Origin of the sequence: Amycolatopsis sp. cmx-8-4 (assembly GCF_046548675.1) — a bacterium.
Classification (GTDB): Bacteria; Actinomycetota; Actinomycetes; order Mycobacteriales; family Pseudonocardiaceae; genus Amycolatopsis.
The window spans coordinates 170,391-225,568 of sequence record NZ_JAEBDZ010000016.1 but is presented as its reverse complement, the minus strand read 5'-3'; the positions used below and the strand labels follow the sequence as shown (position 1 = coordinate 225,568).

Annotated in this window: 57 protein-coding genes (2 of these 57 cut by a window edge); 38 read left to right on the top strand and 19 right to left on the bottom strand. The window is 71.7% G+C overall.

All coding sequences use genetic code 11. The annotated features are described in order from the left end of the window. Positions 1-730, bottom strand: partial view of an O-acetylhomoserine aminocarboxypropyltransferase/cysteine synthase family protein gene (locus ACLJQZ_RS30860; RefSeq protein ID WP_410623346.1) — the 5' portion only. Its footprint begins 557 nt before the window's first position; the window shows 730 of its 1,287 coding nt (coding positions 1-730); its start codon is at positions 728-730; its stop codon lies off the left edge, out of view. A 278-nt stretch (positions 731-1,008) separates the two neighbouring features. On the opposite strand from ACLJQZ_RS30860, the gene ACLJQZ_RS30855 reads away from it, so the two are divergent. Genes ACLJQZ_RS30855 through ACLJQZ_RS30845 form a run of 3 tightly spaced genes read left to right on the top strand, consistent with a single transcriptional unit; the run spans position 1,009 to position 3,296 of the window. Next, positions 1,009-1,539: a DUF3887 domain-containing protein gene (locus ACLJQZ_RS30855; protein WP_247062340.1), complete on the top strand. Its 531-nt coding sequence runs from the start codon at positions 1,009-1,011 to the stop codon at positions 1,537-1,539. A 24-nt stretch (positions 1,540-1,563) separates the two neighbouring features. Beyond that, entirely contained in the window at positions 1,564-2,862 is a 1,299-nt protein-coding gene (locus ACLJQZ_RS30850; protein WP_410623345.1) for a serine hydrolase, read from the top strand. Next, complete coding sequence (locus ACLJQZ_RS30845) at positions 2,859-3,296, top strand: VOC family protein (RefSeq protein WP_410623344.1); 438 nt, start codon at positions 2,859-2,861, stop codon at positions 3,294-3,296. The genes ACLJQZ_RS30850 and ACLJQZ_RS30845 overlap by 4 nt, the downstream gene beginning before the upstream one ends. Positions 3,297-3,393: 97 nt before the next feature. Here the strand turns inward: ACLJQZ_RS30845 and ACLJQZ_RS30840 are convergent, their stop codons facing one another. Then, positions 3,394-4,254: an SDR family NAD(P)-dependent oxidoreductase gene (locus tag ACLJQZ_RS30840; protein WP_410623343.1), complete on the bottom strand. Its 861-nt coding sequence runs from the start codon at positions 4,252-4,254 to the stop codon at positions 3,394-3,396. Positions 4,255-4,324: 70 nt separating this feature from the next. Here ACLJQZ_RS30840 and ACLJQZ_RS30835 point away from each other — a divergent pair, with 70 nt between their 5' ends. Then, positions 4,325-5,254, top strand: coding sequence for a LysR substrate-binding domain-containing protein (locus tag ACLJQZ_RS30835; protein ID WP_410623357.1), 930 nt, complete (start codon positions 4,325-4,327; stop codon positions 5,252-5,254). A gap of 148 nt (positions 5,255-5,402) precedes the next feature. After that, positions 5,403-6,260, top strand: coding sequence for a sigma-70 family RNA polymerase sigma factor (locus ACLJQZ_RS30830; RefSeq protein WP_410623342.1), 858 nt, complete (start codon positions 5,403-5,405; stop codon positions 6,258-6,260). Between the two features lie 7 nt (positions 6,261-6,267). Here ACLJQZ_RS30830 and ACLJQZ_RS30825 read toward each other — a convergent pair whose 3' ends face one another. Further along, positions 6,268-6,894, bottom strand: a complete 627-nt coding sequence (locus tag ACLJQZ_RS30825) for a (2Fe-2S)-binding protein (RefSeq protein WP_410623341.1) — start codon at positions 6,892-6,894, stop codon at positions 6,268-6,270. A gap of 501 nt (positions 6,895-7,395) precedes the next feature. Then, positions 7,396-8,247 carry a putative RNA methyltransferase gene (locus tag ACLJQZ_RS30820; protein WP_410623340.1) on the bottom strand — a complete coding sequence of 284 codons (852 nt, stop codon included), beginning with the start codon at positions 8,245-8,247 and terminating at the stop codon, positions 7,396-7,398. A gap of 172 nt (positions 8,248-8,419) precedes the next feature. Here ACLJQZ_RS30820 and ACLJQZ_RS30815 point away from each other — a divergent pair, with 172 nt between their 5' ends. Genes ACLJQZ_RS30815 through ACLJQZ_RS30805 form a run of 3 tightly spaced genes read left to right on the top strand, consistent with a single transcriptional unit; the run spans position 8,420 to position 12,462 of the window. Beyond that, complete coding sequence (locus ACLJQZ_RS30815; RefSeq protein WP_410623339.1) at positions 8,420-9,802, top strand: ammonium transporter; 1,383 nt, start codon at positions 8,420-8,422, stop codon at positions 9,800-9,802. Continuing rightward, a complete protein-coding gene (locus tag ACLJQZ_RS30810) occupies positions 9,799-10,137 on the top strand; it encodes a P-II family nitrogen regulator (protein WP_003103060.1) in 339 nt (112 codons plus the stop codon). The genes ACLJQZ_RS30815 and ACLJQZ_RS30810 overlap by 4 nt, the downstream gene beginning before the upstream one ends. Before the next feature lie 9 nt (positions 10,138-10,146). Beyond that, a complete protein-coding gene (locus ACLJQZ_RS30805) occupies positions 10,147-12,462 on the top strand; it encodes a [protein-PII] uridylyltransferase (RefSeq protein WP_410623338.1) in 2,316 nt (771 codons plus the stop codon). A 41-nt stretch (positions 12,463-12,503) separates the two neighbouring features. Here the strand turns inward: ACLJQZ_RS30805 and ACLJQZ_RS30800 are convergent, their stop codons facing one another. The 6 genes from ACLJQZ_RS30800 to ACLJQZ_RS30775 all read right to left on the bottom strand — a co-directional run bounded on the left by ACLJQZ_RS30800 (position 12,504) and on the right by ACLJQZ_RS30775 (position 18,329). Then, the gene (locus ACLJQZ_RS30800; RefSeq protein WP_410623337.1) at positions 12,504-13,847 is read right to left on the bottom strand and encodes an FAD-dependent monooxygenase; all 1,344 of its coding nucleotides are present in this window, start codon (positions 13,845-13,847) and stop codon (positions 12,504-12,506) included. After that, a complete protein-coding gene (locus ACLJQZ_RS30795; RefSeq protein ID WP_410623336.1) occupies positions 13,840-14,511 on the bottom strand; it encodes a VC0807 family protein in 672 nt (223 codons plus the stop codon). The genes ACLJQZ_RS30800 and ACLJQZ_RS30795 overlap by 8 nt, the downstream gene beginning before the upstream one ends. Then, positions 14,508-15,110, bottom strand: a complete 603-nt coding sequence (locus ACLJQZ_RS30790; RefSeq protein WP_410623335.1) for a TetR/AcrR family transcriptional regulator — start codon at positions 15,108-15,110, stop codon at positions 14,508-14,510. Before ACLJQZ_RS30790 ends, ACLJQZ_RS30795 begins: the two co-directional genes overlap by 4 nt. Positions 15,111-15,180: 70 nt before the next feature. Further along, positions 15,181-16,485 carry a GGDEF domain-containing protein gene (locus ACLJQZ_RS30785; protein WP_410623334.1) on the bottom strand — a complete coding sequence of 435 codons (1,305 nt, stop codon included), beginning with the start codon at positions 16,483-16,485 and terminating at the stop codon, positions 15,181-15,183. A 481-nt stretch (positions 16,486-16,966) separates the two neighbouring features. Continuing rightward, a complete protein-coding gene (locus ACLJQZ_RS30780; protein ID WP_410623333.1) occupies positions 16,967-17,719 on the bottom strand; it encodes a glucose 1-dehydrogenase in 753 nt (250 codons plus the stop codon). 22 nt (positions 17,720-17,741) lie between these two features. Further along, the gene (locus ACLJQZ_RS30775; protein ID WP_410623332.1) at positions 17,742-18,329 is read right to left on the bottom strand and encodes a TetR/AcrR family transcriptional regulator; all 588 of its coding nucleotides are present in this window, start codon (positions 18,327-18,329) and stop codon (positions 17,742-17,744) included. Between the two features lie 121 nt (positions 18,330-18,450). Between ACLJQZ_RS30775 and ACLJQZ_RS30770 the strand changes: the two genes are divergently transcribed. Together ACLJQZ_RS30770 and ACLJQZ_RS30765 are read left to right on the top strand one after the other, a co-directional pair. After that, entirely contained in the window at positions 18,451-18,819 is a 369-nt protein-coding gene (locus tag ACLJQZ_RS30770) for a hypothetical protein (protein ID WP_326951816.1), read from the top strand. A 52-nt stretch (positions 18,820-18,871) separates the two neighbouring features. Beyond that, a complete protein-coding gene (locus ACLJQZ_RS30765; RefSeq protein ID WP_410623331.1) occupies positions 18,872-19,750 on the top strand; it encodes a Ku protein in 879 nt (292 codons plus the stop codon). Positions 19,751-20,022: 272 nt separating this feature from the next. Here ACLJQZ_RS30765 and ACLJQZ_RS30760 read toward each other — a convergent pair whose 3' ends face one another. Together ACLJQZ_RS30760 and ACLJQZ_RS30755 are read right to left on the bottom strand one after the other, a co-directional pair. Then, positions 20,023-20,487, bottom strand: coding sequence for a MarR family winged helix-turn-helix transcriptional regulator (locus tag ACLJQZ_RS30760; RefSeq protein ID WP_410623330.1), 465 nt, complete (start codon positions 20,485-20,487; stop codon positions 20,023-20,025). A gap of 10 nt (positions 20,488-20,497) precedes the next feature. Then, positions 20,498-22,297, bottom strand: a complete 1,800-nt coding sequence (locus tag ACLJQZ_RS30755) for an ABC transporter ATP-binding protein (RefSeq protein ID WP_410623329.1) — start codon at positions 22,295-22,297, stop codon at positions 20,498-20,500. Between the two features lie 217 nt (positions 22,298-22,514). Here ACLJQZ_RS30755 and ffh point away from each other — a divergent pair, with 217 nt between their 5' ends. The 17 genes from ffh to ACLJQZ_RS30670 all read left to right on the top strand — a co-directional run bounded on the left by ffh (position 22,515) and on the right by ACLJQZ_RS30670 (position 37,259). After that, positions 22,515-24,059, top strand: coding sequence for a signal recognition particle protein (gene ffh / locus ACLJQZ_RS30750; RefSeq protein ID WP_247062368.1), 1,545 nt, complete (start codon positions 22,515-22,517; stop codon positions 24,057-24,059). Beyond that, positions 24,056-25,132: an amidohydrolase family protein gene (locus ACLJQZ_RS30745; RefSeq protein ID WP_410623328.1), complete on the top strand. Its 1,077-nt coding sequence runs from the start codon at positions 24,056-24,058 to the stop codon at positions 25,130-25,132. The genes ffh and ACLJQZ_RS30745 overlap by 4 nt, the downstream gene beginning before the upstream one ends. 146 nt (positions 25,133-25,278) lie before the next feature. Next, positions 25,279-26,004 (top strand): CPBP family intramembrane glutamic endopeptidase, encoded by a 726-nt coding sequence (locus ACLJQZ_RS30740; RefSeq protein WP_247062370.1) that lies wholly within the window; start codon positions 25,279-25,281, stop codon positions 26,002-26,004. 100 nt (positions 26,005-26,104) lie between these two features. Continuing rightward, complete coding sequence (locus ACLJQZ_RS30735) at positions 26,105-26,920, top strand: type II CAAX endopeptidase family protein (RefSeq protein WP_326947171.1); 816 nt, start codon at positions 26,105-26,107, stop codon at positions 26,918-26,920. A 184-nt stretch (positions 26,921-27,104) separates the two neighbouring features. Next, complete coding sequence (gene rpsP, locus ACLJQZ_RS30730) at positions 27,105-27,548, top strand: 30S ribosomal protein S16 (RefSeq protein WP_247062372.1); 444 nt, start codon at positions 27,105-27,107, stop codon at positions 27,546-27,548. Next, positions 27,545-27,784, top strand: coding sequence for an RNA-binding protein (locus ACLJQZ_RS30725; RefSeq protein WP_003103110.1), 240 nt, complete (start codon positions 27,545-27,547; stop codon positions 27,782-27,784). The genes rpsP and ACLJQZ_RS30725 overlap by 4 nt, the downstream gene beginning before the upstream one ends. A 22-nt stretch (positions 27,785-27,806) precedes the next feature. Then, entirely contained in the window at positions 27,807-28,319 is a 513-nt protein-coding gene (gene rimM / locus ACLJQZ_RS30720) for a ribosome maturation factor RimM (RefSeq protein ID WP_410623327.1), read from the top strand. 1 nt (position 28,320) lies between these two features. Beyond that, positions 28,321-29,067: a tRNA (guanosine(37)-N1)-methyltransferase TrmD gene (gene trmD, locus ACLJQZ_RS30715; RefSeq protein WP_410623326.1), complete on the top strand. Its 747-nt coding sequence runs from the start codon at positions 28,321-28,323 to the stop codon at positions 29,065-29,067. 167 nt (positions 29,068-29,234) lie between these two features. Next, a complete protein-coding gene (rplS, locus tag ACLJQZ_RS30710; protein WP_247062376.1) occupies positions 29,235-29,597 on the top strand; it encodes a 50S ribosomal protein L19 in 363 nt (120 codons plus the stop codon). A gap of 31 nt (positions 29,598-29,628) precedes the next feature. Next, on the top strand, positions 29,629-30,567 hold the full coding sequence (gene lepB, locus ACLJQZ_RS30705) for a signal peptidase I (RefSeq protein ID WP_410623325.1): 939 nt from the start codon (positions 29,629-29,631) through the stop codon (positions 30,565-30,567). Between the two features lie 90 nt (positions 30,568-30,657). Continuing rightward, positions 30,658-31,500: a ribonuclease HII gene (locus ACLJQZ_RS30700; RefSeq protein ID WP_410623356.1), complete on the top strand. Its 843-nt coding sequence runs from the start codon at positions 30,658-30,660 to the stop codon at positions 31,498-31,500. Further along, positions 31,497-31,820, top strand: a complete 324-nt coding sequence (locus ACLJQZ_RS30695) for a DUF2469 domain-containing protein (RefSeq protein ID WP_003096226.1) — start codon at positions 31,497-31,499, stop codon at positions 31,818-31,820. Before ACLJQZ_RS30700 ends, ACLJQZ_RS30695 begins: the two co-directional genes overlap by 4 nt. A gap of 285 nt (positions 31,821-32,105) precedes the next feature. Next, positions 32,106-32,483, top strand: a complete 378-nt coding sequence (locus ACLJQZ_RS30690) for a YraN family protein (protein ID WP_410623324.1) — start codon at positions 32,106-32,108, stop codon at positions 32,481-32,483. Then, positions 32,483-33,994 (top strand): YifB family Mg chelatase-like AAA ATPase, encoded by a 1,512-nt coding sequence (locus ACLJQZ_RS30685; protein ID WP_410623323.1) that lies wholly within the window; start codon positions 32,483-32,485, stop codon positions 33,992-33,994. The genes ACLJQZ_RS30690 and ACLJQZ_RS30685 overlap by 1 nt, the downstream gene beginning before the upstream one ends. After that, a complete protein-coding gene (dprA, locus tag ACLJQZ_RS30680; RefSeq protein ID WP_410623322.1) occupies positions 33,991-35,223 on the top strand; it encodes a DNA-processing protein DprA in 1,233 nt (410 codons plus the stop codon). The genes ACLJQZ_RS30685 and dprA overlap by 4 nt, the downstream gene beginning before the upstream one ends. Positions 35,224-35,326: 103 nt before the next feature. Beyond that, a complete protein-coding gene (locus tag ACLJQZ_RS30675) occupies positions 35,327-36,301 on the top strand; it encodes a tyrosine recombinase XerC (RefSeq protein ID WP_326947177.1) in 975 nt (324 codons plus the stop codon). A 109-nt stretch (positions 36,302-36,410) separates the two neighbouring features. Next, positions 36,411-37,259: a FliA/WhiG family RNA polymerase sigma factor gene (locus ACLJQZ_RS30670; protein WP_247062382.1), complete on the top strand. Its 849-nt coding sequence runs from the start codon at positions 36,411-36,413 to the stop codon at positions 37,257-37,259. Here ACLJQZ_RS30670 and ACLJQZ_RS30665 read toward each other — a convergent pair whose 3' ends face one another. Further along, positions 37,260-37,772 carry a M23 family metallopeptidase gene (locus ACLJQZ_RS30665; protein WP_410623321.1) on the bottom strand — a complete coding sequence of 171 codons (513 nt, stop codon included), beginning with the start codon at positions 37,770-37,772 and terminating at the stop codon, positions 37,260-37,262. Positions 37,773-38,650: 878 nt separating this feature from the next. Here ACLJQZ_RS30665 and rpsB point away from each other — a divergent pair. The 5 genes from rpsB (at position 38,651) to ACLJQZ_RS30640 (ending at position 43,108) form a co-directional block, all read left to right on the top strand. Further along, positions 38,651-39,541, top strand: coding sequence for a 30S ribosomal protein S2 (rpsB, locus tag ACLJQZ_RS30660; RefSeq protein WP_247062384.1), 891 nt, complete (start codon positions 38,651-38,653; stop codon positions 39,539-39,541). A gap of 100 nt (positions 39,542-39,641) precedes the next feature. Then, positions 39,642-40,457 carry a translation elongation factor Ts gene (tsf, locus tag ACLJQZ_RS30655; RefSeq protein ID WP_410623320.1) on the top strand — a complete coding sequence of 272 codons (816 nt, stop codon included), beginning with the start codon at positions 39,642-39,644 and terminating at the stop codon, positions 40,455-40,457. A gap of 118 nt (positions 40,458-40,575) precedes the next feature. Continuing rightward, the gene (gene pyrH, locus ACLJQZ_RS30650; RefSeq protein WP_247062389.1) at positions 40,576-41,319 is read left to right on the top strand and encodes a UMP kinase; all 744 of its coding nucleotides are present in this window, start codon (positions 40,576-40,578) and stop codon (positions 41,317-41,319) included. A 50-nt stretch (positions 41,320-41,369) separates the two neighbouring features. Next, a complete protein-coding gene (gene frr, locus ACLJQZ_RS30645; RefSeq protein WP_247062391.1) occupies positions 41,370-41,927 on the top strand; it encodes a ribosome recycling factor in 558 nt (185 codons plus the stop codon). A 323-nt stretch (positions 41,928-42,250) separates the two neighbouring features. Next, entirely contained in the window at positions 42,251-43,108 is an 858-nt protein-coding gene (locus ACLJQZ_RS30640) for a phosphatidate cytidylyltransferase (RefSeq protein WP_410623319.1), read from the top strand. Here ACLJQZ_RS30640 and ACLJQZ_RS30635 read toward each other — a convergent pair. Then, complete coding sequence (locus ACLJQZ_RS30635; RefSeq protein WP_410623318.1) at positions 43,058-44,023, bottom strand: LysR family transcriptional regulator; 966 nt, start codon at positions 44,021-44,023, stop codon at positions 43,058-43,060. The two genes, ACLJQZ_RS30640 and ACLJQZ_RS30635, sit on opposite strands and share 51 nt — an antisense overlap. Before the next feature lie 94 nt (positions 44,024-44,117). Between ACLJQZ_RS30635 and ACLJQZ_RS30630 the strand changes: the two genes are divergently transcribed. After that, positions 44,118-45,443 carry an MFS transporter gene (locus ACLJQZ_RS30630; protein ID WP_410623317.1) on the top strand — a complete coding sequence of 442 codons (1,326 nt, stop codon included), beginning with the start codon at positions 44,118-44,120 and terminating at the stop codon, positions 45,441-45,443. Here the strand turns inward: ACLJQZ_RS30630 and ACLJQZ_RS30625 are convergent. Further along, positions 45,431-46,276 carry a VOC family protein gene (locus ACLJQZ_RS30625; RefSeq protein WP_410623316.1) on the bottom strand — a complete coding sequence of 282 codons (846 nt, stop codon included), beginning with the start codon at positions 46,274-46,276 and terminating at the stop codon, positions 45,431-45,433. The two genes, ACLJQZ_RS30630 and ACLJQZ_RS30625, sit on opposite strands and share 13 nt — an antisense overlap. Positions 46,277-46,386: 110 nt before the next feature. Here ACLJQZ_RS30625 and ACLJQZ_RS30620 point away from each other — a divergent pair, with 110 nt between their 5' ends. After that, positions 46,387-47,199 carry a class I SAM-dependent methyltransferase gene (locus ACLJQZ_RS30620; protein ID WP_410623315.1) on the top strand — a complete coding sequence of 271 codons (813 nt, stop codon included), beginning with the start codon at positions 46,387-46,389 and terminating at the stop codon, positions 47,197-47,199. Here ACLJQZ_RS30620 and ACLJQZ_RS30615 read toward each other — a convergent pair. Further along, complete coding sequence (locus tag ACLJQZ_RS30615) at positions 47,136-47,771, bottom strand: PadR family transcriptional regulator (RefSeq protein ID WP_410623314.1); 636 nt, start codon at positions 47,769-47,771, stop codon at positions 47,136-47,138. The two genes, ACLJQZ_RS30620 and ACLJQZ_RS30615, sit on opposite strands and share 64 nt — an antisense overlap. A 112-nt stretch (positions 47,772-47,883) precedes the next feature. On the opposite strand from ACLJQZ_RS30615, the gene ACLJQZ_RS30610 reads away from it, so the two are divergent. Together ACLJQZ_RS30610 and ACLJQZ_RS30605 are read left to right on the top strand one after the other, a co-directional pair. Continuing rightward, entirely contained in the window at positions 47,884-48,369 is a 486-nt protein-coding gene (locus ACLJQZ_RS30610) for an Lrp/AsnC family transcriptional regulator (protein ID WP_326947186.1), read from the top strand. A gap of 105 nt (positions 48,370-48,474) precedes the next feature. Further along, a complete protein-coding gene (locus tag ACLJQZ_RS30605) occupies positions 48,475-50,784 on the top strand; it encodes a transketolase-like TK C-terminal-containing protein (protein ID WP_410623313.1) in 2,310 nt (769 codons plus the stop codon). On the opposite strand, the gene ACLJQZ_RS30600 is transcribed toward ACLJQZ_RS30605, so the two are convergent. Both ACLJQZ_RS30600 and ACLJQZ_RS30595 read right to left on the bottom strand, forming a co-directional pair. Further along, positions 50,781-51,392 carry a hypothetical protein gene (locus ACLJQZ_RS30600; protein WP_410623312.1) on the bottom strand — a complete coding sequence of 204 codons (612 nt, stop codon included), beginning with the start codon at positions 51,390-51,392 and terminating at the stop codon, positions 50,781-50,783. The two genes, ACLJQZ_RS30605 and ACLJQZ_RS30600, sit on opposite strands and share 4 nt — an antisense overlap. A gap of 107 nt (positions 51,393-51,499) precedes the next feature. Continuing rightward, on the bottom strand, positions 51,500-52,699 hold the full coding sequence (locus ACLJQZ_RS30595; RefSeq protein ID WP_410623311.1) for a glycosyltransferase: 1,200 nt from the start codon (positions 52,697-52,699) through the stop codon (positions 51,500-51,502). Between the two features lie 121 nt (positions 52,700-52,820). On the opposite strand from ACLJQZ_RS30595, the gene rlmN reads away from it, so the two are divergent. After that, complete coding sequence (gene rlmN / locus ACLJQZ_RS30590; RefSeq protein WP_410623310.1) at positions 52,821-53,927, top strand: 23S rRNA (adenine(2503)-C(2))-methyltransferase RlmN; 1,107 nt, start codon at positions 52,821-52,823, stop codon at positions 53,925-53,927. A gap of 37 nt (positions 53,928-53,964) precedes the next feature. After that, positions 53,965-54,240: a hypothetical protein gene (locus ACLJQZ_RS30585; protein ID WP_247062405.1), complete on the top strand. Its 276-nt coding sequence runs from the start codon at positions 53,965-53,967 to the stop codon at positions 54,238-54,240. Between the two features lie 51 nt (positions 54,241-54,291). Here ACLJQZ_RS30585 and ACLJQZ_RS30580 read toward each other — a convergent pair whose 3' ends face one another. Further along, a protein-coding gene (locus ACLJQZ_RS30580; protein ID WP_410623309.1) for a GNAT family N-acetyltransferase crosses the window boundary here: on the bottom strand, positions 54,292-55,178 show its 3' portion. It continues 328 nt past the right edge of the window; 887 of the gene's 1,215 nt are visible here — the last part of the coding sequence; its start codon lies beyond the right edge, outside the window — the gene reads right to left on this strand; the stop codon is at positions 54,292-54,294.

The window sequence follows — 55,178 nt, the reverse complement described above, 5'->3', positions numbered from 1 at the left end:
AGCTCTCGACGGTCTCGGTCATCCGGGGGAACTTCCCGTTGCCCCAGTCGAACTTCCCCGACTCGACGATGATCCCGCCGAGTGTCGTCCCGTGGCCGCCGAGGAATTTCGTCGCCGAGTGCAGCACGATGTCCGCGCCGTGCTCCATCGGTCGGCAGAGGTACGGCGTCGCCAGCGTCGCGTCGACCACCAGCGGGATGTCGTGGGCGTGCGCCAGGTCCGCCAGCGCGGTTAGGTCCGCGATACCACCACCCGGGTTGCCGATCACCTCGGTGTAGAGCAGCCGGGTCCGGTCGGTGATCGCCGCGGCGTAGTCGTCGATGCCGCCGCTGACGAACGTCGTCTCCACGCCGAATCGCCGGAGCGTGCCGGTGAGCTGGGTGACCGTGCCGCCGTAGAGACCGCTCGCCGACACGATGTGGTCGCCGGCCTCGGCGAGCGCGCTGAAGGTGAGGAACTCCGCGGCCTGCCCGCTGCCGGTGGCGACACCGCCGATCGCGCCCTCGAGGCTGGCGATCCGCTCCTCGAACGCCGCCACGGTCGGGTTCCCGATCCGGCTGTAGATGTTGCCGTACTTCTGCAGCGCGAACAGGTTCGCCGCGTCGGCCGCGTCCTCGAAGACGAAGCTCGTGGTCTGGTAGATCGGCACGGCACGCGCACCGGTCGCCGGGTCGGGCGTTCCACCCGCGTGCAATGCGCGGGTCCGGAAGCCCCAGGTGCGTTCACTCATCGGTCCTCACCGTAACCGTCCTCCCCTTCGGTCGGCCACGCCTCCCAGGTGGTGGGCGCGGTCATTTCGTGCTGCCGACGTTAGCACGGTTTGATATTCCGTGCGCTACACTCGAACGTATGAAATGCGCCGTGTGTGGCAAGCCGCTGCCACCTCGTCGCGGAGCTGGGCGGAATCGCCAGTACTGCGACGCCACGTGCCGGAGCGCTGCCCGCAGGCAGCGAACGCACGTAAAGAACGACTTGACAACTTCCGGTCGTCAATCCACTCTTGACACCGTGCCGGACGAACCTTTGGCCGCGGTCGGTGCGGCGTTGCGGAAGGTCCGCGACGCGGAAGCCGCACTGCGGGACACCGTGGACGCGGCCAGGGCGGCCGGGCACACCTGGCAGGAGATCGGTGATCTGCTGGGCACCAGCCGGCAGGCCGCGTTCCAGCGGTTCGGCCGGCCGGTCGATCCGGCGACGGGCGCGTCGATGACGGAACTGAAGCGGCCCGACGCGATTCACCTCGCCGAGGAGCTCGTGTTCGAGCTCGTCGGGTGCCGGTGGCACGAGGTACGCCGAGACTTCGACGACCGCATGCTCGCGTCGGTCGGCGAAGAAGAGCTGCAACTCGCCTGGACGCAGCTGGCCGGATCGGTCGGACGCTACGAACGGATGGGAGAGGCGTACGCACGGTCGGCGGGGGACTACACGATCGTCCACCTGCCGGTGGCCTTCGAGGCCGGTGAGCGGACCGTGCAGGTGACCTACCGCGAGGACGGTCAGGTGGCCGGGCTGTGGATCCGGTCGGCCGAACAGTTGTGAGCGCAGTTGTGAACAGGGGGAACGATGAAAACAGCAATCGCGGGCGTGATCGCGGTCCTCGCACCGCTGGTGGCCCCGGCCGCCCACACCGCCGAGGTACCCACGGCGGGGGACCAACTTGAATGGGTCGTCGACGCCACCGGGCGCGTCCCGGTGTCCGATGCCGAGCTGCAGCAGCACATCGCGCAGGTCCTGGTGACCGTGGCGGGTGGCACGGCGGGCATCAACGCCGCGCTGACCGGGCTCGGCCGGCTCGCGGTGGAGCGGGTCGTCACCGAGGCGCCCGACCGCGTCGAGGCGGTGGTCCACGGCCCGGCGGACGACTACCTGCTGGATCTCCACGTCGACCAGGCCGGGCTGATCGACGGGCTGCGGGCGACCGCGGACGACCCGGTGCCGTCGTCGTGGCCGGAGGTGGACGCCCAGCTCGCGGCGCTCGGCGGCCGCGTCTCGTTCGGCGCGTCGGAGATCCTGCCGGACGGGCGCTGCCGTGACGTACACGGCGTGCAGGACAACGTGCAACGGCCTCTGGGGTCGGCGTTCAAGCTCTACGTCCTCGGCGCGCTCGGCACCGCGGTCGCGGAGCACAAGGCGTCCTGGACCGAACAGCTCGCCATCCGCGACGACTGGAAGAGCCTGCCATCGGGCGTGCTGCAGAACCAGCCGGCCGGCACCCGGCTCCCGCTGTCGGAATACGCCGACAAGATGATCTCGATCAGCGACAACACCGCCGCCGACCACCTGATCCACCGGCTCGGCCGCGACGCCGTGCAACGGCAGGTCACCGCGTTCGGCAACCAGCGGCCGTCGGCGAACGTCCCGTTCCTGACGACCAAGGCGCTGTTCGAGCTCAAGGCGACGCAGTACCCGGCCCGCGCCGACGCCTACCTGGCGTTGCCACGCTGGGCACGTCCCGCAGCGGTCGCGGGACTCGAACGGCTCCCGCTCACCGGACTCACCTCCTGGCCCGGGCCGGAGAAGATCGACCAGCTCGAGTGGTTCGGCTCCCCGGACGACATCTGCCGGGTGTTTTCCGGGCTGCAGAAGGAGAACCAGCCGGAGATCGGGCACGCGCTGTCGCTCAACGACGGCGGGCTCGGCCTCGACAAGGCGAAGTTCCCGGAGGTCTGGTTCAAGGGCGGCAGCGAACCCGGCGTGCTGACCTTGAACTACCTGACCCGGACGGCCGACGGCCGGTCACTGGTCACCAGCGTCATGGTGTCGGACCCGGTGGCGCCTCTGGACGAAAACCACGTCACGGCACGAGGAATCGCGGTCGCGAGGGGGGCGGTGGCGCTGTTGGCGGCTACGCTGCGCCGGTGACGGTGCGCTGGAGTCTGACGATCGATTGCGCGGCGCCCCGTGCGCTGGCGAGGTTCTGGGCGGTGGCCCTCGGCTACATCGAGCGGCCACCACCGGCCGGGTTCGCGAGCTGGGAAGCCTGGTTCACCGAGTTCGGAGTACCCGAGGACGAATGGGACGACGGCGCGTACCTGGCCGACCCGGAAGGTGTCCTGCCGAGCCTGAGCTTCCTCAAGGTTCCCGAAGACAAGGTCGGGAAGAACCGGCTGCACCTGGACATCCAGGCGGGAGGCGGACGCGAGGTGCCTTGGGAGACGCGGTGGGAGCGGGTCGCGGAGGCGATCGCCCGGCTCATCGCGGCGGGCGCGACGGTGCAGCAGGAGCACGAGGCGGGCGGCCGCCCGGACCACGTCGTGATGGCGGATCCCGAAGGCAACGAGTTCTGCGTGCTCTGAGCCGGTGCCGCCGAACCGGGCGTGGCCGGTGGTCGTCATCACCGGTCGTCGCGCGGGACCCGGGCCGGCGCCCGCGCGCGGGCCTGCCGGGACGCGGCTAGCCGATCAGCTCCTCGTGTCGCGTCGGGTTGCCGCTGTGCCACGGCAGCACGGTGCCGAAGCGGACCAGCTCGCCGTACGTCGACGGGTCGAGGTCGTCGAGCGCCAGATCGAGCACCGCACGTGCGGCCTGGTCGGGCGTCTGGGCCTGGCTGAAGTCGGCGAACCACGGGCGCGACGCCCGCGTGTCGACCAGGCCGGGGCAGACCGCCGCGACCAGGGTGCCGTCCGCGAGGTCTCGCTCCCGGCGCTCCGCGGCCACCGCGCGTACGGCGGCGACCTGGGCGACCTTCGAGGGCACGTTGATCCACTCCGGCCAGCCCAGCTCGTGCGCTCGGCCGTCGTGGATCGCGGCGCGCCAGTCCTCGACGGCCTGCTCGACGTCGTCGAGCGACACCCCGTCGAACCGGGGCCGCAAGGCTTCGGGCAGGTGGCCGAGCGTGCCCAGCGAGCTGGCGACGACGAGCAGCCTGCCGCCCGGGCGCAGGATCGGGCCGAACGAGCGCAGCACCGCGTGGGTGCCGGCGTTCGCGACGTCCAGGAAGACGTCGGCCTGCTCGGCCTGGGGCCGTCCGGGATCGAGCGGGCCGACGGCGTTGGACAGCACGATGTCCACCGCGCCGAGGTCTGTGGCGAAGCGGGCGACGGCGTCGGCGTCCGAGACGTCGAGGACGCGGCCTTCCACCCGGCTGCGCGTCGCGGGGTTCGCGGCGACGCGCTCGGCGGCGGCCGCCACGCGCTCGGTGTCGCGGCCGGTGAGCAGAACGAGGTCGTCCGGGCCGAGGCGAGTGGCGAGTCCTTGGGTCAGTGCGAAGCCGAGGCCTTGGTTGGCTCCGGTCACCACAGCGGTACGTGTCATGCCGCCACGCTAGGTCCGTCCGGACCATGCGCCCAGCGAGAGATCGGCAACCGTGGTATGCGTGAACGTCATGGACTTCGGCGACGTCTCCCTGGTGGCCCTCCGCGTGTTCCGCGAGGTCGCCGAACGCGGCACGCTCACCGCCGCCGCGGCGGCTCTGGGCTACACGCAGTCCGCGGTGTCACGGCAGATCGCTTCGCTCGAGCGCGTGGCCGGGACACCGGTGCTGGACCGGCGTCCCGGCGGGGTCCGCCTGACCGCGGCCGGGAACGTCGTGCTGCGCCGGGCGATCGCGGTGCTGGACCAGATCGACGCCGCCGGGCGTGAGCTGGCCGGGCTGCCCGCCGACGGCGGGAGCGTGCGGCTCGGCTGGTTCCCCAGCGCGGGTGCCGTCTTGGTCCCGCAGGCCGTCGCGGAACTGCGGCGCACCCACCCCGCGGTGCGCGTCACCACCAGGGAGGGCACGACGCCGGTTCTGGTGCGGGCGTTGCGCGCGGGCACGGTGGACCTGGCCGTGCTGGGTTCGGTGCCACCGTTCCGGCCACCGGACTCCGAAACTCCGGCGCTGCGGCTCAAAACCCTCGCCGAGCGCACTCTCCGCCTCGCCGTGCCCGCGGGGCACCCGCTGGCCGGCGCGGACGCGGTCGACGTCGCCGACCTTCGTGGGCAGCGGTGGATCGCGGGCCCGTCGGCGGGCGAGGACACGCTGATGGGCGTGTGGCCCGGGCTCGACGAGCGTCCCGAGATCGCGCACACCGCGCGTGACTGGCTCGCCAAGCTCAACCTGGTCGCCGCCGGCTGCGGCCTGACGACGTTGCCGGCTTCGCTCGTCGAGGCCGTGCCGCCGGGGGTGCGGGTGGTGACGGTGCGGGGCGGGCCGTCGGAACGGCGGCGCGTGGTGCTGGCCCGGCTGCCGGGGCCGCTCTCCGAACCGGCCGCGTTGCTGGCGGAAGCTCTGCGCCGGGTGGCCACCGGCGTGCCGGGCCGCGCCGAAGACTGAGGTGCCGATAGCTGAGGTGCAGATGACCGAGGTGTATGGCCGAAGTGCCGATGACCGAGATCACGCTGGGCGCCGCGGCGTTCGTGTCACATCGGTCGTCGCCGCGGGGTCTACTGCTACGACTCCGGCGCGGAAGGAACGGGACACGGTGGATGCACTGACCGAGCGGTTCGAACACGAGCGGCCCCGGCTACGGGCGGTCGCCTACCGGATGCTCGGCTCGGGGAGTGAGGCCGACGACGCCGTCCAGGAAGCTTGGCTGCGGTTCGACCGCACCGACACCGGTGACGTCGAGAACCTCGGCGCGTGGCTGACCACCGTCGTCGCACGGGTGTGCCTCTCCATGCTTCGCACCCGGCGCAACCACCGCGAGGAGCCTCTGGAACTGCAACCCGAGCCGGACGTGGACGTCCGCGATCCCCAGCAGGAAGCCGAACTGGCCGATTCGGTCGGGTTGGCGTTGCTGGTGGTGCTCGACTCGCTCGGGCCGGCCGAACGGGTCGCTTTCGTGCTGCACGACATGTTCGCCGTGCCGTTCGACGACATCGCCCCGATGATCGACAAGACCCCGGCCGCGACACGGCAGCTCGCGAGCCGCGCCCGTCGACGGGTCAAGGGCGGTGCCGCGGCGGACGCGGACGTGCCTCGCCGCCGTAAGGTCGTCGAGGCGTTCTTGGCCGCCGCGCGTGGCGGCGACTTCGAGGCATTGCTGTCGCTGCTCGACCCGGACGTCGTCCTGCACGCCGACCGCTTCGTCGGACCGAGTCCGGCGCCCGTCGTGCTGCGCGGAGTCGCCGCCGTCCGCGACGGCGCCCTGCTGGCCTCCGCGCGCGCCCGCGCCAGCGAACTGGCCCTCGTCGACGGCGTTCCCGGTCTGCTCATGGTGCGCGACGGGCGGCTGTCGGTCGTCCTGTCGTTCACGACCGACGACGACCGGATCACCGGCATCGACGTCATCGCGGACCCGGAGCGGCTGCGTGGGCTGGAGGTCGGCGTGCTGGACTGAGGCCCAATCAGCCCAGGGCGGCGCGAAGGCGTGCTTCGCGCTCTGACGGTGTCTGGCGCGGGCAACTCACGCACTTCGGGTTGCCGGCTTCGTAGATCAGGCAGCACGACGCGCGCCGGACGGCGGGTGTGCGGCCGACACGGACGAAGCGCGGCTTCGGCAGGTCGAGGTCGATCGCCGCCACCAGCGGCTCGGCCAAGGCCATCGCCTGCTCCGGATCCGGCGTCCACAGCAGCCGGTTGCCGATCGAGTCGGTGGCGATCGCGCCCAGCGCGCGTTCGCGAGCCCCGGTGACGGCGGCGATCGTCGCGATCGCGGTGCCGAGCGTCTTGGCGAACGCCGCGCCGAGTTCGGGCAGCCCACCGGCCAGCGGACGGGTGGACCGGGCGCCGAGGAACCGGCCGTCGGCGACGAGGTCCAGCTCCGTGGCCGCCAGCGACGGATCGACGAGAGTCCCCGCGACCAGGCCTTCGAGCGCGGGCGCCACGAGGATCGAGGAGAGGGAGTACCACCAGATCGTGCCGAGGACCTCCGGCCGCGCGCAGCCGTAGAGCTTCGCCGCGCCGCCGATGCGGGCCCGCACCCACTCCGGATCCGCGAGCAGGGTCGCGGGGGCGGTCCAGTCGGGCTTCACGCCTCCACCCTTCCAGACGCGCCACGCGCGCGGAGTACGCGCGGTGCGGGCGGGTGGAAGACGCGGTGCGGGGCGGGTGGACTGCGCGGTGCAGGCAGGCGGGAGACGCAGCGCAGGCAGGCGGAAGACGTGGTGCGGGCGAGGCGGGCTACACGGCGCGGGCGGCCGGGAAGACGCGGCGGGCGGGCGGAAGACGAGTTCCCCTCGGCGGGGGCAACTGGGGCGTCACCGAGCGGAGATGGGCCACTTCGATCGGGGTGGCCTCGCCTGCGCCGGGCTGAGCGCGCCGGGCTGAGCGCGCCGGCAAGTCGTGGTGCGCGGAGGTCGGGCCGCCGACGAGGGGCGCATCGGCGACGACGCGGTGGAGGAGGTCGGACCGGGCGCGTCGGTGACCCTGCGAGTGCGAGGTAGTCAAGCGGCCGCGACGACGGCACCGGCCGCCGGGGGTGGCCGTGACGATGGGTGTCCGGCCGGTCCGCCGAGGGCACCGCACCGGTCACCTCACAGGCGCCGGTACGTGGAGACCGAGAACGACACCGTGACCTCCTGCGGCTCGCTCACCGCCTCGAGACGCTCCCGGCGGCCGTCGCGGTCGAGGTGGTGGCCTGCCGGCCCCATCTCCACCGCCTGACGGATGCGTTCCGGGGTCAGCTCCACCTTGCTGCGCACCGCCGTGCGGGCCGTGCGGGCGAAGTACTCGCCGAGCGTGCCGTCGAGGCGCTCCTCCTTGCGGTCGTCGACCGTCAGGACCAGGTCGCCCAGCTCGCGGAGGTGGTCCGGGGCCGGGGACGCGACCGTCAGCAGGCCGCCCGGGCGCAGGACCCGGTGGAACTCCGGGCCGTTGCGCGGGGCGAAGACGTTCAGCAGGACCGACGCCACCTCGTCGCCCACCGGCCAGGGTTCCCACAGGTTCCAGACCGCCGCGCCCAGGCGGGGGTGGGCGCGCGCCGCGCGGCGGAGGGCGACCGCCGAGACGTCCAACGCCAGGCCGGTCGCTGCCGGGGCCGCGTCAAGCACGTGGGCCAGGTAGTAGCCCGTGCCCGCGCCCGCGTCGATCACGAGGCCGTCGGCCTCCGCGCACACCCTCGCCAGCTCGTCGGCCAGCGCGCGGTACGCGCCCGAGGCGAGGAAGTCCGCGCGGGCCGTGACCATCGGTGCGGTGTCCGCCGTTCCGGCCGGGATTCGCGCGTGCAACAAGTTCACGTAACCCTGTCGCGCTAGATCGAAAGAGTGGCGGTTGCCGCAACGCAGCGTGCGTTCGGCTAGCCCGATCGGGTCGCCGCACACCGAACATCGCAACGCTTCCACGACCTGGGGTGGCAGTGGGTCATTCCCGCCGTCGGCTGGGGTCATGGGGATATTCGACCACGAGGTTTCGCAACCGGACACTTCAGCACAGGTCCCGGGAAACCTGGACGTAACAACGTGGCGTGGACAGTTCACGCGGGTGAAACCTGACGAGCCGCCCCGTGAAACACCGCGCGCCAAAACTCCCTTCGCATAACCCAGGGCACGGGAGGACGATGTGCTGAACGCAGGAGACACCGCATGGGTATTGGCCAGCGCCGCGCTGGTCATGCTCATGACACCGGGATTGGCCTTCTTCTACGGCGGCATGGTCCGCGCGAAGAGCGTCTTGAACATGCTGATGATGAACTTCATCGCGCTGGCCGTGGTGGGGGTGTTGTGGGCCCTGTACGGCTTCTCGATGTCGTTCTCCAACGACGCCTTCGGCGGCTTCGTCGGTAACTTCGACCTCGCCGGGCTCGGCGACACCGTCGGCAAGCTCGCCGGCTTCGTGACGGCCGCCACGAGCACCTCGCCGGAGGTCGCGTGGCCGGGCTCCGACGCGCTGCCGGTGCTCGCATTCGTGATGTTCCAGCTGATGTTCGCGATCATCACGCCGGCGCTGATCTCCGGCGCCATCGCGGATCGCGCGAAGTTCTGGGGCTGGACGCTGTTCGTCGTCATCTGGGTGACGGTCGTGTACTTCCCGGTCGCGCACTGGGTGTTCTCGTTCAACGGCTTCATCGGCGCGGACGCCGTCGGCGGCTGGATCGCCAACAACCTCAAGGCACTCGACTTCGCAGGTGGTACCGCGGTCCACATCAACGCCGGTGCCGCGGGTCTGGCCCTGGCGATCGTGCTCGGCAAGCGCAAGGGCTGGCCGAAGGACACCGGCCGGCCGCACAACGTGCCGTTCGTCCTGCTCGGCGCGAGCTTGCTGTGGTTCGGCTGGTACGGCTTCAACGCGGGTTCGGCGCTGGCCGCCAACGACCTCGCCGCGGTCGCCTTCACCAACACCACCGTCGCCACCGCCGCCGCCGTGCTCGGCTGGCTGCTGGTCGAGCAGCTCAAGTTCGGCAAGCCGACCACCCTCGGCGCCGCGTCCGGCGCGGTCGCCGGTCTGGTCGCCGTCACCCCGGCGTGTGGTTTCGTGAGCCCGATCGGGGCCATCGCGATCGGCCTCATCGCCGGTGCGGTCTGCGCGCTGGCCGTCTCGCTCAAGTACCGGTTCGGCTTCGACGACTCGCTCGACGTCGTGGGCGTCCACCTGGTCGGCGGCATCGTCGGCACCCTGCTGATCGGCTTCTTCGGCACCACCAGCGTGAACTCGCTCGGCGCCGACGGCCTGTTCTACGGCGGTGGCTTCACCCAGCTGGGGCGCCAGGCGGCGGCCGCGGGTGCGGTGCTGGTGTACTCCTTCGTGCTGACCTTCATCATCGGGTTCGCGATCAAGAAGGCGGGCGGCTTCCGCGTCAGCGTGGAGGACGAGGTCGGCGGCATCGACGAGGCCCAGCACGCGGAGAGCGCGTACGACTTCACCGGGTTGTCCGGCGGTGGCGCTCCGTCCACCATTCCGGTCAAGACCACGTCGGCCGCGAAACTCGAGGAGAGCAAGGCATGAAGCTCATCACGGCGATTGTGAAGCCGTTCACGCTGGACGATGTCCGCTCCGCGCTGGAGCAGCTGGGCGTGCTGGGCATGACGGTCAGCGAGGTCCAGGGGTACGGCCGCCAGAAGGGCCACACCGAGGTCTACCGCGGCGCCGAGTACTCGGTGGACTTCGTGGCCAAGCTGAAGATCGAGGTCGTCACCGACGACACCAACGTGGAGAAGGTGCTCGACGCCATCACCACGGCCGCGCACACCGGCAAGATCGGTGACGGCAAGGTGTGGGTGACGCCGGTCGAGACCGTCATCCGGGTACGGACCGGCGAGCGCGGCACGGACGCGCTATAGGCGTCCGGGATGGCCGACGGGGGCGAACTGGTCCAGGCCACCGAGCGGTTGCTCGAGGGCAGGCACGGGAGGCTGGGGGCGTCCGCTTTGCGGGCGGCCCTGGTCGACCTCTATGAGTTCTGGCTGAGCAGGGGTGCCTCGGCGGCCGGCGTCGACACCGCGGAACCGCGGGTCGCGCTGGTCGCCGTGGGCGGGCTCGGCCGCCGGGAGCTGGTGCCGTTCTCCGATCTCGACCTGCTGCTGGTGCACAACGGCAACAGCAAGGTCGGCGAGATCGCGGACGCGCTCTGGTATCCCTTGTGGGACGCGAAAGTCGGGCTGGACCACTCGGTCCGCACGCCCGGCGAAGCACTGAAGGTCGCTTCGGAGGACCTTCGGACGGCGATGGGCCTGCTCGACGCCCGGCACCTCGCCGGGGACGCCGAGCTGTCCGGCCGCCTGGTCACGGCGGCACGGGACCAGTGGCGCCGCACCGCGCGCAAGCAGATCCCCGATCTGACGGCGTCGGTGCGGCAGCGCTGGACCCGCAGCGGCGAGATCGCGCAGTCCGCCGAGCCCGATCTCAAGCACGGGCGTGGTGGGCTGCGGGACTTCGCCGTGCTGGAAGCGCTGGCCGCGGCGCAGCTCACCGCCCGTCCGGGCGAGGAGCTCCTGGAAGCCAAGGGACTCCTGCTCGACGTCCGGACCGAGCTGCGGCGCGAGATCCGGCGCGAGCGGGACGTCCTGTCCGCGCCGGAGGCCGACCTGGTCGCCTCCGAGCTCGGCTTCGGCGACCGCTTCACCCTGGCTCGCAAGCTGTCCGGCGCCGGCCGCACGATCGCGTACGCGCTCGACGTCGCCCTGCGGTCCACTGTGGATCCCCCGAAGGCGCGGTTCGGACGGCGGCCGTCCCGCACGCCGCTCGCCGAAGGCGTGGTGCTGCACGGGAACGAGGTCGCGCTGGCCCGCGACGCCGTCCCGGCGAAGGATCCCGCGCTGCTGCTGCGGGTCGCCGCGGCCTCGGCGCGCACCGGCAAGCCGATCGCGCTCGGCACCCTGAAAGCCCTGGCCGAGTCGGCCCCCGAGCTGCGCGCGCCGTGGCCCGCCGAGGCGTTGAACGCCCTGGTGGAGCTGCTGGGCGCGGGGGAGGGCCTGGTCGACGCGGTCGAGTCGCTCGACCGCACCGGGCTGTGGTCACGGCTGTTCCCCGAGTGGGGCGCGGTCCGCGACCTGCCGCCGCGCTCGCCGGTGCACCAGTGGACGGTCGACCGGCACCTCGTGCGCACCTGCGTCGAGGCGGCCAAGCTGACCACCACGGTGCCGCGGCCGGACCTGCTGCTGATCGGCGCGTTGCTGCACGACATCGGCAAGGGCCGCGACGCCGATCACTCGGAGCTGGGCGCCAAGATCTCCGCTCAGGTCGCGGCGCGGCTCGGTCTGGACGCGGGCGACGCGGCGACGGTGTCGGCGATGGTCCGCCACCACCTGCTGCTGCCGCACACCGCGACACGGCGCGACATCAGTGAGCCGGCGACGGTGGCGCGGGTGGTGAAGACCCTGGACAGCGACATCGTCCTGGTCGAACTGCTGCACGCGCTCACCCAGGCCGACTCGCTGGCCACCGGCCCCGGCGTCTGGACGGACTGGAAGGCCCGGCTGCACGCCGAGCTGGTCACCGGGTGCGAGGAAGTGCTGCGTGGCAAGGGGTTCACCGCACCCGAGCCGATGGACTCCGAACAGCGCGAGCTCGTCGCCCAGGCCGTGGCCTCGGGCAACGGCGAGGTCCGGATCAGCACACACGGCAAGGTCGTCACGGTGCTGCTGGCCGTGCCGGCCCGCGCGGAGCTGCTGGCTCCGGCGGCGGGAGTGCTGGCGCTGAACTCGATGGAGGTGCACTCGGCGATCCTGCGCGGCCACGACGGCGGGCGCGCCGGGTTGTTCACGGCCTCACCGAAGTTCGGTTCCTTGCCGGAGGTGACGCTGTTGCGCGAGCAGTTCGCCCGCGCGGTCGCCGGCACCCTGCCGCTGACGCAGCGGCTGGCGGCGAAGGAACGCGACTACGGCTCACCCGACGCGGCTTCGGTCGCGCCGAAGGTGCTGTGGTTCGACGACGAGACGAGCGGCCCGGACACGGTGGTCCTCGAACTCCGGGCGGCCGACCGGATCGGCCTGCTGTTCCGCGTGGCGGGGGCATTGCGCCGCTGCGACGCGGAGGTCCGCTGGGCCAAGGTGGCGACGCTGGGCGGCGCGGTGGTCGACTCGTTCGCGGTGACGCCCCGCAGCGGCCGCATCGAGCCGGGCTGGCGCCGCGAGGTCGAGCAGGCGGTGCTGGCCGCGGCGTCCTGAGCGGCCTTGCCTGAGCCGAGCCACCGCTCGGCTCGGGCAAGTCACTTCAGCGCGACCGCGGGCTCGCCGAACCACGTGCTCAGCGCGTCTTCCAAGCCCGGTCCGCCGTTCCAGACGACGTAACCATCGGGCCGGACGAGCCGCGGCTCGGCGCCGGAACGGGTCTCGACGCGGTCCGCCCACCCCGGCGGCAGTTCCGCGCCGATCAGCACGGCGCGACCATCCGATGTGGACTGGACGTCGACCGTGCGGCCGGAAACCCCCGGGTACGTCACGCCGATGCCCGAAATCTCCGCCGCGACCGCGCGGTGGGCCTCCGGGACGACGATCAATCCCGTGACGATCTCCCGGATGGCCACCGCGTCGGGATCGGGCACCCCGAGCACCGCTTGCGCGCGGGTGCTGACCAGCACGCGGGCGGCGACCGGGTGACGCTCGTCGTGGTAGCTGTCGAGCAGGCCGGCCGGAGCGTGGCCGCGCACGTGCGCGGCCAGTTTCCAGCCGAGGTTCACCGCGTCCTGCAGCCCCAGGTTGAGCCCCTGGCCGCCCACCGGCAGGTGGATGTGCGCGGCGTCGCCCGCGAACAGCGCACGGCCGTGGCGGTAGTGCTCCAGCTGCCGGGACGCGTCGCCGAACCGGGACGCCCAGAGCACTTCGCCCACCTCGAACCCCGGCCCGTGCAGGGCGGTCAGCGCCCGCTGCAGCTCGCCGGTCGTGACGGGCTCTTCGCGGCCGAGCCGCTGCTGCTCCTCGCCGACGACGACCACGCGGTGGCGGCCGCCGGACAGCGGCAGCAGGAACCCCGCGGACTTCGTCGGCAGCCGCCATTCGTCGGCGAACCCGGCGGGCTTGCGGGTGAGCGTGAGGTCGGCGACGACCAGCGAGATCCGCGCCGAACGGCCGGGGAACGCCGCCCCCAGCAGCGTCCGGACCGTGCTGTGGCCGCCGTCGGCCGCCACCAGCCAGCCGGCCCGGTGCTCGCGCCCGCCCGCGGTGACCGTGACGCCGTCGTCGTCCTGCGCCACGGCGGTGACGGCCGCGTCGCGCAGCACCGGCGTGCGCAGCCGCGCCTCGATCGCCGCCGCGACGTGCACCTGCTCGACGCCGAGCTGGTACGGGAAGGGCGTCGGCAGGTCGGTGTAGTCGATGTGGATGCCCGAGAAGTGCCCGCCGGGCAGCCGGGCCTCGGTGTACGGCTCGATCGCGGCGAGCAGGCCGCGGTCCGCCAGCACCTCGACGGACCGGGGCTGCAGGCCGAGCGCCTTCGACTGCGTGGTGGGCCGGGCGTCGCGGTCCAGGACCAGCACGTCGAGCCCGGCGCGTTCCAGCTCGAACGCGGCCAGCAGGCCGGTCGGGCCGGCCCCCGCCACGAGGACGTCAGGCATCGAGGTTCTCCTTCTTGAGGTACCAGACGTGCCAGACGAGCAGCACGGCCAGCATGGCGAACCACTGCACGTTGGTGACCAGCGAGATCAGGTCGATCGGCAGCGTGTAGACGAGCACGACGTGCGCGATCGCGCTGACCAGCAGCACGCCGCCCCAGGCGGCCGTGTTGATCCGCATGCCGCGCCGGAACCGGGCGTCGGTGTCCCAGCGGGCCGCCCACGCGTTCGCGCCCTCGGCGCCGCGCTTGACCTCGGCGATCGTGCGGCCCAGCGTCAGCTGCGCCGGCCGGCCGATGAACACCGTGACCAGCATCCACGCGCCGAACACGCCACCCAGCGCGGCGGTCCAGCCCTCCCGGATGGCGAGGGTGCGCGGGTCGTCGGACAGCAGGCCGAGCACGACCGAGAGCACCAGGACGCTCAGCGTCACCAGGGCGACGAGGTCGACCTTGCGGTTGCGCACGATGGTCCACAGCACGTACGGCGCGGCCACCAGGACGCCGGCCATCAGCGCCCACCACTGGCTGACGCCCGCCGCGCGCAGGCCGTAGAACAGCGCCATCGGCACGATCACTTCGAACACGACGGTCAGCACGTTGGCGCGGATCACCCGCCGCAGGCCGGCGTCGGGCTCGGGCTTGGCGGTCTTTTCCTCGATCATCATGCGGATTCCCCAGTGGTTTCGGGTGCGGTCGCCCGCACGTAGAGGTCGGCGAGATCGCGGCCGATGCGCGCGAGCTCGGATGGTTCGGGCACGGCGGCGGCCGCGGTGGCGACGACGGCGTCGAGGCCGCTGGTGAGCGCCAGTGCCGCGGTCCGCGGGTCGAAGCGGCCGAAGGCGCCGGCCGCCTGTCCGGTGCGGAAGTGCTCTTCGAACAACGCGAGCCGCCCGTTGACGGCGTCACTCTGCGAGCCGGCGTTCTTCACCAGGTCGATCAGCGCCCGGATCGCGTCGGGGTGCTCCCCGACGAGCGCGACGTTGGCTTCGACGAAGGCGCGCAGCTGCGCGACGTGCCCGACGGCGGCGTCGATGCGCGGCTGCATGAACGCCCCGGTGACCCGTTCGATCTCGGCGACGCACACCGCGAGCAGGTCGTCCTTGCCCGCGAAGTGGTAGCTGATCATGCCGGTGCTCGACAGGCCCGCGTGCTTCGCGATCCGGCTGAACGAAGCCTTGGCGAAGCCCTCCTCGGCGATCACTTCGATCGCCGCCCGCACGATCTGGGCCCGCCTGCCGGATTCGGTGAACGTTCTTGCTCGCATGAGCAAAATTTAGCTCAGCCGAGCAAAATTGACAAGTCGCCTGGTCAGGGCCGGGAAATAGGGGAGCGGGTCAGGCGGTGGCGGTGCCGTCGACGACCTTGTTGCGGCCGGCGTCCTTGGCCCGGTAGAGGGCTTTGTCCGCGGCCTGCAGCAGGCGCTCGACGGCCGTGCCGCCGTCGGGGTAGGTCGCCACGCCGATCGACGCCGACAGGGCGTCGATGACGCGGACGTGGCTGCCGTCCTCGTACTCGACTTCGAGGGCCGCGATCGCCGCACGGATGCGCTCGGCCACCGCGAGCACCGCCGCCGGGCCGATGTCCGGGAGCAGCACGACGAACTCCTCGCCGCCGAAGCGGCCGACCGAGTCGTAGTCGCGGACGGCGTTCTTGATCGTCGTCGCGATCGACCGCAGCACCGCGTCGCCCGCGAGGTGCCCGTGCGCGTCGTTGATCAGCTTGAAGTGGTCCAGGTCGATCATCAGCACGCCGAAGCTGCTCTGCGTGCTCCGCTGCGCCCGGGCCAGCTCGCGCGACGCGAGCAGGTGCCAGCCGGTCGTGTTGAACAGGCCCGTCTTCTCGTCGGTGGTCGCCGCGATCTCGAGCTGCTTGATCAGCACCGCGCGGTGCAGCACCAGCAGCGGCGGCACGATCGCGATCGCCAGCGCGGGCAGTGTCGCCAGCGTCAACGCCGTGAGCAGGCCGAGGCAGAGCGTCGCGACCTCGAGGAGGTTGTCGCCGAGGCCGCCGAAGAACGCCTTCACCGAGCGCTTGGTGATCGTCAGCGCCGGGACGATGGTGATCGCGGCGAACAGGAAGTACGTCACGGCGGCCAGGGTGATCGCCGTGACGCCGCGCCAGCCCGACGTCAGCGCCGCGTACATGTCGGGGACGCCGAGCCGGTTCAGCGCGAACTCGGCCGAGTAGCAGGTGATGACGACCAGCGTCGCGTTCAGCGCGGTCCGGAACGGCGGGACGCGCTTCATCCGCGTGAGGCTGCGCGTCGCCAGGTGCACGTAGAGGACGACGACCAGGGCGGCGACGAGCGCGGGCGGCAGGAGCAGGACCCCGGCGAACGTCCAGACCGACGTCAGGTTGATGTGCGGGGTGTCCGACACCAGCCGCCGGACGCGCTCGATCTGCCGGCCCAGCTCCGCCTGCAGCACGCCGAGGACGCCCAGGACCGCGAAGACGATCAGGTCCCAGAGCCGCACGGGCACGCTCACGGCGGTCCAGACGGTGGCGACGAGGGCCACCGACTCGACCAGGAAGACGTAGCGGATCAGCGACCCGCGTTGCCGCCAGAGGGTCCATTGACCCGGATGGAGCACGCCTCGATCACGGCCCGCGCGGGGCTGGGCCGGATGGGCGCCGTCCATACTCAAGGCGGTGCAACTCCCGTGGGTGATCCGACGATCAGCGTCCACCCCATCACACCGGGCGGCCGCGATCGATGGGTGCCACACGATCGGACCAGTGAAGGGAGGCCGCCGTCATGCGCAACCGCGAATCCTGACCCTCCGCCCGTAGTCCGTGCCGCGCGAGAGGAGAGCCGTCGTGCGCAACCGCGAGTCCTGAACCCCCGCTCCCGTCCGTCACCGCGCAGGAGAGGAGAGCCGCTGTGCGTAACCGCGAGTCCTGAACCCCGCTTTCGTCCGTCACCGCGCTCGAAGGGAGAGCCGTCGTGCGTAACCGCGAGTCCTGACGCCGAGTCCGCCGTCCGTCCCGTGCGAGAGGAGAGCCGCTGTGCGCAATCGCGAGTCCTGAACCCGTCCGCCCACCGTCCGTCCCGGCTCGAAAGGGGATCGTCACCATGCGCAACCGTGAATCCTGAAGCGACGCGGGTCCGGGTGGGGCCGCTCAGGCGGTCGCGCCGCCGTCGACCACCAGGTCGTGGCCGACCGTGAACCCCGCCTCGGCCGAAGCCAGCCACAGCACCGCTGCGGCCACTTCGGCGGTGGCACCCACCCGGCCCAGCGGAATCGCGGCCTTGAGCCGCTCGGCGCGGTCGGCGGCCGTCTCGCCGGGCCGCAACGACATCTCCGTGTCGGTCGGACCCGGGCTGACGGCGTTGATGCGCACGCCGTCGCGGACGTGATCGCGCGCCGCCGTGCGGGTCAGCACGCTCACCGCGGCCTTCGACGCCGCGTAGGCGGCCATGCCCGGGATCCGGCCGTGCGCGCCGATGTTCGACGCCATGTTGACGATGGCGCCGCCGCCGTGCGCCCGCATGTGCGCGATCTCGTGCTTCATGCACAGCCAGGTGCCGGTGAGGTTGGTGCCGATCACGGCGTCGAAGACGTCTTCGCGCAGCTCCCCGGCAGGCGCCGGCTCGCCGAGGATGCCCGCGTTGTTGAACGCGACGTCCAGGCCGCCGTGCCGCGCGACGACCGTCTCGACCATGCGTGCGACGTCCGCGGAGTCGGTGACGTCCGCGACGACGGCGCTCGCCGGGCCGCCGATTTCCCGCACCGCCGAGGCGAGCCGCTGCTCGTCGCGTCCGGCGACGACCACCGTCGCGCCTTCCGCGGCGAACGCCTTCGCCGTCGCCCGGCCGATGCCCGAGCTGCCGCCCGTCACCAAGACGATCTTGCCCGTGAACCGTGCCCCCATGCCTGCCCTCTTTCTGGTCTGATCATTCTCGAATGAGGACGCGCATCGCCTGCGAGACGGCCGCGTTCAGCCGGCCCGCCGCGTCCGCGCCCTTGCCCAGGACCCGCAGGCCCTGGAGGACGGTGAGCAGGAACCGGGCCAGTGTCGCCGGGTCGCTGCCCTCGGGCAGCTCGTCCTGCGCCTTCGCGCGTTCCAGCGTCATGGTGAGTGCGACTTCGAGGGTGTCCCAGCTGCGTTCCACCAGCCGCGCGACCGCCGGGTCGCGGGGGAGGAGCTCGATGGCCGCGTTGACCACGAAGCAGCCGAGGGGCCCGGCGTCGCCCGCGATGTCGGCGACGTAGCTCTCCAGCAATCCGCGCACCGCGGCCACTCCGGAGCCCGGCCGCGACAAGCTCGCCACGACCTGGGCGTCCGTCCGCTCCGCGTAGCGCTTCAGCGTGGCGACGTACAGGTCGTGCTTCGTGCCGAAGGTCGCGTACAGACTCGCCTTCGCGACACCGAGGTGGGCGACGAGGTCGCTGACCGACGTCGCTTCGTAGCCTTGACGCCGGAAGAGCGCGAGCGCGGCGTCACACGCCTCGTCGACGTCGAACTCCTTGACCCGGGACATGATCAAAACTCTAGCCGCATCAAGAACGATCGGTCAAATATGCGAGCGGCGGTGTGTCGTGTCCGGTGACGCCGGGTGCGGTGGCACTATGGCTGCTCTGACCGGCCTGAGGGGGTGTGTGATGCAGGACTCGCCGCGGCTGACGCTGCCTCCTACGGTCGTCGCCACCCACCTGCGCTCGTGCGCCGAGGAGCTCGCCGCGGGCCTGCGCGGCGGCGGCCCGGGCGCCACCACGACCGAGCTCATCGACGTCGTCGCCCAGCTGGTCGCCGGCCAGGAGGCCATCTCCCACGCGCTCGCCGGGCTCGCCCGCCGCGTCGAGGCCGGCACGGACGCCCTCGCCGCCGCTCCGCCGCTGGACGTCGAGGTGGTCACCGAGGTGCTCCGCGAAGCGGCCATCGCGGCCCGCTGCGCGGCCGAGGCGCTCGACGAGGTCACGCCGTCGTTCGAATGCGTGAGCGAATCCGTCGCGCCCGACACCCGTTTGTAGCTGTCTTCCCGCGAGCCCGCCCGCCTAGCCTGGTGCTGCGGAGGTGACTCGCATGCGCGCGGTGTGGACGGGCACGATCGGGTTCGGCAGTTACGCCATTCCGGTGAAGGCGTACAGCGCCACCGAAGAGCACGAGATCCCGCTGCACCAGGTGCACGGCGCCGACGGCGGCCGTGTCCGGGTGAAGCGGGTCTGCGAGGTCGACGGCGAAGAGGTGCCGCCCGCGGAGATGGTCCGCGGCTACCCGGTCCCCGGCGGCGACGTCGTCCTGCTGTCGGACCACGAGCTCGCGTCGCTCCCGATGCCCGGCCGCACGATCGACATCCGCGGCTTCGCGCCGCTGGCCGACGTCGACCCGATCTGGTTCGCGAAGACCTACTTCCTCGAGCCCGAGCCGGCCGGGACGAAGCCGTATGTGCTGTTCAGCGAGGCCCTGCAGCAGTCGGGCCGGATCGCGCTGGTCACCGTCGCGCTGCGCCGGCGTGAGGTGCTCGGCGCGCTGCGGGTGCGCGACCAGGTCATCGTCTTGGAGACGATGCTGTGGCCCAATGAGCTCAGGGCCCCCGACTTCCCGTTCCGGCACGCCGACGTCGACATCCGGCCCGGCGAGCTGCGCCGCGCGGTGACCCTCGTCGAGGAGCTGACCGGCGAGTTCGACCCCGGCCGCTATCCCGACCGTTACCGCGAGGCCCTCGACGCGTTGATCCGGGCGAAGATCGAGGGCGCCGAGGTCGTCCAGCCGACGGCGGCCGAGCAGTCCGAGGGCGTCACGCGGCTGCTGGCGGCGCTGCAGGAGAGCGCGGCCGAAGCCGAGGACGCGCGCAACGCGGCCGTCACGAAGGCCAAGGCCGCCGCGGCGAGAGCGGCGAAGGCGCGTACGACGGCGAAGCGGGCCGCGTCGCGCAGCCCGGGACGCACGAAGACGTCCTGAGTAGTACTACCCACGGGTAATTGAGGGTTCTCCCACTGCTGGTGGCCGCCGGAGCGCGGCAGACTTCGTCCTGCCAGCGGATGCCGGAACCGCTGGTGAGGGGGTCGGGACGGCCCCTGGGGAGGTGTGCCGTCCAGACACCAGGGTTCCGGGGCGGGCCGACGGAGGAGCGGTCCGTTCCCGGAACCCGCGGCGCATCGCGGGGAGGCGGTGCGCACGAGGGGGAGTTCTGAAAGGCTGCCGCGGAGGAGCGAGGGTCTCCGCGGCAGCCTTCAGGCGTCCGCCACCCGCATCAGCAGCTCCGACGCGAGCTTCAGCAGCTGCCGCTCGGTCGGCGACAACGTCGACTCCAAAGCCGTGGCCAGCCAGCGTTCCCGCTGGATGCTGTACTCCCGCAGCACCGCCAGCCCGTCCGGGGTGATGCGGATCAGCGACCGGCGGCCGTCGTCGGGGTCCGGCGTGCGCGTCACCAGCTCGCGCTCGGTCAGCCCGGCCAGGATGCGGGTCAGCGACTGCGGCTGCAGCCGTTCCGCCGCGGCCAGCTCCGACGGCGTGTGCGTGCCCGCCCGGTAGAGCCGGCTCAGCACCGCCAGCACCGCCGGGCCCGGGCCGTTCGGGTCGCGCTCGGAGCGCATCCGCCAGTTCAGCCGCCCGACGCCCTCGCGCACCCGCCCCGCCAGGTCGGCCAGCTCAGGATCCGCGCTGACCGGCGAAGCGACGTCGGAATTGGGGTGCATGGGCCTCACATTAGGCGGTTCCGCGCACCAGCCCGGCATAACGCCCGTCGAGCGCCAGCAGCTCGTCGTGCGTCCCGCGTTCCACGATCCGCCCTTCGTGGAGCACCACGATCTGGTCCGCGTGCTCCACAGTGGACAGCCGGTGCGCGATCGTCAGCGTCGTGCGGCCCGTGGCGAGACGGTCCAGCTCGGCCTGCACCGAGCGTTCGGTGCGGGTGTCGAGGGCGCTGGTCGCCTCGTCGAGGACGAGCACCGGCGGGTTGCGCAGCAGGATCCGCGCGATCGCCATCCGCTGCTTCTCGCCGCCGGAGAAGCGGTAGCCGCGCTGGCCGACGACCGTGTCGTAGCCCTCGGGCAGCCCGGCGAGCGTGTCGTGGATGTGCGCGGCCTTCGCGGCCGCCTCGATCTCCTCGTCGGTCGCGCCCGGCTTCGCGAAGCGCAGGTTCTCCCGCACGGTGTCGTGGAAGAGATAGGTCTCCTGAGACACCATCCCGACACCCGCGGCGAGCGAGGCCAGGGTGACGTCGCGGACGTCGGTGCCGTCGATCTCCACGGACCCGGCGCTCACCTCGTACAGCCGCGCGACCAGGTAGGCGAGCGTCGTCTTGCCCGAGCCGGTCGACCCGACGAGCGCCGTGGTCGTCCCCGCCGGGACGTCGAGGTCGATGTCCGCGAGTGTCGGCGGCCCGGCTGTGTCGGATTCGTCGTACCGGAACGCGACGCCGCGCATCGAGAGGTCGCCGCGCCGCACGTCCAGGGTGCCGGCGCCAGGCTTGTCGCTGATCTCCACGCGCAGGTCGAGCACCTCGAAGATGCGGCCGAACAGGGCCTTCGACGTCGCCACGTTCTGCCCGATCGTCTGCATCGCGCTGGCCGGCGCGACCAGCCGGTTGAGCATGCTGGTGAACGCCACGACGGTGCCGAGCGAGATCGGCGACGCGCCGTTCGCGAGCGCCAGCCCGGCGATCCAGTAGACCAGGGCCGGGATCACCGTCAGGCTCATCGCCCGCGACGCGATCTGCCAGCGCCCGGCCAGCGCGGCGGCGCGCTCCAGCGACGCGATCTCCCGTGACTCCGCGCCGAAGCGCTCCCGCATCGCCCGCTCGTTGCCCATCGTCTTGGCGAGCAGCACGCCGGTGACCGACAGGGACTCCTCGACCATCGTCGTCAGCCGCGCCATCCGCCGGGTCCGGCCGCGGGCCAGCGTCCGCCGCTTCTTGCCCAGCCGCAGCGTGAACAGGAGGAACAGCGGGACGACGATCAGCGACAGCAGCGCGAGCTGCCAGTCGAGCAGGATCAGCGCCACCGTGATGGCGATCGTCGTGGTGGCGTTCTGCACCATCGACCCGGCGGTCGTGGTGATGACGTTGTCGACGCCGCCGATGTCGTTGAAGACCCGCGAGAGGACTTCGCCGCTCTTCGTCCGGGTGAAGAAGCCGAGCGACATCCGCTGCAGGTGGCCGTAGACCGACACGCGCAGCTCGTTCATCACGTGCTGGCCGATGGTGTTGGACAGCCCGGTGGTCGCGACGCCGAGCGACGCGCTGCCGACCGCGCAGGCGATCATCCCGGCCGCCAGGACGCTGATCAGCAGCGTGTCACGGTGGGGGAGGGCGTCGTCGAGGATCTCGCGTAGCAGGAACGGCGAGACGACGCCGAGCCCGGCCTGCAGGACGATCAGCGCGAACAGCGCGGCGAGGGGCCCGCGGTGCGGGCGGAACAGGCCGGCGATCCGCCGGAGCGGGACCGGTTCGTCGGTGTCGGACGTCGGTTCGGCGAGCGACGGCCGGGCTCTGGTCGCAGAAGTCATACACACATGTTTACTTAATCTGGCTCGGCCCACCAGTGAATTTCGCAACTTGAAGCCAAGTTCAAGGGGAGGATGCATGTAAAGTAGTACATATAGGTGTACTAATCGCATGGGCGACTTTCGCGTACCCGTGAGGCCGGGAAGCCGCAGCGACTACTCTGGAGAGGCCGGCCCGGTCCGGCGCGCCACTCTCGACCCAGCTGGAGCGTGCACACCCGTGTTCGACACCCTGTCCGATCGGCTCACCGCCGCCCTTCAGACGCTCACGCGCAAGGGCCGGCTGTCCGACGCCGACATCGACGCCACCGCGCGCGAGATCCGCATCGCGCTGCTGGAGGCCGACGTCGCCCTCGGCGTGGTCAAGACCTTCATCGCGAGGATCAAGGAACGGGCGAAGGGCGCCGAGGTCTCCCAGGCGCTCAACCCCGCGCAGCAGGTCGTCAAGATCGTCAACGAGGAGCTCGTCGGGATCCTCGGCGGCGAGACCCGCCGGCTCAACCTGGCGAAGACCCCGCCGACGGTGATCATGCTCGCCGGCCTCCAAGGCGCCGGTAAGACGACGCTGGCCGGCAAGCTCGCGCTGTGGCTGAAGAAGCAGGGCCACGCGCCGCTGCTGGTCGCCTGCGACCTCCAGCGCCCCAACGCCGTCACGCAGCTGCAGGTGGTCGGCGAGCGCGCCGGCGTCACGACCTTCGCGCCCGAGCCCGGCAACGGCGTCGGCGACCCGGTCGACGTCGCCCGCCGCGCCATCGCCGAGGCGAAGCACGCGCAGTACGACGTGGTCGTCGTCGACACCGCGGGCCGCCTCGGTGTCGACGAAGAGCTGATGAAGCAGGCCGCGGACATCCGCGACGCCGTCAAGCCGGACGAGACCCTGTTCGTCGTCGACGCGATGATCGGCCAGGACGCCGTGACCACGGCCGAGGCGTTCCGCGACGGCGTCGGCTTCTCCGGCGTCGTGCTCACCAAGCTCGACGGCGACGCCCGCGGTGGTGCCGCGCTGTCGGTCCGCGAGGTCACCGGCCAGCCGATCCTCTTCGCCTCCAACGGCGAGAAGCTCGAGGACTTCGACACCTTCCACCCGGACCGGATGGCGTCGCGGATCCTCGGCATGGGCGACGTGCTGACCCTGATCGAGCACGCCGAGCAGGCCTTCGACCAGGACCAGGCCGAGAAGGCCGCGGCGAAGCTGTCCAGCGGCCAGCTGACGCTGGAGGACTTCCTCGAGCAGATGCTCGCCGTCCGCAAGATGGGCCCGATCGGCAACCTGCTGGGCATGCTGCCCGGCGCCGGCCAGATGAAGGACCAGCTGGCCCAGGTCGACGACAAGCACCTGGACAAGCTGCAGGCGATCATCCGCGGCATGACCCCGGCCGAGCGCGACGACCCGAAGATGATCAACGGCTCGCGCCGGCTGCGCATCGCCAACGGGTCCGGCGTCACCGTGCGCGAAGTCAACGACCTGGTCAACCGGTTCTTCGAGGCCCGCAAGATGATGGCCCAGATGGCCGGCCGGTTCGGCTTCGGCGGCGGGGGCGGCGGCTCCAAGACGCGCAAGGGCAAGAAGGGCAAGAAGGGCCGCGGCCCGACGCAGCCCAAGGTCCGCGGCGGCTTCCCCGGCGGCATGCCGATGCTGCCTCCGGGTGGCGGGGGCGGGATGCCGGGCGGCATGCCCGACCTGTCCAAGCTCGGCGGCCTGAACGACGCCCCCGGCTTCGACCCGACGAAGTTCAAGCTGCCGAAGAACCCCAAGGACAAGTGAGCACCGCGCTCCACGCCGCCGGGGTGATCCTGCCCGGCGGCGAGTCCGGGGAGCTCTGGATCTCCGGCGGCCGGATCTCGCTCGAGCCGGTCCCCGGCGCCGAGACCCTGGGCCGTGACGTCTTCCTGGTGCCCGGGCTGGTCGACGCGCACTGCCACCCCGGCATCGGCATCGGCGGGCCCGTCTCGCTCGAAGAGGCGGCCGAGCAGGCCCGCACCGACCGCGACGCGGGCACGCTGCTGATCCGCGACTGCGGCCTCCCGATCGACGTCCGGCCGCTGCAGCGCCGCGCCGACCTGCCGACGATCATCCGCGCCGGGCAGCACCTCGCGCTGACCAAGCGCTACATCCCGGGTCTCGGCATCGAGCTGGACGACCCGGCCCAGCTGCCCGCCGCCGTCGCCGAGCAGGCGAAGGACGGCGACGGCTGGGTCAAGCTGGTGGGGGACTGGATCGACCGCGGCGCCGGCGACCTGGCGCCGCTGTGGCCGGACGACGTCCTGGCCGACGCCGTGCGGGTCGCGCACGACCACGGCGCCCGCGTCACCGCGCACGTGTTCGGCGAAGCCGCGTTGCCCGGCCTGATCGCGGCCGGCATCGACTGCCTCGAGCACGGCACCGGCCTGAGCGCCGACCAGCTCGCGGAACTGGCCGCGGGTGACGTCGCGCTGGTGCCGACCCTGATCAACATCGAGAACTTCCCGGGCATCGCGGACAAAGCGGGCCGGTTCCCGGCGTACGCGGCTCACATGCGAGCGCTGCACGCCGGTGTCGGCGAGATGGTCGCCACGGCGATCGAAGCGGGCGTACGCGTCTTCGCCGGGAGCGACGCCGGCGGTCTGGTCGAGCACGGCAGGCTCGTCGACGAGATCGAAGCCCTGCACCGCGCGGGCATGACCCGCGAGCAGGCCCTCGCGAGCGCGTCCTGGGCCGCCCGCGACTGGCTCGGCCACCCCGGCATCATCGACGGCGCGCCCGCCGACCTGCTCGTCTACGCGAGCGATCCGCGCGACGACCTCGGCGTCCTGCGGCATCCGGCGCACATCGTGCTCGGCGGCGTCGTCTACGGGTAGACCCCCGCTGTTTTCCTTGCGGGACCGGCACTTTACCGATCCGACCGAAAGCAGGCGGAACGTTCCGCAGCAGATCAGCGCAAGGCGCCGGTTTCCGCCGTGACTGCGGTCGGATCGGTAAAGAACGGCACAGTAGCGTTGGGCGCGTGACGGACGACGACGGCGCACGGCGCGTACTGGGGGCGCACTGGTGTTTCGTGGCGTTCTTCGCCGGGATCGCCGGCTACTACCTGATCAACCTCGCCATCGCCGCCGGGGTCAACCGCAACGTCGGCGGGTTCGACCCGCTCGAGCTGCGTGACATCGGCCCGCTCCTGCTGCTGGCGTTCGTGCCCAACCTGCTGCTCGGCCTCGGCCCGGCCGTCGGCTCCTGGCTCTGGGGCCACGGGCTGCGCGCCGACTTCGGGCTCACGCCGACCTGGCGCGACGTCCGGATCGGCCTCGCCTGCGGCGCGCTCGCGCTGGTCGTCGGCTACCTGCTCAACCTGGTGCTGATCGCGGTCTACGGCGCCGACGACGTCTCCGACAGCCCGCTCACCGACCTCGCCGACACCTTCGACGGCGACACGGTCTGGCTCGTGCTGGCCGCGGTGATCGTCATCATCGGCGCCCCGCTCACCGAGGAGCTGCTGGTCCGCGGCACGCTCTGGAAGGCGCTGTCGTTCCACCGGATCCCGGCGTGGGCGGTGCTCGTGCTCACCGCGCTCGTGTTCGCCCAGCTGCACGGCGAACCCACCCGCACGATCGCGCTCTTCGGGCAGGGCATCGCGATCGGGCTGGCCCGGCACCTGTCCGGCCGGGTGAGCGCCGGCGTGATCGCGCACGCCGCCAACAACCTGCCGCCCGCCGTGCTGCTGTTCGTCGCGCACTGAGCGCTTGCGAAGATCGTGGACAGTAGTTGGACGGATACTGTGCGATCACTTTCCGGCCGCTAGGCTCGGGGGAGGAGCCGAGCGACCGCGGAGGGCAGGCGTGACCACTTCCCAGCCCCGGGAACCCCTTCCGGACGCGCTGCCGCCCCCCGAAGACCCGCCGGTACCCCCGGAGCCCGCCGCTTCGGCGTTCCTGGAGCCCGCGCCCGCGCACCGCTGGGGGTTCGGCGCGTTCCTGCTCGTCGAGGTCGTCCTGCTCGCGTCGGCCGCGTTCGTGTCCGTGCTGGTCGGCGACACCGGGCCCGGCCCGCTGCCGATCCGCGTCGTGCTGCTGGGCACCATGCTGCCGACGATGATCGCGGCCGGCGTCGCGGTGCTGGTCACCTACGTGCGCGGCAACGGGCCCTTCACCGACCTGCGGCTGCAGTGGCGCTGGTCCGACGTGCGGGTCGGGTTCAAGTACGGCTGCATCGGCCTCGTCTTCACGACCGTCGCCGCGTACCTCTGGACGCAGCTGGTCGGCGACGCCAACGCGACGTCCGCGATCAGCTCGCTGGTCGAGGACCGGCGGATGTCCGTGTCGGCGGCCGTGGTGATGTTCGTCTACCTCTGGCTGCTCGGCCCGATCTGCGAGGAGATCATCTACCGCGGCCTGCTCTGGGGCGCCGCCGAGCGGCTGCAGTGGCGCAGTGAACGCTGGGGCCGCTTCGCCGCGTTCCTGCTGTGCACGGCGGTGTTCGCCGCCAGTCACCTGGAGCCGTTGCGGACCACGTTGCTACTGGTCATCGCGGTGCCGATCGGGCTGGCGCGGCTCGTCACCGGACGGCTGCCGGCGAGCATCGTCGCGCACCAGGTGAACAACTTCCTCCCGGCGCTCACCATCCTGCTCGGCGCGCTCGGCGTGGCCTCTTTCTGAGGCCGTTTTCCCAGGCCGCTTTCAGGGGCCCCGGACCCCATCTGGCAGAATGGTGCACTGCCTGCTTCCGCCGGACCCTCTCACCGCGCGAAAGCTGTGACCTTCGGGTGCCCGCGTCCGTGTCCCCACTCGGACCGCGTGCGCTCACCCCAGCACCAGAGAGATTTGAGGAGTACCCACACCCGTGGCCGTCAAGATCAAGCTGCAGCGCCTCGGCAAGATCCGTGCGCCGTACTACCGCATCATCGTCGCCGACGCGCGCACCCGCCGGGATGGCAAGGCCATCGAGACGATCGGCAAGTACCACCCGAAGGAGGAGCCGAGCCTCATCGAGGTCGTCTCCGAGCGCGCCCAGTACTGGCTGGGTGTCGGCGCGCTGCCGACCGAGCCGGTCCAGCGTCTCCTCGAGATCACCGGTGACTGGCAGAAGTTCAAGGGCCTGCCGGGCGCCGAGGGCACCCTGAAGGTGGCCGAGCCGAAGCCGTCCAAGCAGGACCTGTTCAACGCGGCCCTGGCCGCGGCGGGCGAGGAGCCCACCACCGAGGCCACCACGCCGAAGAAGAAGTCGGCCCCCAAGAAAGCCGAGGCCGAGAAGGCCGAAGCCACCGAGGGTGAGAAGGCCGAGTGAGCTTTCTGGCTGATTCCCTCGAGCACCTGGTGCGTGGGATCGTCGACAACCCGGACGAGGTCCGGGTCGAGCTGCTGACCACACGTCGTGGCCGCACGCTCGAGGTGCACGTGCACCCCGACGACCTCGGCAAGGTGATCGGCCGGGGCGGACGCACCGCGACCGCCTTGCGCACCGTCATGGGCGGCATCGGTGGCCGCGGCGTCCGCGTGGACGTCGTCGACACCGACCGCTGATCCAGGCACAGAGAACGGTCAGATGGACGTCGTAGCAGGCCGCATCGCCAAGGCGCACGGAATCCGCGGGGAACTCGCGGTCGACGTGCGCACGGATTCGCCGGAAGAGCGGTTCAAGGTCGGTGCGGCCGTCACGACGAAGCTGCGTGACGGCAGCAAAAGGGAACTCACCATCGCAGCCGCCCGCGAACACAGCGGGCGGCTGCTGGTGCGTTTCGAGGAGGTCCTGACCCGCGACGTCGCCGAGACGCTGCGGGGCGCGCTGCTGCTCGTCGACACCGACGCGCTGCCGCCGACCGCCGACCCCGACGAGTTCTACGACCACGAGCTGGCCGGCCTGCGGGCCGAGCTGCTCGACGGCACCGTCATCGGCAAGGTCGTCGAGGTCCTCCACTCGGCCGCGGGCGAGCTGCTGGCCCTCGACGTCGAGGGCCGCGAGGTGCTGGTGCCCTTCGTGCGGGCGATCGTCCCCACCGTGGACGTCGCCGGCGGCCGGGTCGTGCTCGATCCGCCGGAAGGGCTGCTGGACGCCTGAGATGCGGATCGACGTCGTCACCATCTTCCCCGAATACCTCGACCCGCTGCGCGCCGCGCTGCTGGGCCGGGCCATCGACCGCGGGCTCATCGAGGTCGGCGTGCACGACCTGCGCGAATGGACCCACGACGTCCACCGCGCGGTGGACGACGCGCCGTACGGCGGCGGTCCCGGCATGGTCATGAAGCCGCAGATCTGGGGCCCGGCGCTGGACGACGTCTGCCGTCCGGAGAGCCGGCTGGTCGTGCCGACGCCGGCCGGGCGCCCCTTCACGCAGGAGCTCGCGCACGCGTACGCCGAGGAAAAGCACCTGGTCTTCGCGTGCGGCCGCTACGAGGGCATCGACCAGCGCGTCGTCGACGACGCCGCCCGCCGGATGCCGGTCGACGAGGTGTCGATCGGTGACTACGTCCTGGTCGGCGGCGAGGCGGCGGTCCTCGTCATGGTCGAGGCCGTCGTCCGGCTGCTGCCCGGCGTGCTCGGCAACGCCCGCTCGGCCGCCGAGGACTCGTTCTCCGACGGCCTGCTCGAAGGGCCCAGCTACACGAGGCCCGAGGTGTGGCGGGAGCTGCCCGTGCCCGAGGTGCTGCGGTCCGGGAACCACGCCCTGATCGACCGCTGGCGCCGTGACCAGGCCCTGGACCGCACCGCCCGCCGCCGCCCCGACCTCCTGGCCGCGTTGCCGGAAGGCAGTCTCGACAAGCACGATCGCGGGGTCCTGGAGGGCTTGGACCCCGAGCAGGCGTAGGCCGGTTACTTGACCCGTGGTGGCGTCTGTAATACTTGACAGGTTGGCGTGAGTGGACTTCCTCGTTCACGAGCCCGCCATCAGCCCCCTTGGGTCGCCCGCAGCAGCATCGTTGCGCGCCCGGGGGATGTGTACGCAAGCCATACGAAGACGAGGACGGACCACCGATGAACACCCTGGACGCGCTGGACAAGCAGTCACTGCGTTCCGACATCCCGGCCTTCCGCCCGGGCGACACGCTCAAGGTGCACGTCCGCGTCATCGAGGGCAACCGCGAGCGCAACCAGGTCTTCCAGGGCGTCGTGATCCGCCGTCAGGGCGGCGGCATCCGGGAGACCTTCACCGTTCGCAAGGTGTCCTTCGGTGTCGGCGTGGAGCGCACCTTCCCGGTGCACTCGCCGAACGTGGCCGAGGTCGAGGTCCACAAGCGCGGCGACGTGCGGCGCGCGAAGCTGTACTACCTGCGCGACCTGCGCGGCAAGAAGGCCAAGATCAAGGAGCGTCGCGAGAACCGCGAGACGGCTAACTGAGTCACAACCCGGTTACCGGTAGCCTGACGACGTGGCCGAACCCGTGTCCCAGAACGCTCCTGAGGATGACCCCGATCGCTCCGAGGAGAACCAGCCCCGGCTGTCTCGCTCCGAGGAGCGCGGGGGCGCCCGCCGCAGGCGAGCCAAGCCCGCCAAGAAACGGTCGTTCTGGAAGGAACTGCCGATCCTGCTCGTGATCGCCCTGGTGCTCACGATCCTGATCCAGACATTCCTGGCGAAGGTCTTCATGATCCCCTCGGGGTCGATGGAGGCCACCCTCCACGGGTGCCCCGGGTGCACCGGTGACCGGATCCTCGTCGACCGGGTCACTTACGACTTCACCGAGCCCGGTCCGGGCGACGTGGTCGTGTTCAAGGGCCCGCAGGCGTGGATTAACAACGAGATCCCGCCGCAGGAGTCGAGCAACATCGTGGTTCGCGGGCTCCGCGGCCTCGGCTCGCTGGTCGGGTTCGCCCCGCCGGACGAGCGCGACTTCGTCAAGCGGGTGATCGCGGTCGGCGGCCAGACCGTCCAGTGCTGCGACCCGCAGGGGCGCGTGATCGTGGATGGCAAGGCACTCGACGAGCCGTACGTCTACTGGGAAGACCCGTCCAACCCGAACGAGAAGCCCTTCGAACCGGTCAAGGTTCCCGCGGGGATGGTCTGGGTGATGGGCGACAACCGCAACAACTCCGACGACTCGCGGTTCCAGGGCGGCGGCGGCGTGAACGGTGCGGTCCCGGTGGACAACATCATCGGCAAGGCGCGGATCATCGTCCTGCCGCCGGGCCGGTGGGGCGGGATCACCGACCACAACCCGCAGGAATCGGCTCAGCCGGTGGCGCTCGGCGCGCCGGAGTGGCAGAGCGGGCTCCCGCTCGGAGCCGGGATCGCGGCGGCCTGGCCGACGCTGTTCCTCGGGCGCAAGCTCAAGTCCGGACTGCGCCGGACGGCCGGGCGGAAAAGCTAGCCACCCGGACCGTGCCGGCAGACGGGTGATGCAGCCTTGACACTTCCCGTTCCCCTCACCGCGGCCGAGCCGATCCGGCCGCCGCGAGCCGTGGTGCGCGGCGACCTCTTCTGGGGTCTGCAGGGCGCACTCGACCGCCGTGGCCTCGGCCCGGTCGCCGGTGTGGACGAAGCAGGCGCCGGCGCGTGCGCGGGGCCGCTCGTGATCGCGGCCTGCGTGCTCAAACAAGGCGACGCGGCGAGGCTCACCGAGCTGACGGACTCCAAGCTGATGACGGCCAAGGCGCGTGACCGGGTCTACGACCTGGTCCTCGCCCGGGCCGTCGACTACTCGGTGATCGTCGTCCCGACCGCCGAGGTCGACCTCTACGGCATCCGGGTGATGAACCTCGAAGGCATGCGCCGCGCCGCGGCGGCGTTGCGCGTGGCACCGGGCTACATCCTCACCGACGGGTTCCGCGTCCCGGGCCTCACCGCCCCGAACGCCGCGGTGATCAAGGGCGACCGGACGGTGGCCGCCATCGCCGCCGCGTCGGTGCTGGCGAAGGTGACCCGGGACCGCATCATGGCCGGTCATCACGACGACCTGCCGCACTACGGTTTCGACGTGCACAAGGGATACAGCACGGCGGACCACCTGTCGGCGCTGCGCGAACACGGCCCCAGCGAGGTCCACCGCTGGTCGTACACGAACGTCGCCACGGCGGCGATCGCGCACGGCATGCGCCCCGAGCGCCCGGTCGTCCTGACCTACGCGGCACTGGAGAAAGCCATGGAGAAGGACGCCGGCGCGAGGCTGGCCGCCGTCCTCGACGAAGCTTTGGACCCACAACTCAGCCTGCCGCTGCATGCCCCGAGCGCCGGCGTAGGTCACAATGAACGCTCCGCCGGCGGAGCAGGAGCACGATCCCGAGGAGGGGCGCGGATTTCATGAGCGCAGAGGATCTCGAGAAGTACGAGACCGAGATGGAGCTCTCGCTGTACCGCGAGTACCGCGACATCGTCGGCCAGTTCTCGTACGTGGTGGAGACCGAGCGGCGGTTCTACCTGGCCAACGCGGTGGACGTCCAGGTCCGCGACGGCGGTGGCGAGGTGTACTTCGAGGTCCGCATGTCCGACGCGTGGGTCTGGGACATGTACCGCCCCGCCCGGTTCGTCAAGCACGTGCGGGTGATCACCTTCAAGGACGTCAACGTCGAGGAGCTGGACAAGCCGGACCTCCGGCTTCCCGAAGACGGCCCGTTCTCGGGCTGAGCTTCCCCGTCACACCGGCGAAACCGCGCTACCAGGCGCGGTTTCGCCGGTTTTGTCGTCTCCGGGCCCCTTGCCGGGGTCCGTGCCCTTAGCACGCCGCACCGACATTTCCGGTCCCACGCCGTCTCTGGGCGGGCAGTTGTCCACATCCCCCCGGTTGTCCACAACCCGGCGATCCGGGTCTGGTCTCCCCGCCACGCGCCCTGGCAACGTCGTTCACGCACGCACCGTGATCACCGGGACCGCCCCGGTGACCGCCGCGGCGCGGCGAGGGGACGAAACACGATGACGGGCACCGATCAGCTCGCGAGACACCGCCGCGACTTCGGCACCTGGGGCGAGGACCTGGCCGCCCGGCACCTGCAGGACCGCGGCCTGGTCCTGCTCGCCCGCAACTGGCGCTGCCGCGAGGGCGAGCTCGACCTCGTCCTCACCGACCGCACCCGGGTCGTGTTCTGCGAGGTCAAAACCCGGTCCGGAACCGAGTTCGGCCTGCTGTCGGAGACCGTCACCGAGGAGAAGGCCGGCCGGGTCCGCCGCGCGGCGCAACGCTGGCTGCGCGAGTTCCGCATCGGCTGGTGCCCCATCCGGTACGACGTCGTCACGATCCTCGCCGAAGCCGGCGCCCGCCCGCGGCTGCAGCACATCGAGGCGGCGTTCTGATGCCGATCGCCAAGTCCTGGTCGGTCGCCCTGCTGGGCATCGACGGCCGCGTCATCGAGATCGAAGCCGACCTCGGCGGCGGCCTGAGCCGCGTCACCCTCGTCGGGCTGCCGGACGCCGGCCTACGCGAGGCGAAGGACCGCGTCCGCTCCGCCGTGCGCAACTCCGGGCAGCCCTGGCCCGACGGCAAGGTGACGCTCGGCCTGTCCCCGGCGAACCTGCCGAAGGTCGGCTCGGCCTACGACCTCGGCATCGCGGTGGCCGTGCTCGCGGCGACGGGCGCCGTCCCGGCGACGCGCTTGCTCGGCACGGTCCTGCTCGGCGAACTCGCCTTGGACGGCCGGGTCCGCGCGGTCCGCGGCGTCCTCCCGGGCCTGCTCGCGGCGCGCGCGGCCGGCTACGAGCGAGCGGTCGTCCCGGCCGATTCCCTCGTCGAGGCGGCGTTGGTCGACGGCATCGAGGTAGCGGGCGCGACCCACCTGCGTGACCTGGTGGGCTGGCTGAAGGGCGAAGCCGGCCTGGTCGCCCCGGAACCGCCCGCGCCGGTGGTGCCACCGCAGGTCCCGGACCTGGCCGACGTCGTCGGCCAGCCGGAGGCGCGCTGGGCCCTGGAGGTGGCCGCGGCGGGTGGGCACCACCTGCTGCTCACCGGGCCGCCGGGCGTGGGCAAGACGATGCTCGCGAAGCGGCTGCCCGGCCTGCTCCCGCCGTTGTCGTCCGAGGAGTCCCTGGAAGTCACGGCGGTGCACTCGGTCGACGGTTCACTGTCGAAGTCGTCGCCACTGGTCACGGTCCCGCCGTTCGTCGCCCCGCACCACTCGATCTCGGTGCCGGCCCTGATCGGCGGCGGCAGCGGCCTCGCGTCCCCCGGCGCGATCAGCCGCGCCCACCGCGGAGTCCTGTTCCTCGACGAGGTCTGCGAGTTCGGCAGCCAGCGCCTGGAATCCCTGCGGACGATCCTGGAGGAGGGTGAAGTCCGCATCGCCCGCGTCAAGGGCTCGATCACCTACCCGGCGCGGTTCCAGCTCGTGCTGGCGTCGAACCCGTGCGCTTGCGCCCCGCCGAAGGACGTGGACTGCGTCTGTTCCCCGATGGCCCGCCGCCGTTACCTCGGCCGCTTGTCGGGCCCGTTGCTGGATCGGGTGGACCTCCGGGTCCGCCTGCGTCCGCTGAGCGCGATCAGCGTCCACGACACGGACACGGCGGAGTCCTCGGAGACGGTCCGCGCCCGGGTACTGGAAGCCCGCGCCCGCGCGGCCCACCGCTGGCAGGACCACGGCTGGCGCGCGAACTCGGAGGTCCCCGGCCCGGCCCTGCGGCGCGAGTTCGCCCTCCCGCCGGCGTCGACGGTCCTCCTGGACCGGGCCATGGACCGGGGAATCCTGAGCGGCCGGGGAGCGGACCGCTGCCTCCGCATCGCTTGGACCCTGGCCGACCTGGACGCCGAGCCCCGCCCCGGTCCCGAACAGGTCGGCTCGGCGCTGGCCTTCCGAGAGCGGGTGGCGGCATGAGTACTCCCGAATGTCCGCCCGCCGGATGTCTGCCCGGTGAGTCCGAGCCCGGCTCCGAACCGGCCGGCTCCGCGTCCACCGTCGGAGAGCGCGCCGACGAACTGCACCGGGCCCGCGCCTACCTGCTGCGGGTCGCCGAGCCACCGGCTCCCGCACTCGTCGCCTTCGTGGCCCGGCACGGGCCCGTGGAGGCCGCCGCTCGCGTGTGGCGCGGTGACTGCCCGCCCGACGTGCTGAAGGCGACCGAGGCCCGGCGGGCGTACAACCTCGTCGGCCAGGACTTCGAACGGGCCGCGGCGGCCGGGGCCCGGCTGGTCGTACCCGAGGACGACGAATGGCCGGCCTGGCCACTCCTCTCCCTCGACCTCGCCGCCCAGCGCGGGGTCACGGAAGCCGTGCCGCCCCTGGCGCTCTGGGTCGCCGGCGACATCCCGCTCGGCACCGCGGCCGATCGCGCCGTGGCGGTGGTCGGCGCCCGGGCCTCGACCGACTACGGCGAACAGCACGCCACCGATATTGTTCACGGGCTCGCCACCCGAGGTGTGCCGGTCTTTTCCGGGGCGGCCTACGGCATCGACGGCGTGGCCCACCGCGCCGCGCTCGCCGCGGCGGGGGTCACCGTCGCGGTGCTGGGCTGCGCCATCGACGCGGGCTATCCGGCGGGGCACGTCGCGCTGCTCACCCGCATCGCCCGCAGTGGTGGCGCGGTGGTCAGCGAATACCCGCCCGGCACCCCGCCGGCGCGGCACCGGTTCCTGGTCCGCAACCGGCTCATCGCCGCTCTTACCGAAGGCACCCTGGTGGTCGAAGCCGGGCGGCGCAGCGGCGCGCGCAACACCGCGAGCACCGCGGGAGCGCTGGGCAAGGTGGTGATGGCCGTGCCCGGGCCGATCACGTCGGCCATGTCGGTCGGCTGCCACGAGCTGATCCGGGACGCCCGGGCCACGCTGGTCTCGACGGTCGACGAGGTCCTCGAGACCGTGGGGCTCTTCGGCGTCGTGGAAGCCGGCACCGCGTCCCGGCCGAAACGGCGCACCGACCGGCTGGGCCCCGACGCGCTGCGGGCGTACGAGGCGCTGGCCGTGCGTGCGGACCGGTCCGACGCCGAGATCGCGGCCGAGTCCGGCGTTCCGCTGCGGACGGTGCGGGCCCTGCTGCCGGAGCTGGAGATCGACGGATTCGCCGTCCGCGGCGAGGCGGGCTGGCGACGGCGGAAGGAAAGCGCGTGAACACCACGGATTCCCGGCGAAATCGTCGAATATGTTCGGCCGGACCGGTGGGCCCGCGTGGCGATCCTTGACCGGCGGCGGATGTTCGCGCAGCGTGACATCCATGCCGCCGCCACCTCGATCCCGCCGGCCGGACCTGCGCGGGCTCCGGGACACCCTGCCCGAGCCGGTCCGGGCCGTGATCACCGGTTACGAGCGGCACCTCGGGCTCGAACGGGGCCTCTCCGCGCACACCGTCCGCGCGTACGTCGGTGACGCGGTGTCGCTCCTGGGCTTCGTCGCCGAGGCCGGGGGCGGGCTCGCGGACGTGGACCTCGCCCGGCTGCGGGCGTGGCTCGCGGCGCAGCAGACCGGTGGGGCCAGCCGCACGACGCTCGCCCGGCGGGCGGCCTCGGCCCGGACGTTCACCGCCTGGGCGCACCGCACCGAGGTCCTCGCCACCGACCCCGGGGGCCGGCTCGCCGCCCCGCGGGCGCACCGCACCCTGCCGGGGGTGCTGCGGGCCGCTCAGGCGGGGGAGGTCATGCGGGCGTCGGCGGCCGGCGCGGCGGAACGTGATCCGATCGCCCTGCGTGATCGCGCGATCGTCGAGCTGCTCTACGCCACGGGCATCCGGGTGTCCGAGTTGTGCGGCTTGGACCTCGGCGGCGCGGATTTCTCCCGGCGTGTCGTGACCGTGCTCGGCAAGGGCAGCAAGGAGCGGGTGGTCCCGTTCGGCGTCCCCGCGGCCGGGGCGCTGGGCGACTGGATCGAGGAGGGGCGCCCGAAGATCGTCGGCGAAAGCGCCGGTGGGAGCGTCGAGCCCGCGCTCTTCCTCGGTGTCCGGGGCAAACGCCTCGACCCGCGGGCGGTGCGCCGCGTGGTCCACGACGCCGTCACGGCGGTGCCCGGAGCGCAGGACATGGGCCCGCACGGCCTGCGCCATTCGGCGGCGACACATCTGCTGGAAGGGGGCGCCGATCTCAGGAGCGTTCAGGAACTGCTTGGTCACGCTACGCTTGCCACGACGCAGCTCTACACTCATGTGACCGTCGACCGGTTGAAAGCGATCCATGACCGAGCGCATCCCAGGGCGTGAAGTGCCCCGGGAAGCCTCGCCGGGGTCGTCACCAGCGGGCCTGGCGGCGCACGCGCATCCGCACGAGCACGGAGACGACACTGAGCCGCATGCCGAGAACGACGGTGCAATGACCGCAGGACCGCACGTCACCGACGCCACCGGAGTGAACACTCGCGGTGCCGCCGCCGTGCCCGCGGAATCTCGGGCCGCCTACGACGTCGACGCCGGTATCGCGGCGCTGTGGCAGCAGTTCGCCGACAGCCCCGACCAGGCGTCGCGCGACCGGCTCGTGCTGCACTACGCCCCGCTCGTCAAGTACGTCGCCGGCCGGGTCGGCACCGGCCTGCCCACCCACGTCGACGTCGGTGACCTCGTGCAGTCCGGCATCTTCGGGCTCGTCGACGCGATCGAGAAGTTCGACCCCGAACGCGGCCTGCGCTTCGAGACCTACGCGATGCAGCGCATCCGCGGCGCGATCCTCGACGACCTCCGCTCGCAGGACTGGGTCCCGCGCGCGGTCCGCAGCAAGGCGAAGGAAGCCGAGCGCGCGATGGAGCGCCTGGGCGCCCGCCTGCACCGCACCCCGACCGACGCGGAGCTGGCCGTCGAGCTCGGCATCGGCCTCGACGACCTGCGCGACTTCTACGGCCAGCTGCAGCTCACCAGCGTCGTCGCGCTGGAGGACCTGGTGGCCGCGGGCAAGGACAGCGGGTCCCTGGTCGACACGATTCCCGACGACGACGCGGTCGACCCGGTCGCGGTCTTGGTCGACCAGGACAACCGCCGCCAGCTCGCGCAGGCGATCGGGCAGCTGTCCGAGCGCGACAAGATCGTGGTCAGCCTCTACTACTTCGAGAGCCTGACCCTCGCCGAGATCGGGAAGGTCCTCGGCGTCACCGAGTCGCGGGTCAGCCAGCTGCACACCCGCGCCGTCATGCGGCTGCGCGCCAAGCTGGTCGAGCAGACCGGCAGCTGATCACGGACTGCCTCCCCACGGCTTGAGCCGGTACGCGCCCACCTCACCGGTCAGGGACAGCGGATCGACGTACTCCTCGCCCCGGCGCACACCCCAGTGGAGACACGCGGCGACCGCGCAGCCGGGGTGCCCGGCGAGGACGGTGCCGAGCACCTGGCCGCGAAACACCTGCTCACCGGCGGCCACCTTCGGCGCGACGGGCTCGTAGGTGGTGCGCAGCCCACCGTCGTGGTCCACGGAGATCACCGGCCGCCCGGCCACGAGCCCGGCGAACACGACCACGCCCGCATCGGCCGCCAGGACGTCCTGCCCGGGCACGGCGGCCAGGTCGACCCCGCGGTGGCCGGGCCCGTAGGGCGTTTCCGGCGCGTCGAAGTACTTGGCGACCACCGGATCGGGTGACAGAGGCCAGGAAAGCCGCGGCTGAGGCACAGCCCACGGATCAGCTGCCGCGGGGAGAACCCACCCGGCTCCGGACGACGGCGGGACAAGCGGGCCGGGTGACTCGCGCACGGCAGCCCAGGACGACGCTGCGCCCGGAAGCCAAGTCCACGCGGCATCCCGATCCGCGAGGACCGGTGCATTACGCGTCGGTTCGCCCGATCCGGCGGCGCCCGAGAAGGCAGAGCTGGCCGCCCCTGCAATCTCCGTGGTGTCCGCGAAGCCGGGTCTGGTCGCGCCCGCGAGTGCCGCGGTGTCCGCGGCCCGAAGGCGGGTCGCCGCAGCATCTGCGCCGCCGGAGCTGCTCGCCGCTGCGAGCGCTGCAGCGTCTGCGAGGCGACGACTACGCACACCCGCTGTGAGCGCGGCAGCGTCCGCGATGCCGGAGCTGCTCGCCCCGGTGAGCGCCGCGGCGTCTGCCGAGGGCGCCCTGGCCGCCGCCGGCCCGGCTAGGGGCGGGCCGAAGGCCCAAGCCGCCAGCATCACAGCGCCCGCGAAAGCGGCCGTGACCAGGGCAACCAGCCCTGCATCACGACCCGGTACCCCACCTCTGAACTCCTTGATCGACTCCACCCGTCCAGCCTGCGGCACCTTCGAACCTCTTGGGGTCCGATGCCCGAATCTGTGGACAACTCACCCCGTTGTGGACAACCCGGCCCGGCGGTGGCCGCCGGTGGGGGAGGGGCTGGTGGCAGGGGGTAGAATCTTTTCCGCGGTCCGTGTGAGCGGACTGACTTCGCGTGCACGTGCGCGTTCCCCCGGCAGTGAACCACCAGCCGGGGCGAGTCGCACGGTGTTCGGCGGTCCCTGCGGTCCTTCACCTCGGGGTCCGGACACCGGCACGGGCACCAGGGCGAGCGGCCTCCCGGCCGTGAGCGACAAAACCGAGTAGCGCGGTGGGGACCTCAGGGGCTCCGGCGCGCACGACACAGAAGAGGTCGATTCCGGCAATGGCCGTCGTCACCATGAAGCAGCTGCTCGACAGCGGCGTCCACTTCGGGCACCAGACCCGTCGGTGGAACCCGAAGATGAAGCGCTACATCTTCACCGAGCGCAACGGCATCTACATCATCGACCTGCAGCAGACGCTGACCTACATCGACCGTGCGTACGAGTTCATCAAGGAAACCGTCGCGCACGGCGGCACGATCATGTTCGTCGGCACGAAGAAGCAGGCTCAGGAAGCCATCGCGGCCGAAGCTTTGCGCGTGGGCATGCCCTACGTGAACCAGCGCTGGCTCGGCGGCATGCTGACCAACTTCCAGACGGTGCACAAGCGTCTTCTCCGCCTGAAGGAGCTCGAGTCGCGGGAGCAGACCGGCGGCTTCGAGGGTCTCACCAAGCGCGAGATCCTGACGCTGACCCGCGAGAAGGACAAGCTCGAGAAGACCCTCGGCGGTATCCGCGACATGGCCAAGGTGCCGAGCATCGTGTGGATCGTCGACACCAAGAAGGAGCACATCGCCGTCGGCGAGGCGCGCAAGCTGAACATCCCGGTCGTCGCGATCCTGGACACCAACTGCGACCCGGACGAGGTCGACTACCCGATCCCGGGCAACGACGACGCCATCCGGTCGGCCGCGCTGCTGACCAAGGTCGTCGCCGAGGCCGCGGCCGCCGGTCTGATGCAGCGCTCCAGCCGCAACGGTGCTTCGGCCGACTCCAAGCCGGAGCCGGGTGTCGCCACCGACGAGCCGCTGGCCGAGTGGGAGAAGGAGCTGCTCGCCGGCTCCGAGACCGCCGCCGCCGACGCGACCGAGGCGGCCGCGGCCGTCGACGCTCCGGTCGAGACGCCGGCCGAGGCCCCCGCCGAGGCCGAGCAGGCGACCGCCTCCTCCTGATCCACCGCTGTCCGTGCGGCCGGGCCGGATCCCGGCCCGGCCGCACGGACGTCGCTCCCCCCAAGGATTTCACGTACCTGAAAAGGACGGATTTAGCAGAATGGCGAACTACACCGCCGCTGACGTGAAGCGCCTGCGCGAGATGACCGGCGCCGGCTTCATGGACTGCAAGAAGGCGATGGAGGAGAACGACGGCGACTTCGACAAGGCCGTCGAGTTCCTCCGCATCAAGGGCGCCAAGGACGTCGGCAAGCGCGCCGAGCGCGCCACCGCCGAAGGCCTCGTCGCCGGTGCCGGCGGCGTCCTGATCGAGCTCGACTCCGAGACCGACTTCGTCGCGAAGAACGCCGAGTTCCAGGCGCTCGCCGCGAAGATCGTCGAGGTCGCGAAGACCCTCAAGACCAGCGACGTGGACGCCCTCAAGGGCGCCGAGCTGGACGGCAAGACGGTCAACGAGGTCGTGCAGGAGCTGTCCGCCCGCATCGGCGAGAAGCTCGAGCTGCGCCGCGTCGTGTCCTTCGAGGGCCAGACCACGAGCTACCTGCACCGCCGCGGCTCGGACCTGCCGCCGGCCGTCGGCGTGCTCGTCGAGTTCACCGGTGACGACACCGAGGCCGCCCGCGCCGCCGCCATGCAGGTCGCCGCGCTGCGCGCGAAGTACCTGACCCGCGACGAGGTGCCCGCCGAGATCGTCGAGAACGAGCGCTCCATCGCGGAGAAGACCGCCCGTGAAGAGGGCAAGCCGGAGCAGGCGATGGCGAAGATCGTCGAAGGCAAGGTCAACGCGTACTACAAGGACAACGTGCTGCTCGAGCAGCCGTCGGTCAAGGACAACAAGAAGACCGTCAAGGCCCTGCTCGACGCGGCGGGCGTGACGATCACGAAGTTCGCCCGTTTCGAGGTCGGCCAGGCCTGAGGCCAGGTCCGGGCGTAGGTTTCACCCCCAGTGCCCCGTCTCCGTCCATCGGGGACGGGGCACTGCCGGGTCCAGAAGAAGATTTTTCGAGGGTCGAAGCGCCTAGGAGGCGACATAGATGGGTGACCGGGTCGAAGGTGGCTACCGGCGGGTGCTGCTGAAACTGGGCGGCGAGATGTTCGGCGGTGGTTCGATCGGCGTCGATCCGGATGTCGTCCACTCGGTCGCGCAGCAGATCGCCGACGTCGCCCGCACCGGCGTCCAGGTCGCCGTCGTGATCGGCGGTGGCAACTACTTCCGTGGCGCCGAGCTGTCGCAGCGCGGCATGGACCGCGACCGCGCCGACTACATGGCGATGCTGGGCACCGTGATGAACTGCTTGGCGCTGCAGGACTTCCTGGAGAAGGAGGGCCTGCCCACCCGGGTGCAGACCGCGATCACGATGGGCCAGGTGGCCGAGCCGTACATTCCGCGTCGCGCCGAGCGGCACCTGGAAAAGGGCCGCGTCGTGATCTTCGGTGCCGGGGTCGGCATGCCGTACTTCTCCACGGACACCGCGGCCGCGCAGCGGGCGCTCGAGCTGGGCTGCGAGGCCGTGCTGATGGCGAAGGCCGTCGACGGCGTCTACACCGCGGACCCGAAGAGCGACCCGACCGCCGAGATGTTCCGCGAGATCACCCACCGCGAGGTGCTGGAGCGGGACCTCAAGGTCGCCGACGCGACGGCGTTCAGCCTCTGCATGGACAACAACATGCCGATCATCGTGTTCAACCTGCTCACCGAGGGGAACATCGCCCGCGCGGTGAGTGGTGAAAGAATCGGGACCCTGGTCTGTACCCCCGCCGACGGGGTACCTGCCTAGACCTGCTGGGATCAGCCAGGCGCCACACCATCACAACAACGGGAGTAGCCGTGATCGACGAGACCCTCCTCGATGCCGAGGAGAAGATGGAAAAAGCGGTGTCCGTCGCGAAGGACGACCTGACGTCGGTGCGCACCGGCCGGGCCACCTCGTCGATGTTCTCGCGCATCGTGGTCGAGTACTACGGTGCGCCGACCCCGCTGAACCAGCTGGCCAGCGTGAACGTGCCGGAAGCCCGGATGGCGCTGATCAAGCCCTACGACCAGACCCAGCTCAACGCCATCGAGAAGGCCATCCGCGAGTCCGACCTCGGGGTCAACCCGAGCAACGACGGCCAGGTCATCCGCATCGTCATCCCGCAGCTCACCGAGGAGCGGCGCAAGGAGATGGTGAAGGTCGCCAAGGGCAAGGGCGAGGACGCGCGGGTGACCATCCGCAGCATCCGCCGCAAGGCCAAGGAAGAGCTCGACCGCATCGGCAAGGACGGCGAAGCGGGCGAAGACGAGGTCGTGCGCGCGGAGAAGGAGCTGCAGAACCTCACCGACACGTACTCGCACAAGGTCGACGAGCTGGTCAAGCACAAGGAAGCCGAGCTGCTCGAGGTCTGATGGCACAGGTGAGCGAGGAACGCGAAGACCGGGTGGACGCCACCGGCGAAGAACCGGCGGCCGGTCCCGGGACACCGGAACCGGCCACATCCGGCGAGCCGGCATCGGCCCGGCCGAACGGTGCTGCTGCGCCGACCGGGGCGGCTTCGCCGGAATCGGCTCAGCCGACCGAGGCTGCCGCGCCGGGTTCGGCCCGGACGAACGGTGGCGCTGCTGCGCCGGCTTCGACGCAGCCGAGCGGCGCTGCCGAGGCTGGATCCGGCGAGACCGCCGCGTCGGCTGGGGGGACTGCGGCGCTGCCGAACGAGCCTGCCGAGGCTGGGGTGGCCGAGACCGCGCCGGCTGTGGCGCCCGAAGCCAAGAAGGGCTCCAAGGCCGGGCGTAACCTGCCCGCGGCCATCGGCGTCGGGTTGCTGCTCGGGGCCGCGATCATCGTTTCCCTGCTCACCGTGCGCTTCATCTTCATCGGGATCATCGCGGTCGCCATCGCGGTCGGCACCTTCGAGTTCGCCGGCGTGCTGCGCCGGGTCGCCGACACCCGGATCGCCGTGATCCCGGTGCTGGTCGGCGGGCAGGCGATGATCTGGCTGGCCTGGCCGTTCGGCCGGGAAGGCGCGCTGACGGCGTTCGTCCTCACCGTGCTCGCCTGCCTGCTCTGGCGGCTGCCCGGCGGCGCGAAGGGCTACCTGCGCGACATCAGCGCGTCGGCGTTCGCCGCGGCCTACCTGCCGCTGTTCGGCGCCTTCGCGGCGATGCTCGTGCCGCCGTCGGACGGCGTCGGGCGCGTTCTCACCTTCCTGATCGGCGTCGTCGCCTCGGACACCGGTGGCTACATCGCCGGCGTCCTCGGCGGGAAGCACCCGATGGCGCCCAGCATCAGCCCGAAGAAGACCTGGGAAGGCTTCGCGGGTTCGGTGGTCGGTGGCGTCGTGGCCGGAGCGCTGACGCTCAGCCTGCTGCTCGACGGCCACGTCTGGCAGGGCGTGATCTTCGGCGTCGCGATCGTGCTGACCGCGACGCTGGGCGACCTCGTCGAGTCGCTGATCAAGCGCGACCTGGGCGTCAAGGACATGGGCACGCTGCTGCCCGGGCACGGCGGGATCATGGACCGCCTCGACTCGCTGCTGCCCTCAGCCGTGGTGTCCTGGCTGCTGCTCTCGGCGTTCGTGCCGCTGGGCTGACGCGCGGTGCGGGTCGGTCGCCGGCAACCAGGCGCCCGGCTCGTCCCAGCGCATCGTCGCCCGCAGACCCAGTACCCGCTCGACGACCAGCGCGACCTCCGGCCGGTCGTCGTCGCGCCGGTGCACCAGTGACCACGTCCAGCCCGGGCCCGGGGCGCCGATCGGGCGCCGTACCAGGCTCGGCGGGAACGGCGCCGTGTGCCGCTTCGGCGACTGCAGCACCGGTACCCGCAGCCGTGTCACATGGTCGAAGAACGCCTGCCCGGTGACGCCGCCGTCGTCGATGTGGACGACCCGGGCGCCGCTCGCTGCCGCGTAGTCCAGCGCGAACTCGTTCCACGCCGGCCACGACGACTGGTCCGAGTCGACCAGCACCGACACCGACGGCGCGGGCACCGAATCCGACCGGGCCGCAGGCTGGTCACCGGGCACGATCGCGGGCAGCGTCTCGATCCGCACCAGGTGCGCCACGAGGTCGAGGGAAGACAGCCGCCCGGTGTCGACCCAGGCCAGCGCGAGATCCAGGGTGCCTTCGGCGACCCGGACGACCTGGGTGTGCGATGGCAGCACCCACTCGTCGAGCCGGACGACGTCGCCGAGCAGCTGCGTCAGCTCGGCCGGCAGCCAGCTCACGTGCCCGAGGCGCAGCTTCGTCCGCGCGGTGCCGCGGACCCGGCGCGCGGCCGCGTCGGCCAGCTCCAGGATCTGCCGCGCGTCACCGACCAGCGCGGCCCCGGCCCGGGTCAGCTCGACGTGCCGCCGGTCGCGGACGAACAGCGCCGCGCCCAGGTCCCGTTCGAGCTTCTTGATCTGCTGCGACAGCGACGGGCTCGCGATGTGCAGCCGCTCGGCCGCCCGTCCGAAGTGGAGCTCCTCCGCGACCGCCAGGAAGTACCGGAGCTGCCGTAGTTCCATGACGGCACCGTAGACCTGCGGTGGGAGGTTCCGCCTACCAGACGTAGGCGATGGTTCGTGGACCACCGAAGTGTCCAGGGGTTTGACTCGGGGCATGCCCACCGAAACCCGCGCCCCGGCCAAGCTCGCGCTCACCGCCGTCTGCCTGGGCTTCCTGATGATCACCCTCGACGCGACCATCGTGAACCTCGCGCTCCCGGCGATCGGCGCCGACTTCGGCGAGCCGTCGACCGCCGCGCTGCAGTGGGTGGTCGACGCCTACACCGTCACGCTCGCCGCGTTCCTGCTCACCTGGGGCGCCGCCGGCGACCGGTGGGGTTCGCGCCGCGTCTTCGAGGCCTGGGTCGCGGTCTTCGTGCTCGCGAGCATCGCCTGCGCGCTCGCGGGCTCGGCCGCCTGGCTGATCGCCGCGCGGGCCGTGCAGGGCGCGGGCGCCGCCGCACTGCTGCCGTCGTCGCTGGCGCTGATCGTGCACCAGTTCCCGGACCCGCGGGAGCGGGCCCGGGCGCTCGGCGTGTGGGGCGGGATGAGCGGGGCGGGCCTCGCGGCCGGTCCGGTGCTCGGCGGGCTGGCCGTGGGCCTGGCCGACTGGCGGCTGGTGTTCGCGGTGAACGTGCCGGTCGGGATCGTCGCGATCGTCCTGACGCGCCGCGCGGTCGCCGAACCGCCGCGGCACGCGTCGACCCGGCTGGACCTGGCCGGGCAGCTGACCGGCACGGCGTCGCTCGCTTGCCTCGTCGCGGGCTTCATCGAGTCGGGCCACGCCGGCTGGCTCGCGCCGCTGACGCTCACGTTGCTGGCCGGGGGCGTGGTGGCCGGCGCGGTGTTCGTGATCGTCGAACGGCGGGTGCCGGATCCCGTGCTGCCGCTGGGTGTCCTGCGGATCCGGAACTTCGCGGTGGCGACCGGCATCGGCGGGCTGTTCAACTTCTGCCTCTACGGCACGCTGTTCTCGCTCGCGCTGTACCTGCAACGGGCCTGGTCGCTGGGCGCGCTCGCCGCCGGTCTCGCGCTGGTGCCGCTGACCGTGGCGGTGGGGCTCAACGCGTTCTTCAGCGGCCGCCTCACCGGGCGCTTCGGCGCGCGCGTCCCGATGATCGCGGGTGCGCTGGCCGGGTTCGCCGGCTCGGCCGGCTTCGCGCTGCTGCCCGCGGACCGGGCCATCGTGGTGTTCGTGCTGGTCTCGGTGGTCTTCGGCTGCTGCTCGCTGGCCATGCCCGCGATGACGTCGCTGGCCGTGAACTCCTTGCCGGACAAGGCCGGGCTGGCCGCCGGGGTGCTCAACGCGTCCCGTCAGACCGGGGGCGCGATCGGGGTCGCGCTCGTCGGCGCGTTGCTGCCCGCCACCGGCATGTGGCTGGTGGCGGGCGGTTACGCGCTGGTCGTGGTGCTGGCGCTGCTCGGGCGTCAGTCGTCGTAGGGGTCGTCGACCTCGGCGCGGCCCCAGCCTTCGGCGATGCGCGAGTGGTCGATCACGGCGAACACCGCGCCCTCCGGGTCGGCGAGGATCGCCATCCGGCCGAACGGGGTGTCATACGGCTGGATCACGACGGTGCCGCCGTGCATGAGCGCCTCGCCCGCGACGGCGTCCACGCCGCGCGCCGGGTCGATGTCGAAGTACACGAGCCAGTGCGGCGGGGTGTCGAGGCTGTACTCCGAGCCCATCACGTAGCGGTACAGCACCGGCTGGTGCTCGATGAGCCATTCGGCGTAGTCGAGCGATTCGCCGTCGCCGATCTGGTGGCTCGAGTAGTTGAACAGCTTGGTGTAGAAGTGATCCGCCGCGACGCCGTCGTGGGTGTTGAGGTCGGCGCCGCTGAAGGTGTTGGGGATCCCGGTGACGAACTCCCAGTCCGGCGGGACCTCCCAGAACACCACCGGCGCGCCGCACGCGTCGTAGGCGTGCAGGATCGTTCCCCGCTGCGGGATCGGCATCGGGCCGAGCGTCAGCCGGCCGCCGAGGTGCTCCACCCATTCGGCCGCACTCGCCGTGTGCGGCACGGAGATGTGCGGCATCCAGCCCAGTGGCGCGCCCTGGGCGGCGCGGTAGAGCCCGCCGACCGGCAGCTCGTTGAGCGTCGCGATCGCATAACGTCCGTCGGACGTCGCGGGATCGCGTTGAGTGGCGTACATCCAGCCGAAGAGGTCGCCGTAGAATCTCTCCACGACGGCCTGCTCCCGGCAGGCGAGCTCGATCCAGCACGGAATTCCGGCCGGAACCGGGGACGGGGTACTGGGCGGGCCGATTGCCATGAGTGCTCCTCCCGAGACCACCGAATTCTAGGCGTGATCCGTAAGGTTTCCGGCAAGAATTCGCGCCGGAAGAATCACTGTCGGCGGAGCGGGCCCCGGAAGGAGCAGCGGTGCGGTGGTCGTCCCGGCGCGCGGAGGTCGTGCCGAGTCCGAACATCTGGTACTACCAGGCCGATTACGAGCTGGAGAACCGGGCGCAGGACAGCGGCGGCGAGATCTGGCGCGTGCTGCGGGAGGAGTACGACTGGGCCGGCCGGGACGTGCTGGACGTCGGCTGCGGTGACGGCTATCACCTGCCGCGGTTCGCGCGGGACGCGCGGTCGGTGCTGGGGATCGAGCCGCACGAGCCGCTGGTGCGGGACGCCCTGGGGCGCGTGCGGGAGCTGGAGAACGTGGATGTCCGGCTGGGCCGGGCCCAGCGGCTGCCGGTCCGCAGCGCGAGCGTCGACGTCGTGCACGCGCGCACCGCGTACTTCTTCGGGCCCGGGTGCGAGCCCGGGCTGGCGGAGGCCGAGCGGGTGCTGCGGCCGGGTGGCGCGCTGCTGATCGTGGACCTCGACGCGACCAGCGAGCCCTACGGGGGCTGGATGCGCGCCGACCTACCGCGTTACGACCCGGTCGCGGTCGAACGGTTCTTCGCCCGCGCCGGGTTCGCGTGCCGCCGGGTCGCCACCGAGTGGCGTTTCGCGACCGCCGCGGACCTCGAAGCCGTGCTGAAGATCGAGTTCAGCAAACCGATCGCCGAACAGGCGATCGCGAAGTCCTTGCAGCGTAACGGGAATCGCGAGACCGACCTGACGCTGCCGGTGGGCTACCGCGTTCACACGCGGGTCAAGCCCACCGGCCTCGTCCTGCCTGGTCACTCGGCTGCTTCTTCGGACGGAGCGGCCGACTCGTCCTCGTCCTCGCCGAGGATGCCGTAGAGCGAGCGCCGGGCGTCGTTGAGCACCTCGGCCGCACGGGCCTGCTGGCTTTCGGAACCCGCGCGCATGATCTGCACGACGGCGGCGGCCAGGTTCTTGCCCGCCTTGGCCAGCCCGATCTCGGACGGGTCGACGTCCTGCGCGATCTGCTCCCACGGCGGGGTGCTGTCCTGCTGCGCCGCGGCGGTACGGCCGTCGTCGGTCAGCTCGAACAGCTTCTTGCCGTGCTCGTCCTTGCCGATGACCAGGCCTTCGTCGGCCAGCAGCTGCAGTGTCGGGTAGACCGAGCCGGGGCTCGGCCGCCAGAAACCGCCGGAGCGTTCACCGATTTCGCGGATGATCTCGTAGCCGTGCCGGGGCTGCTCGGCGAGCAGCGCCAGGATCGCGGCGCGGACGTCACCGCGCCGGCTGCGCCGGCCGCCGTGGCCGCGCCGGCCCGGACCGTGACCCCGGCCGCGTCCGCCACCAGGGCCGAAGCCCGGGGGGAAGTCGCCGAAGCCACCAAAGGGAGTGCGCCCGCGTTCACGGGCGAAGGGGTGTTCCTGGGTGAAGGGGTGTCGTTGCCTACGCATGTCGGTGTTCCTTTCTCGAACTGTTGCGACACGTTCACGATATATCGGAAACAGTCGGATGGCAACCGCCTGGTCGTGACACCGCTTACGACGGCCTGCGAAGATCGGCGGCGTGCCCGACACCATCGACGACATCGACGCGCGGCTCCTGCTGGCCCTGGGCGCGGACCCGCGCTCGACGGCGGTCGCGCTGGCCGAGCGCCTCGGCCTGTCCCGCAACACGGTGCAGGCCCGGCTCGCCCGGCTGGAACAGCGCGGCGTGCTCGAGTCGTTCGAGCGCCGCATCGACCCGGCGCGGCTGGGCTACCCGCTGCGCGCGTTCGTCAACGCACAGGTCGACCAGCGGCGCCTCGCCGAGATCGCCGACGCCCTCTCCGGCATCCCCGAGGTGACCGAGGTCTGCGGGCTGACCGGCGCGAGTGACCTGATGGTGCAGGTCGTCGCCGTCGACGCGGACGACCTCTACCGCATCGCCGGGCACATCCTGGCCTCGCCGGGTGTCGAGCGGACGAACATCTCGCTCGTCATGCGGGAGCTCGTCCCGTACCGGCTGAAGCCGCTGCTGGAGCGCGTGCATTCTGCCCAGCCGGAGGCGTGAGTCCCCCTCGGGGGAGTGCATTCTGCGCAGCTCGCGCGGCATCGGTTGTGCGATGCGTCCACCAGTGCTGTCCTGGTGACGCTTCCTGCACGAAAGGTGTCGACGATGACCCAGACCTCCCCGACCGCTCCGGCGACCGGCTCGGACGAGCTCGCCGCGATCGAACGGCGGGTGCTGTGGCTCGCCACCGCGATCGTGCACCAGGCCAACCGGGTGCGGCCCAACCCGTCCGGGCTCAAGGTCGGCGGGCACCAGGCGTCGTGTGCGTCGCTGGTCTCGATCATGACGTCGCTGTGGTTCCGGCACCTGCGTCCGGAGGACCGCGTCTCGGTGAAGCCGCACGCGTCGCCCGTGCTCCACGCGATCAACTACCTGCTCGGCGAGCTGGACGAGGACTGGCTGCCGACGCTGCGCGAGTTCGGCGGGCTGCAGAGCTACCCGAGCCGCGCCAAGGACCCCGACCCGGTGGACTACTCGACCGGCTCGGTCGGCATCGGCGCCACCGCGCCGATCTGGGGCGCGCTGGCCCGCCGCTACCTGACGACGCGCGGGCGTGACGCGGGCACCGGACGGCAGTACTCGCTGGTCGGCGACGCCGAGCTGGACGAGGGCGCGATCTGGGAGGCGATCCTCGACCCGGCGGTGGCCGAGCTGGGCGAGATCGTCTGGATCGTCGACCTCAACCGCCAGTCCCTCGACCGCGTGGTGCCGAACATCGCGGCCGGACGGCTGCAGGGCATGTTCGACGCGGCCGGCTGGCAGGTCCTGACGCTCAAGTACGGCCGGCTGCTGGAAGAGCTGTTCACCCGGCCCGGCGGTGCCGAGCTGCGCGCGCGGATCGACGCGATGCCGAACCCCGAGTACCAGCGGCTGCTGCGCTGCGATGCCGCCCAGCTGCGCGACCGGCTGCCCGCGGGCGATCAGACACTGGCGGGGCTGGTGGCGTCGCTCGACGACGAGACGCTGCTGGCCGCGATCCGCAACCTCGGCGGGCACGACCTCGGTTCGCTCGACGAGGTCTTCGCGTCCATTTCGGACAGCCGGCCGACGGTGATCTTCGCCTACACCGTCAAGGGCCGCGGCCTGCCGACGCAGGGGCACCCGCAGAACCACTCGTCGCTGCTGACCGTCGAGCAGATGGAAGAGCTCGCCGCTTCGCTGGGCACGGATCTTTCAGCGCCGTGGCAGGGCTTCGCGGACGGATCGCCCGAAGCCGCGTTGTGCGCCGACATCGCTTCGCGCCTTCGCCGTCCGGACGTCCCTGCCGTGCCTTCGGTGGACCTGCCGGTCGACATCGGGCGCACACCGTCCGGGACCGCGACGACGCAGGCGGCGCTGGGCCGCGCCCTGCTCGACCTGACGCGCGAAGCGCCCGAAGCGGCGAAGCGCGTGGTGACGGTCAGCCCGGACGTCAGCTCGACGACCAACCTCGGCGGCTGGGTCAACAAGGTCGGCGTCTGGTCGGCGATCGAGCGCCGTGACTGGTTCGACGACGACCCCGAGACGATCATGCACTGGCGTGAGAAGCCCACCGGCCAGCACGTCGAGCTGGGCATCGCCGAGACGAACCTGGTCGGCCTGCTGGGCGAGCTGGGCGCCACCTGGAGCCGCTGGGGCGAGCCGCTGCTGCCGATCGGCGTCATGTACGACCCGTTCGTCGAACGCGCGTTGGAGCCGTGGTCGTTCGGCATCTACGCGGGCGGCCAGTCGATCCTGATCGGCACGCCGTCGGGCGTCACGCTCGCCCCCGAAGGCGGCGCGCACCAGTCGATCACCACGCCGTCGATCGGCATCGAGCAGCCCGGCTGCGTCAGCTACGAACCGGCGTTCGCGATCGACACCGAGTGGACGCTGCTGGCCGCGCTGGGCCGGCTGGGCAAGCCGGGCGGCACGTCGTCCTACTTCCGGCTCTCGACCCGGCCGGTCGACCAGACCCTGGCCGGCGTCCCGGCCGACCCGGCCGCGCGCGAACGCCGTCGCCGCCAGGTCGTGGCGGGCGCGTACCTGCTGCGCCGGGCCTCCGCGCCGGTGGTCACGCTCGCGGCGATGGGCGCGCTGGTACCCGACACCCTGGCGGCGGCCGAGCGGCTGGCGCAGGTCGGCGTCGAGGCGGACGTCGTCTGCGTGACCAGCCCCGGCCTGCTGTTCGAGGCGACGCGCGCGCGGGCCGGGCAGGGGAGCGGCGAGAGCTGGATCCTCGACCAGGTCTTCCCGGCGTCCCGGGCGTGCCCGCTGGTCACGGTCCTCGACGGGCACCCGCACACGCTGGCGTTCCTCGCCGGGATCAACCGCGTGCCGGCGGCGACGCTGGGCGTCACCGGCTTCGGCCAGTCCGGGTCGCTGGAGGAGGTCTACCGCTACCACGGCATCGACACCGACGCGATCATCCGCGCGGCGCTGGACGTCGTGGGCTAGGTGAACGTGGCGCCGGTGAGCAGGGTGTCCATCTTGGCGTCCCAGCCGGCGAAGGCGCCGTACTCGACGACGAGGATCTTGCTCGTCGGCAGCCACCACATGCGGACCTCGTTGTTCTGCGTGGCGTCCTCGCAGCTGACCTGCCAGCGGCCGTACTCGGCGTTCTTGGTCCCGACCGGCTTGAACCCGGACTCGACGAGGGTGCTGCCGGTGGCCGTCGCGGCCTCCCCGGGCGGCGACGCGGCGGTGATGCACGTCGGCACGTCCGTGCCGGTGTACCAGCCGAAGGGCCGCTTCGCGCTTGGAAGGTTGATGGGCGCGTTGGGGTCCGACGTGGCTTCGCGCAGGTCCAGGAGCCGCGCTTCGCAGACGACGGTGCCTTCGGTGATGCAGCCGTCGAGCAGGCCGTCCTGGCTGTGCGCGGTGTACTTCGCGCCCGCCGGCAGCGTGACGTGCATCGTCCCGACGTCGATCCGGTCCCCCGCGGGGCCGGCCGCGGTCACGGTCGGCACCGGCTGGGGCCGGCCGTCCGTCGACGTCGTGCAGGCGGCGGCGCTCAGCACCACCGAAACGGCCAGGACGCTGCGCCGGAAGGAACGGCTCCGCACGGGCTCACCTCTTTCGTCCGCCCTTGGACTCACGAACGGCCCGTCCGGTTCGCTGTGAATCCCGGTCAGATTAAGGCGGTGCGTTCAGGTGTGTTCACCCACCCGGGTCAGCCCAGCGCGGCGACCGCGCGGGCGAGGACGTCGGCCGGGCTGGGCTGCGTCGCCATCTCCGCGGCGACCTCCCGGGCCGCCGTCCGGAACCCGTCTTCGGTGAGCAACCGCTCGACCATCGCCCGCACGGTGGCGGCGTCCACGGTGGCCGGGTCGTGGCTGAGGCCGACGCCGCGATCGGCGACGCGCTGCGCCGAGAGCGGGTTGTCCGCGAAGGACGGCAGCACGAGCTGCGGGACGCCGTAGGACAACGGCGCGGCCGTGGTGCCCGACCCGCCGTGGTGCACGATCGCCGAGCAGGACGGCAGGAACGCCGACAGCGCGAGGTAACCGACCGAGCGGACGTTCGGCGGCAGCTCACCCAGCTCCGTCAGGTCCGCGGTCCCGGCGGCGAGCACGACCTCGACGTCCAAGGGGCCGAGCGCCTCCAGGACGACGGCCAGGCTGCTGACCCCGGACATCACCGGCACCACCGTGCCGAGCGTGACCGCGATCCGCGGGCGGTCCGGGCGGCGCAACGCCCAGTCCGCGACGACGGCGCCGCCGTTGAAGGGCACGAACCGCATCGCCCACCACGGGACGCCGTCGCGCTCGTCGGGGTGCTCCTCGCCGGCGGCCAGCCCGCCCATGCTGGGCGCGCGCGGGTCGACTCTGGCGAGCACGGCCGGTTTCGCGTCGCCGATCCCGAGCTTGGCCCGCATCAGGTCGCTGACCTCGTCCTCGCCGAAGACGTGGTGCTCCGCCCGCCAGTCGGCGTCGCGCACGGACCACGAGATCCGGTTGCCGACCTCGAGCGCGGGCACGTCGAGGGCCGCGGCCGCGAGCATCCCGGCGGCGTGGTCGGAGGTGTGGACGACGAGGTCGGCGCCGAACAGCCGACCGGCCTCGATCGTGCCTTCGGTCATGGTCACGGTGAACAACCCGAAGGGGTTGCCCGCCCGCCTCGCCAGCCGGTACTCCTCGGGGAGCTCGTCCTCGGCCGGGCCGTGGCCGGCGACGGTGTTCATGAGGTCGTCCCAGACGTCGCGCCGCGGGAAGACGTCGAAGGCGGGCAGCCCGGCCCGCGCGCCGGCGTCGACCATCTCGGAGGACGTCGCGAGCAGGACCTCGTGCCCGGCGGCCCGCGCGGCCCAGATCAGGGGGATGAGCGGCAGCGTCAGCCCGTAGCCGGGGGCGGTCGCGAACAGGATCTTCACCCGGCGAGCCTGGCAGAACCCGCCGGTCACCGCAGCCGGTTTCCGCTCCGCCGTGACCTGGGGAACAGCCGTCCGGGTGGCCTGGGTGGCGCCGGATGCCGCGTGGGATACTGAGCGAGTTATGACTGCCCTTCCGCTCGTCTTCGACGCCCCCAAGCGCGGCCTGCCGCCGCGCCACCTCGCCGACCTTTCGGTGGCCGACCGCGCCGCCGCGGTGGCCGAGCTGGGGGAGAAGCCGTTCCGCGCGAAGCAGCTGTCGAACCACTACTTCTCGCGCCTTACGGTCGACCCGGCGGAGATGACGGACATCCCGGCGGCTTCCCGTGAGCGCTTGGTCGCCGACCTGATGCCGACGCTGCTGACGGAGGTCCGCGCGCTGGAGGCCGACAAGGGCGCGACCCGCAAGACGCTGTGGCGCGCGCACGACGGCACGCTGCTGGAGAGCGTCCTGATGCGCTACCCGGACCGCGCGACGTTGTGCATCTCGAGCCAGGCCGGCTGCGGCATGGCGTGCCCCTTCTGCGCGACCGGCCAAGGCGGCTTGGACCGGAACCTGTCGACGGCGGAGATCGTGGACCAGGTCCGCTCGGCCGCGGCGGTCATGCGCGATGGCAAGATGGCCGGCGGTCCCGGGCGGCTGTCGAACATCGTCTTCATGGGTATGGGCGAGCCTCTCGCCAACTACAAGCGTGTGGTGGCCGCGGTCCGGCGGATCACGGACCCCGCGCCGGGTGGTCTGGGGATCGGCCAGCGTTCGGTGACGGTGTCGACGGTGGGGCTGGCGCCGGCGATCCGGAAGCTGGCGGACGAGAAGATGCAGGTGCGGCTGGCGGTGTCGCTGCACACGCCGGACGACGAACTGCGGGACACGCTGGTGCCGGTGAACGAGCGGTGGTCGGTGGACGAGGTTCTCACCGCGGCTCGGTACTACGCGGACACGTCTGGGCGTCGGGTGTCGATCGAGTACGCGTTGATCCGGGACATCAACGACCAGCCGTGGCGGGCGGAGCTTCTCGCGAAGCGGCTGCGCAAGCACCTGGGTCAGCTCGTGCACGTGAACGTGATCCCGCTGAACCCGACGCCGGGTTCGAAGTGGGACGCGTCGCCGAAGCCGGTGGAGCGGGAGTTCGTGCGGCTGGTGAACGCCGGCGGCGTAGCCTGCACGGTGCGTGACACACGCGGCCAAGACATCGCCGCGGCCTGTGGCCAGCTGGCCGCCGAAGGCTGAGTTCCGGTTTTGTTTCTGTGATGGAGAGTTTGTTGTGATGTCTGCCCCGAGCCTGTTCGACCCGGCCGCCGAGGAGCTCATGCTCACCGACGTCACCGGTCGCAGCGCGACCGAGGTCGCCCGCACGGCCCGGACCCTGCTGGGCGAGCAGTTCAGTTCGATGAGCTTCATGTACGTGCTGATGCGCGCGTTCGAGGTCGAGTTCCACGCGGCGCGGGACGCGTCGCGCTGGCACGAGTTCCACGGCGGCCCGCGCGCACTGTCGGACGCCGACCTCGAGGCGTTGCTGGCGCCTTGGCTGCCCGCACGCTGATCCCGGCGCTGCTGGGGTACGCGCCCAGCCGGGCTTGTCCATAGTGGACGGTCAGAACCACTGCAGGCAGTGCGGGTCGCGTTCGGCTCGGAAGAGGTTGTCGGCCAGGGCCGCCGCCGAGGGGTTGTGTGCTCGGATGTGGCCGGCTCGTTCCAGCGTGCTCGGGACTGTGCCGCCCAGGTAGATCGAGCCCAGGTCGCTCACGTCCAGGGACAGGTCCGGCTCTCGGTCCGTCCGGACGCACGTCGCCTTTCCGGCCCGGACCTCCAGCAGGTAGCGGCCCTGCTCGGTGAGGAACGGGTCGGTGACGTCGAGGATCAGTTCGCCGTCCGTGAACCAGCCGCGGGAAGTCAGCGCGCGCGGGATGTCCAGCAGCCGCACCCAGAGCCAGTCGCCGTCGTCGCCCACGTCGGCGGTGCGGAAGTCCGCCAGCTGCCAGCGCAGCGGGTGTCCTGGCGGGACCTGCTTGATCACGACCTGGGTGACCAGGTCGTGGCTGAGCACGAACCGGGCCAGGGCCGTGAACACGGCGTCGTCGGACGTGATGATCTCGTCCACCGTCAACGTGGTGGCTTCGCTCAGCGCGTAGGCGGCGTACCCGTCCGGGACGCCGTCCTCGTCATGGTGGACGGCGATGTGGCGCTGCGCCAGGGAAACCGGGGGTTGCCCCGCGCCGGAAGCCCACCAGTGGTGCGGCCGGGACAGCGCGCCCGGCTGCTTGCGGCGGTAGCGGTCGTAGATCTCCTCCAGGAGAGCGCCGCACTCGGCGCGCTGCCGCAGTTCGATCGAGCCGGTCGCGGCCGGTTCGCCCGCCCGGGGGACGGCGAAGGTGGCCTGGTGGCGCGGCACCGTCAGCCGGCCCGTGTAGGTCGCCGGGCCGTAGCCGAACCGGCGGTAGATCACGGCTTCGGAGGACAGCAGCACCGAGAGGAACTCCC

Coding starts and splice junctions, on each gene's coding strand:
- rpsB (WP_247062384.1), top strand. CDS start 38,651: ATGGCCGTCGTCACCATGAAGCAGCTGCTCGACAGCGGCGTCCACTTC.
- ACLJQZ_RS30685 (WP_410623323.1), top strand. CDS start 32,483: ATGCCGATCGCCAAGTCCTGGTCGGTCGCCCTGCTGGGCATCGACGGC.
- ACLJQZ_RS30810 (WP_003103060.1), top strand. CDS start 9,799: ATGAAGCTCATCACGGCGATTGTGAAGCCGTTCACGCTGGACGATGTC.
- pyrH (WP_247062389.1), top strand. CDS start 40,576: ATGGGTGACCGGGTCGAAGGTGGCTACCGGCGGGTGCTGCTGAAACTG.
- rlmN (WP_410623310.1), top strand. CDS start 52,821: ATGACTGCCCTTCCGCTCGTCTTCGACGCCCCCAAGCGCGGCCTGCCG.
- ACLJQZ_RS30790 (WP_410623335.1), bottom strand. CDS start 15,110: ATGCGAGCAAGAACGTTCACCGAATCCGGCAGGCGGGCCCAGATCGTG.
- ACLJQZ_RS30615 (WP_410623314.1), bottom strand. CDS start 47,771: ATGCGTAGGCAACGACACCCCTTCACCCAGGAACACCCCTTCGCCCGT.
- ACLJQZ_RS30850 (WP_410623345.1), top strand. CDS start 1,564: ATGAAAACAGCAATCGCGGGCGTGATCGCGGTCCTCGCACCGCTGGTG.
- ACLJQZ_RS30800 (WP_410623337.1), bottom strand. CDS start 13,847: ATGCCTGACGTCCTCGTGGCGGGGGCCGGCCCGACCGGCCTGCTGGCC.
- ACLJQZ_RS30770 (WP_326951816.1), top strand. CDS start 18,451: ATGCAGGACTCGCCGCGGCTGACGCTGCCTCCTACGGTCGTCGCCACC.
- ACLJQZ_RS30695 (WP_003096226.1), top strand. CDS start 31,497: ATGAGCGCAGAGGATCTCGAGAAGTACGAGACCGAGATGGAGCTCTCG.
- rplS (WP_247062376.1), top strand. CDS start 29,235: ATGAACACCCTGGACGCGCTGGACAAGCAGTCACTGCGTTCCGACATC.
- ACLJQZ_RS30820 (WP_410623340.1), bottom strand. CDS start 8,247: ATGACCCCAGCCGACGGCGGGAATGACCCACTGCCACCCCAGGTCGTG.
- ACLJQZ_RS30760 (WP_410623330.1), bottom strand. CDS start 20,487: ATGCACCCCAATTCCGACGTCGCTTCGCCGGTCAGCGCGGATCCTGAG.
- ACLJQZ_RS30630 (WP_410623317.1), top strand. CDS start 44,118: ATGCCCACCGAAACCCGCGCCCCGGCCAAGCTCGCGCTCACCGCCGTC.
- ACLJQZ_RS30625 (WP_410623316.1), bottom strand. CDS start 46,276: ATGGCAATCGGCCCGCCCAGTACCCCGTCCCCGGTTCCGGCCGGAATT.
- tsf (WP_410623320.1), top strand. CDS start 39,642: ATGGCGAACTACACCGCCGCTGACGTGAAGCGCCTGCGCGAGATGACC.
- ACLJQZ_RS30835 (WP_410623357.1), top strand. CDS start 4,325: ATGGACTTCGGCGACGTCTCCCTGGTGGCCCTCCGCGTGTTCCGCGAG.
- ACLJQZ_RS30670 (WP_247062382.1), top strand. CDS start 36,411: ATGACCGCAGGACCGCACGTCACCGACGCCACCGGAGTGAACACTCGC.
- ACLJQZ_RS30840 (WP_410623343.1), bottom strand. CDS start 4,254: ATGACACGTACCGCTGTGGTGACCGGAGCCAACCAAGGCCTCGGCTTC.
- ACLJQZ_RS30805 (WP_410623338.1), top strand. CDS start 10,147: ATGGCCGACGGGGGCGAACTGGTCCAGGCCACCGAGCGGTTGCTCGAG.
- ACLJQZ_RS30795 (WP_410623336.1), bottom strand. CDS start 14,511: ATGATGATCGAGGAAAAGACCGCCAAGCCCGAGCCCGACGCCGGCCTG.
- trmD (WP_410623326.1), top strand. CDS start 28,321: ATGCGGATCGACGTCGTCACCATCTTCCCCGAATACCTCGACCCGCTG.
- dprA (WP_410623322.1), top strand. CDS start 33,991: ATGAGTACTCCCGAATGTCCGCCCGCCGGATGTCTGCCCGGTGAGTCC.
- ACLJQZ_RS30765 (WP_410623331.1), top strand. CDS start 18,872: ATGCGCGCGGTGTGGACGGGCACGATCGGGTTCGGCAGTTACGCCATT.
- ACLJQZ_RS30605 (WP_410623313.1), top strand. CDS start 48,475: ATGACCCAGACCTCCCCGACCGCTCCGGCGACCGGCTCGGACGAGCTC.
- ACLJQZ_RS30675 (WP_326947177.1), top strand. CDS start 35,327: ATGCCGCCGCCACCTCGATCCCGCCGGCCGGACCTGCGCGGGCTCCGG.
- ACLJQZ_RS30755 (WP_410623329.1), bottom strand. CDS start 22,297: ATGACTTCTGCGACCAGAGCCCGGCCGTCGCTCGCCGAACCGACGTCC.
- ACLJQZ_RS30785 (WP_410623334.1), bottom strand. CDS start 16,485: ATGGACGGCGCCCATCCGGCCCAGCCCCGCGCGGGCCGTGATCGAGGC.
- ACLJQZ_RS30780 (WP_410623333.1), bottom strand. CDS start 17,719: ATGGGGGCACGGTTCACGGGCAAGATCGTCTTGGTGACGGGCGGCAGC.
- rimM (WP_410623327.1), top strand. CDS start 27,807: ATGGACGTCGTAGCAGGCCGCATCGCCAAGGCGCACGGAATCCGCGGG.
- ACLJQZ_RS30775 (WP_410623332.1), bottom strand. CDS start 18,329: ATGTCCCGGGTCAAGGAGTTCGACGTCGACGAGGCGTGTGACGCCGCG.
- ACLJQZ_RS30635 (WP_410623318.1), bottom strand. CDS start 44,023: ATGGAACTACGGCAGCTCCGGTACTTCCTGGCGGTCGCGGAGGAGCTC.
- ACLJQZ_RS30585 (WP_247062405.1), top strand. CDS start 53,965: ATGTCTGCCCCGAGCCTGTTCGACCCGGCCGCCGAGGAGCTCATGCTC.
- ACLJQZ_RS30690 (WP_410623324.1), top strand. CDS start 32,106: ATGACGGGCACCGATCAGCTCGCGAGACACCGCCGCGACTTCGGCACC.